At 50.8% G+C, this 57,671-nt stretch carries 38 protein-coding genes (1 of these 38 running past the window's edge); 18 read left to right on the forward strand and 20 right to left on the reverse strand.

The features are described from left to right. Nucleotides 1-266 precede the first annotated feature (266 nt). From NDI52_RS12175 to NDI52_RS12185, 3 genes are all read right to left on the reverse strand, one after another. A complete protein-coding gene (locus tag NDI52_RS12175; protein ID WP_190769921.1) occupies nucleotides 267-1,718 on the reverse strand; it encodes a sugar transferase in 1,452 nt (483 codons plus the stop codon). A 715-nt stretch (nucleotides 1,719-2,433) separates the two neighbouring features. Beyond that, nucleotides 2,434-3,219, reverse strand: a complete 786-nt coding sequence (locus NDI52_RS12180; RefSeq protein ID WP_190769920.1) for an MBL fold metallo-hydrolase — start codon at nucleotides 3,217-3,219, stop codon at nucleotides 2,434-2,436. Nucleotides 3,220-3,230: 11 nt separating this feature from the next. After that, on the reverse strand, nucleotides 3,231-3,866 hold the full coding sequence (locus NDI52_RS12185) for a DUF3318 domain-containing protein (RefSeq protein ID WP_190769919.1): 636 nt from the start codon (nucleotides 3,864-3,866) through the stop codon (nucleotides 3,231-3,233). A gap of 435 nt (nucleotides 3,867-4,301) precedes the next feature. On the opposite strand from NDI52_RS12185, the gene NDI52_RS12190 reads away from it, so the two are divergent. Continuing rightward, nucleotides 4,302-5,654, forward strand: a complete 1,353-nt coding sequence (locus NDI52_RS12190; protein ID WP_199330827.1) for a serine/threonine-protein kinase — start codon at nucleotides 4,302-4,304, stop codon at nucleotides 5,652-5,654. 275 nt (nucleotides 5,655-5,929) lie between these two features. On the opposite strand, the gene NDI52_RS12195 is transcribed toward NDI52_RS12190, so the two are convergent. Beyond that, entirely contained in the window at nucleotides 5,930-7,345 is a 1,416-nt protein-coding gene (locus NDI52_RS12195) for a hypothetical protein (protein ID WP_190772812.1), read from the reverse strand. Between the two features lie 227 nt (nucleotides 7,346-7,572). Between NDI52_RS12195 and NDI52_RS12200 the strand changes: the two genes are divergently transcribed. Next, complete coding sequence (locus NDI52_RS12200) at nucleotides 7,573-9,162, forward strand: glycoside hydrolase family 57 protein (protein WP_190772813.1); 1,590 nt, start codon at nucleotides 7,573-7,575, stop codon at nucleotides 9,160-9,162. A 597-nt stretch (nucleotides 9,163-9,759) separates the two neighbouring features. Here NDI52_RS12200 and NDI52_RS12205 read toward each other — a convergent pair. The 5 genes from NDI52_RS12205 to NDI52_RS12225 form a co-directional block, all read right to left on the reverse strand. Next, entirely contained in the window at nucleotides 9,760-10,491 is a 732-nt protein-coding gene (locus NDI52_RS12205; protein WP_190772814.1) for a septal ring lytic transglycosylase RlpA family protein, read from the reverse strand. A gap of 1,424 nt (nucleotides 10,492-11,915) precedes the next feature. Next, on the reverse strand, nucleotides 11,916-13,214 hold the full coding sequence (gene sbcD / locus NDI52_RS12210; protein WP_190772815.1) for an exonuclease subunit SbcD: 1,299 nt from the start codon (nucleotides 13,212-13,214) through the stop codon (nucleotides 11,916-11,918). 338 nt (nucleotides 13,215-13,552) lie between these two features. Further along, on the reverse strand, nucleotides 13,553-13,777 hold the full coding sequence (locus tag NDI52_RS12215) for a hypothetical protein (RefSeq protein WP_190772816.1): 225 nt from the start codon (nucleotides 13,775-13,777) through the stop codon (nucleotides 13,553-13,555). An 825-nt stretch (nucleotides 13,778-14,602) separates the two neighbouring features. Next, the gene (cobW, locus tag NDI52_RS12220; protein ID WP_190772817.1) at nucleotides 14,603-15,637 is read right to left on the reverse strand and encodes a cobalamin biosynthesis protein CobW; all 1,035 of its coding nucleotides are present in this window, start codon (nucleotides 15,635-15,637) and stop codon (nucleotides 14,603-14,605) included. 392 nt (nucleotides 15,638-16,029) lie between these two features. After that, nucleotides 16,030-19,587 (reverse strand): PAS domain S-box protein, encoded by a 3,558-nt coding sequence (locus NDI52_RS12225; RefSeq protein WP_190772818.1) that lies wholly within the window; start codon nucleotides 19,585-19,587, stop codon nucleotides 16,030-16,032. A gap of 451 nt (nucleotides 19,588-20,038) precedes the next feature. On the opposite strand from NDI52_RS12225, the gene rpmB reads away from it, so the two are divergent. From rpmB to NDI52_RS12250, 5 genes are all read left to right on the forward strand, one after another. Then, nucleotides 20,039-20,275 carry a 50S ribosomal protein L28 gene (gene rpmB / locus NDI52_RS12230; protein ID WP_190772819.1) on the forward strand — a complete coding sequence of 79 codons (237 nt, stop codon included), beginning with the start codon at nucleotides 20,039-20,041 and terminating at the stop codon, nucleotides 20,273-20,275. Between the two features lie 1,263 nt (nucleotides 20,276-21,538). Continuing rightward, nucleotides 21,539-26,509 (forward strand): hormogonium polysaccharide biosynthesis protein HpsA, encoded by a 4,971-nt coding sequence (gene hpsA, locus NDI52_RS12235; protein WP_190773542.1) that lies wholly within the window; start codon nucleotides 21,539-21,541, stop codon nucleotides 26,507-26,509. 120 nt (nucleotides 26,510-26,629) lie between these two features. Further along, nucleotides 26,630-27,523, forward strand: coding sequence for a type II secretion system protein (locus NDI52_RS12240; protein WP_190773541.1), 894 nt, complete (start codon nucleotides 26,630-26,632; stop codon nucleotides 27,521-27,523). A gap of 68 nt (nucleotides 27,524-27,591) precedes the next feature. After that, nucleotides 27,592-28,599 (forward strand): prepilin-type N-terminal cleavage/methylation domain-containing protein, encoded by a 1,008-nt coding sequence (locus NDI52_RS12245; protein ID WP_190773540.1) that lies wholly within the window; start codon nucleotides 27,592-27,594, stop codon nucleotides 28,597-28,599. 81 nt (nucleotides 28,600-28,680) lie between these two features. Next, nucleotides 28,681-29,217, forward strand: coding sequence for a prepilin-type N-terminal cleavage/methylation domain-containing protein (locus NDI52_RS12250; protein WP_190773539.1), 537 nt, complete (start codon nucleotides 28,681-28,683; stop codon nucleotides 29,215-29,217). A gap of 212 nt (nucleotides 29,218-29,429) precedes the next feature. Here NDI52_RS12250 and dnaG read toward each other — a convergent pair whose 3' ends face one another. After that, nucleotides 29,430-31,367 carry a DNA primase gene (dnaG, locus tag NDI52_RS12255; RefSeq protein WP_190773538.1) on the reverse strand — a complete coding sequence of 646 codons (1,938 nt, stop codon included), beginning with the start codon at nucleotides 31,365-31,367 and terminating at the stop codon, nucleotides 29,430-29,432. Between the two features lie 399 nt (nucleotides 31,368-31,766). Here dnaG and NDI52_RS12260 point away from each other — a divergent pair, with 399 nt between their 5' ends. Further along, complete coding sequence (locus tag NDI52_RS12260) at nucleotides 31,767-33,113, forward strand: N-acetylmuramoyl-L-alanine amidase (protein WP_190773537.1); 1,347 nt, start codon at nucleotides 31,767-31,769, stop codon at nucleotides 33,111-33,113. Between the two features lie 194 nt (nucleotides 33,114-33,307). Here the strand turns inward: NDI52_RS12260 and NDI52_RS12265 are convergent, their stop codons facing one another. Beyond that, complete coding sequence (locus NDI52_RS12265) at nucleotides 33,308-33,814, reverse strand: pentapeptide repeat-containing protein (protein ID WP_190773536.1); 507 nt, start codon at nucleotides 33,812-33,814, stop codon at nucleotides 33,308-33,310. A gap of 58 nt (nucleotides 33,815-33,872) precedes the next feature. On the opposite strand from NDI52_RS12265, the gene NDI52_RS12270 reads away from it, so the two are divergent. Then, on the forward strand, nucleotides 33,873-34,361 hold the full coding sequence (locus tag NDI52_RS12270; RefSeq protein ID WP_190773535.1) for a YraN family protein: 489 nt from the start codon (nucleotides 33,873-33,875) through the stop codon (nucleotides 34,359-34,361). A 131-nt stretch (nucleotides 34,362-34,492) separates the two neighbouring features. On the opposite strand, the gene NDI52_RS12275 is transcribed toward NDI52_RS12270, so the two are convergent. Further along, nucleotides 34,493-34,717, reverse strand: coding sequence for a hypothetical protein (locus NDI52_RS12275; protein ID WP_190773534.1), 225 nt, complete (start codon nucleotides 34,715-34,717; stop codon nucleotides 34,493-34,495). 294 nt (nucleotides 34,718-35,011) lie between these two features. Here NDI52_RS12275 and purC point away from each other — a divergent pair, with 294 nt between their 5' ends. From purC to NDI52_RS12320, 9 genes are all read left to right on the forward strand, one after another. Continuing rightward, complete coding sequence (gene purC, locus NDI52_RS12280; RefSeq protein ID WP_190773533.1) at nucleotides 35,012-35,740, forward strand: phosphoribosylaminoimidazolesuccinocarboxamide synthase; 729 nt, start codon at nucleotides 35,012-35,014, stop codon at nucleotides 35,738-35,740. Between the two features lie 146 nt (nucleotides 35,741-35,886). Then, nucleotides 35,887-38,148 (forward strand): BamA/TamA family outer membrane protein, encoded by a 2,262-nt coding sequence (locus NDI52_RS12285; RefSeq protein ID WP_347280033.1) that lies wholly within the window; start codon nucleotides 35,887-35,889, stop codon nucleotides 38,146-38,148. Between the two features lie 96 nt (nucleotides 38,149-38,244). After that, nucleotides 38,245-39,075, forward strand: coding sequence for a UDP-3-O-acyl-N-acetylglucosamine deacetylase (gene lpxC / locus NDI52_RS12290; RefSeq protein WP_190773549.1), 831 nt, complete (start codon nucleotides 38,245-38,247; stop codon nucleotides 39,073-39,075). Nucleotides 39,076-39,116: 41 nt separating this feature from the next. Next, nucleotides 39,117-39,650, forward strand: a complete 534-nt coding sequence (fabZ, locus tag NDI52_RS12295; protein WP_190773532.1) for a 3-hydroxyacyl-ACP dehydratase FabZ — start codon at nucleotides 39,117-39,119, stop codon at nucleotides 39,648-39,650. 88 nt (nucleotides 39,651-39,738) lie between these two features. Next, nucleotides 39,739-40,554 (forward strand): acyl-ACP--UDP-N-acetylglucosamine O-acyltransferase, encoded by an 816-nt coding sequence (gene lpxA, locus NDI52_RS12300; protein WP_190773531.1) that lies wholly within the window; start codon nucleotides 39,739-39,741, stop codon nucleotides 40,552-40,554. Beyond that, complete coding sequence (lpxB, locus tag NDI52_RS12305; RefSeq protein WP_190773530.1) at nucleotides 40,554-41,720, forward strand: lipid-A-disaccharide synthase; 1,167 nt, start codon at nucleotides 40,554-40,556, stop codon at nucleotides 41,718-41,720. Before lpxA ends, lpxB begins: the two co-directional genes overlap by 1 nt. Before the next feature lie 250 nt (nucleotides 41,721-41,970). After that, the gene (locus tag NDI52_RS12310; RefSeq protein WP_190773529.1) at nucleotides 41,971-42,771 is read left to right on the forward strand and encodes a pentapeptide repeat-containing protein; all 801 of its coding nucleotides are present in this window, start codon (nucleotides 41,971-41,973) and stop codon (nucleotides 42,769-42,771) included. 117 nt (nucleotides 42,772-42,888) lie between these two features. Beyond that, the gene (locus tag NDI52_RS12315) at nucleotides 42,889-44,754 is read left to right on the forward strand and encodes a tetratricopeptide repeat protein (RefSeq protein WP_190773528.1); all 1,866 of its coding nucleotides are present in this window, start codon (nucleotides 42,889-42,891) and stop codon (nucleotides 44,752-44,754) included. Between the two features lie 152 nt (nucleotides 44,755-44,906). Next, nucleotides 44,907-45,884, forward strand: coding sequence for a polysaccharide lyase (locus NDI52_RS12320; protein ID WP_190773527.1), 978 nt, complete (start codon nucleotides 44,907-44,909; stop codon nucleotides 45,882-45,884). Between the two features lie 236 nt (nucleotides 45,885-46,120). Here NDI52_RS12320 and NDI52_RS12325 read toward each other — a convergent pair whose 3' ends face one another. The 8 genes from NDI52_RS12325 to fusA form a co-directional block, all read right to left on the reverse strand. Beyond that, nucleotides 46,121-48,250: a glycosyltransferase gene (locus NDI52_RS12325; RefSeq protein WP_190773526.1), complete on the reverse strand. Its 2,130-nt coding sequence runs from the start codon at nucleotides 48,248-48,250 to the stop codon at nucleotides 46,121-46,123. Between the two features lie 102 nt (nucleotides 48,251-48,352). After that, nucleotides 48,353-49,660 (reverse strand): HlyD family efflux transporter periplasmic adaptor subunit, encoded by a 1,308-nt coding sequence (locus NDI52_RS12330; RefSeq protein ID WP_190773525.1) that lies wholly within the window; start codon nucleotides 49,658-49,660, stop codon nucleotides 48,353-48,355. 860 nt (nucleotides 49,661-50,520) lie between these two features. Further along, entirely contained in the window at nucleotides 50,521-50,802 is a 282-nt protein-coding gene (locus tag NDI52_RS12335; protein WP_190773524.1) for a peptidase, read from the reverse strand. Nucleotides 50,803-51,024: 222 nt separating this feature from the next. Further along, nucleotides 51,025-51,459, reverse strand: coding sequence for a DUF4363 domain-containing protein (locus NDI52_RS12340; RefSeq protein WP_190773523.1), 435 nt, complete (start codon nucleotides 51,457-51,459; stop codon nucleotides 51,025-51,027). Between the two features lie 209 nt (nucleotides 51,460-51,668). Beyond that, a complete protein-coding gene (locus tag NDI52_RS12345) occupies nucleotides 51,669-53,042 on the reverse strand; it encodes an ATP-binding protein (RefSeq protein ID WP_190773522.1) in 1,374 nt (457 codons plus the stop codon). Nucleotides 53,043-53,122: 80 nt separating this feature from the next. Further along, nucleotides 53,123-53,812 carry a response regulator transcription factor gene (locus tag NDI52_RS12350; protein ID WP_190773521.1) on the reverse strand — a complete coding sequence of 230 codons (690 nt, stop codon included), beginning with the start codon at nucleotides 53,810-53,812 and terminating at the stop codon, nucleotides 53,123-53,125. A gap of 409 nt (nucleotides 53,813-54,221) precedes the next feature. After that, a complete protein-coding gene (locus NDI52_RS12355) occupies nucleotides 54,222-57,053 on the reverse strand; it encodes an Ig-like domain-containing protein (protein WP_190773520.1) in 2,832 nt (943 codons plus the stop codon). Nucleotides 57,054-57,592: 539 nt separating this feature from the next. Continuing rightward, nucleotides 57,593-57,671, reverse strand: the final stretch of a protein-coding gene (gene fusA, locus NDI52_RS12360; protein WP_190773519.1) for an elongation factor G. It continues 2,009 nt past the right edge of the window; only the last 79 of its 2,088 coding nucleotides appear in the window; its start codon lies off the right edge, out of view; its stop codon occupies nucleotides 57,593-57,595.

The following is a 57,671-nucleotide window of genomic DNA, read 5'->3' on the forward strand; positions in this document are numbered from 1 at the left end:
CTCTAACTGCTCCAGGCTCTCCGTCACCGTGACTTGAAAAGGACGTCCTGTCATCGCCCATCACCTCAAAGAGGACTCTTCTAGTTTGGCGCAGCTTCATATTTGTTTGGTATAAGCTTTGTGTAAAAACGGTATTACGTGCTCAGAACCAGAAGGCTATATCGGTCCAATAAAAAAGGTAGGCTAAAGCCTACCTGAATACCCACTTACTCAATAGGAGACACACCCTTAAACTTAGTTCAGCCGGACTGAGGGGTGGCTTGTATTTAATAGGCTCCCCGTTTACGAAGAACGACCCCCACCGTTTGGAACAAAATCTTGAGGTCAAGCCACAGTGACCAGTTTTCAATGTAAGCGATATCAAGGCCAACTGCACGATCAAAGTCTGTAATGTCAGAACGGCCCGAAACTTGCCAGAGACCGGTGATGCCGGGTAATACCTCATGGCGTAAGTAGTGTGACTCGGAAAAGCGTTCTACATCTCGCATCGGAAGAGGACGCGGACCAACCAGACTCATCTCACCCATCACCACATTAAACAACTGTGGTAGCTCATCCAGACTGTATTGACGGAGAACTTTCCCTACTCGGGTGATGCGGGGATCATCCTTCATTTTAAAGAGGACGCCATCCTTCATCTCATTATTGGCTTCCAACTCCTTCTGGAGCTTTTCGGCATTGGGTACCATTGTGCGGAACTTCCATGCCTTGAAGGGCTCGTCATGCAGTCCCACGCGGGTTTGCCGGAAGAAAATTGGCCCTGGAGAATCCCACAGGATCAGTAGGCTAATAGTAATTAGGATGGGGGAGAGAAGCACAATCAGGAAAATAGAGGCACAAAAGTCGAAGGTACGCTTTACCCAGAAGTCAGTACCTGTAATGACTGGAGGCGGAAAGGTAAGGGACGGCTGACCACCAATGATCCAAAGTTCAGATTTGGGTAGAACCGGTTCCGTTCCACTCGGCAGAATGTGGACAGTAATACCAGCCGTTTGGAAGTGCCAGCAAACGAACATACGATTGCGAATGGACTCCCAGGAGATGAACACCTCGGCAACACCCATGTCGCGGAGCATCTTTAGTGTTTCACTGCGACGATGACGATCCAGACTGCGGCTATTGGCGATCCCTGCAATGTCATAACGGTTCTCCCGCTCAATCAGACGCACCGCCGAGTCGGCCTCCCCATCCACAATGATGAAGGCTGGGTAGCGAATAGCGCCCTTCTGCCGAAATCGTTCTACCGCCACTTCCACAAAAAAGCGTCCGGCGCAGACCAGGCCAACGCTAAAGAACCAGAACAGTAAAAAGGTGGAGCGGGAGACAAATTGCCCAGGTTCGTAGAGAAATGCAGTGATCAGAATAATGCAAATGGCCAGGGAAACGGACTGAAATAAGCCCAGGTAATCACGGCGATTGTTGCCGGGCGCATATAATCCCCGAGAAGCAATCACGCCAATTGTGATTCCCAAAATGATCAACATGAAAAATGGCTTGTCTTCACCTGTCCAGGGTGATTGCATGTAGGTGCCGATGGTAACGGCTATCATCCATGCAGCAGACAGCAGTAATGAATCTACTAAAACTAGGGTTGCGATCCGTAACCAACCAACAGTCGCGCCTCGACGAAGTTTTGCAAAACCGGGCGATCGCAGGTCAAACCGTGCGGCGGTTGGCCTGCCCGATTGTCTCTCCGATGAGATTTGTGAAGAACGCATAAACTTATCCTTTCCAAGCCCCTGTGGTTTACCCGTACGTCAGCTTCACATAAGTGGTGAGTGCGAAGAATATCATCTCTGACCTGTTAACTGGACTTTTTGTTATGCGATGACCCCAAACAGTTAACAAATGAGTAAGCCTGAGGATGATTCATTGATCCAAAGGTTAGCCCAAGGGCTAGGGGGTACGTAAGTATAATTCTGCCGGATCACAGAAACTTCACAATCTTTACAAGGCAAGGGTTTCAACACTCTTGACAAAACCCTAAAAGCTGTACTTGCCATCTGCCTAAATACAGAAGTCTGGTACTAGAATTTACCACCGTTTTAGTTTGAAGAAGTAATGTTCTTACACTATGTCTCACCCTGGTATATCAGTCTCGGGATACAAGAGCGATACACCTCATAACAATTTCCTGGCGCTCTAGAGTGGCACTCCGTCTTCTTGCACCTACCGTGGGTGGTAATTTTTGCAGTGTTTCTAGAAACTTTGATTTTATGTAACCTGAGTTCCGATGAAGGGCATTTTCGAGAAGCGCGCAAAGCTCCCCTCGAAAATGCCAATGATGAAAAGTTTTGCGGCGCTTTGCGCCGCAAAACTTTTCATCATTGGCATTTAACCTTATTTGCTATAAGCCCAGATATAACGATAAAAAAATGATTTCCCGTGTCCTGAAGGTACGGAAAATCAATCTTTTCAATGCTTTTTAATTTTTTAGGAACCTGTTGATGGGTTGGAGGCTGCAAAGGTTAAGTCGAGGCGATCGCCTGACTTCGGTTGCAGCACTCGGGTTGACAGCCCATTTTCCTGTAGGAGGGTCTGGACGGCTTCCAGCGTACCCACTTCTCGCAGCAACGTCAGCAGTACTCCTTCATATTCCACATCTCCCCCAGCAGCCGTTGGCAACATCACTTGAGGGCGCAACCATTGGGCTATGGTCAAGGCGCTATCCTGGCCTTTAATAATTGGCCCAACTAAGGGCAACTCAGCATTAATGAGCGGTGTGATGACGACATCTACCGGTTTTTCTTGCTGCAGAGAGGGATGGTGATAGCCATGGGGTTCGTAGTAGAGCCGCTCTTGCTGGACGGTATCTGCTAACAAATATGCATTTTCAGTCAAGAAAGGCCCAATGGGGGAACCAGGGAAAGCCTGAATGGTCAACCGGCCCTGCCAATCAAACCATTCCCCATGCGCGAGGGCTGTAACCTGCTGATATCCCAGGTCGGTGACAATCTTGGCGGCACTGGGAGATGCCACAACAGGAATCGTGCGATCGAGCACCTTTAGGGTCTCTGGGTGGGCATGATCAGCTAACCCTTGAGACAGCAAAATCAGGTCAACGTGTTCTGGAATAGGATGTGGGGTTGAGCGAGACGCTCGAAACAGCCAGGGCGTACCTCCCAGCACTAAATCCCCCACCAGCCAGGGATCCAGCAAAATGCGAGTGTTTCCTAGCTCAATGAGCCAGGAGTTGCTATCCAGGTAAGTCAGGTTCATAGGTGAAGAGTTTAAACAGGTTCACCTTTAACACGGGATTTTGCTTTGGCTGCGCTCTTCTTCAGGGCATCCAACCGCACTTCGTACCGTTTGCGCTGTTGTTTTTTAGAGGATTGCTCAATCAGAATCTTGAGGGCACTACCTAGGCTCTTGTAAGCGTTGGGGAGGGAATAGCCAAAGCGGGTGGCCAGGGCGATCGCCTTGTCATCAGCCTCAATGGCTTCCTGCAGAGTTTTTTCGCCATTGTTGCGCTTGTACAGCCGCCAGCCTGATACACCGCATAGGGCCAGAGCCAGCATCAGCAGTAAGCCATCCTGTACCCACAGTTCCCCAACAGCGCCTCCCAGACCAATAGCAAGTGCCGCCATTTCCCATCCATCTTTGGGAATGGTGTCGTTTTGCACTCGGGCTACCTCATGCCAGAACAGTAGATTACGCTGATCGAGGGCAAACATTTCCCACTTCGTCAAATCGACCTGAACCTCGACCTGATCTTTACCGATTTCTTCGCTGGTGATCAGTGGCGGGTTGGCTGATGTCGCCGCTTCAATGGTGACCCAGCTTCGAAGTTCTGGCGGTAGTAGCGACTTCAGACGACGCAACTCACTAAGATCGGCACGGGCAGCAGAGGTGGCGAAAGAGGTCATAACGGTAAAACCTGCAACTTCGGTAGCATCGAGGCAATAAGCCCCAACGTTAAGGGTTTCTTATAGAGTACAACGGCAAAGTAAAAACCGTTGAGATGGGGTTTCCGTACCCCATCCCACATTTTCCATCTTAAAACATTGTTTGTTGCTAAATAGAGGCATGAAGGCCGGGAAGCGCATAGCAGACAGTCCTTCTTATACCTCCATTCAGCCAGGTTTCGGTGGGTTACATTACAGCAATTCTCAGTATGGAATTAGGCCCGAAAACCGCTTGCCGAAGGCAAGCGGTTTTCGGGCTTCAAAGCCAAGATTGCGCGCCCGTCGGGCGCGCAATCTTGGCTTTGAAGCTCATAATGAGAACTGCTGGTTACATTAAAGTCGGCTTGACCTCAAAATAAATCCGACTCTTCAGAATTCTGACGACCAGAGCAAAAGATGATGATTGAAGCGCAGCAAATTCTTCATGATCGTTACCAGCTACAAAAGCGTCTGGGCCATACGGCTGCTAGTCGGCAGACGTGGCTCGCCACTGATTTAATGCAGGGAAACGAATCGGTCATCGTCAAATTGCTGGCTTTCAACCCTCATATGCAATTGGATGAACTGAAGCTTTTCGAGCGAGAAGCACAGGTACTCAAAGCCCTGGATCATCCTCGCATCCCCAAATACCGCGATTCTTTTTCCATAGAGTCGCAGGTGCTCTGGTTTGGGCTGGTACAGGATTACATCCCTGGTGCCTCACTACAGGAATACCTGAACAGGGAGGAGGTGCTTATGGAGGAAGAAATCCGGCAATTAGCCGTTAATGTGCTCCACATTCTGAACTACTTACACAGGCAAGACCCACCTGTCCTGCATCGGGATATCAAGCCTAGCAACTTAGTCTTGGACGATGACGGCTACATTCATTTAGTAGACTTTGGGGCTGTTCAGGATCAGGCTACTCTAACGGGAGTGACGTTTACCGTAGTGGGTACTTGTGGCTACGCTCCTTTGGAACAGTTTTGGGGCCGGTCGGTACCTGCTTCTGATCTATATGCTCTGGGGGCAACACTAATTCACCTACTGACGGGCATTCCCCCTGCAGATCTACCTCAGCGCAATGGCCGCTTTCAGTTTACAAATGTTCTGAAATTGCGGCCATTTTTTGCGGCGTGGCTGCAAAAAATGGTCGAGCCTGCCGTGGAACACCGCTTTGCTTCTGCTGATGAGGCTCTTGATGCCTTGAAGACAGGTTATTTGCCTGTTCCAGCCGACACATACTCGCGCCGAATTCAGCGGCCAGAACGGACGCGTATTCAACTCGCTCGGTATCCCGAGAACCTGAAAATTCTAATTCCGCCACTGATGAGTTGGCAGCTATTCCTTTACCGTTACTTCTTTAATACGCTGAATGCGGGATGCCTTGGGATGATATTGGTGCTGGCTGCGATCGCCCTACTCATCTCAATGCTTTCGGAAGCTCCGGTTCTAATTATGCTGCTGGGGGCTGGGGTGCTACTGGTGATTGTGTTTTGGCTGCTATTACTATGGCGTGAGCACACCGAAATTTCCATTGAGGGCGATCGCCTCGAAATTTGCCGTCGTTCTCTGGGAATTATTTGGAACCGGCGAGAAATTCCGCCTGCGTCCATCGTTGGTATTTTATGGCAGCGAGTCAATTACCTCAACGGCGTCTCGCTTCGTACGGCACAGGAATTTATTAACCTGCGGCAGGGGATGTCTGAGCTGGAGTGCTTGTGGCTGGTGCAGGAGTTAGAGGACTGGTTGGATCATCATTCTGATTAGGAGATTTCCAGTAATGAAATTATCCCCAGAATGTTGGTGCTTTGCCCGCGAAGCGGGCAAAGCACCAACATTCTGGGTAAATTCTTATGCAGAAACCTCCTTAGAACAGTTTATTTTTGAAGAGCCTTACTGAGCGCGGCTTTTCAAAAATAAACTGTCTGCTTCTGAGCACATGGCGCGCTGTATCGGAAAGGCGGGCAGGATGGGCGATCGCTACCTCTCCTCTTAAAAGTGCCATACCCATTAGGAGCATGAATGACGCCATCATCGATCCCCTAAACCGACCGTAACTGTTCGGCTCTGGGCTGAGGGGTGGGGGTAGGCTCCTGTCTATCTTTCCAGATTGCTAGACCAATTAAGGCACCAATCCAACCAGTCAAGAAAAAGGCCACAAGCCAAACCCATAACCCGACGCCTGATTTTCGAGAGCCGTCTCTATCATCCTGGGGAGGGTGAATGGGTTGAATGGCGATCGGCGACCCGATCATCTGTCCCTGAGGAGTAGGTTCTTCAATGACGAGGCCTCCTCTGTTGTCAAAAGAATTGTCAGGCTCTATCTCCGTGACAATAGTGTCCTCATCTTCATCCTCATCCAGGTAAGTAATCTGAAGATCATCCCCAGCATCCATATCAGGACTGGGGGTAATTTCCATTTGTGGTGGCGGAGGTGGTGGCGGGGGCAGCTCATCCGTAGCCAGATCAGGATATTCGTCCTCTGGCAAGAAATTTGGATTTAGATCGGATTCCTCTAGATACGGTTCCTCCAGGATCGACGGCTCGGCCTCTGGGGTGACATCGTCATCCATGTAAAGCTCGTTAGCCAACGCTAAGTCATTCACAGAAGGGAACTGGGCAACACCGATCGCCTCGTCTGTCAGCCCTAGGCTGCCTGCCGCTGTTGAGGATCCTTCTGCACCCTCGTCAATCAGCAGATCCGAGGGAATTTCCTGCTGCACTTGACGGGCTACTTCGGCCGCTAACAATTCGGGCGGCAATTCATCGTCTTCGGGTTCAACTTCCAGGGTGGTTGCATCCAGACCATGACTATTATTTGTTGGTGTTGCAGCTAGAGGCTCCGCTTCTAGAGGACTATAGGCAAGGCCCGATAGTCCCTCACGCATGGAGAACAACTCAGCTTCATTGAAGTCGAGGTCGTCCAGCTCCTCCAATGGCTCTTCCTTCAGGGGTTCCTCCTTCAAGGACTCCTCCTTCAGGGGTTCCTCTTTCAAGGGCTCCTCCTTCAAGGATTCCTCCACAGGTCCTGAGAAGGCCATTGGGCGCGGTGGAGCTGGAGGAGGAATGGGCCGAGGCGGTGGAACGGGGGGGTGATTTCTTTGTAGTACCACGACTTCGGGGTCGCCCCGACTGATGAACTCAATTCCCGTTTCAGCTTCCTCTGGATCAATTTGCCATTCTTGTGTCCAGGCCGCCTCATTTTGGCCACTTTGCTGCCCAATCACTTCCACAACACTGATATTGGCAATGTGCAGATTGCTCAGCCCGTTCTGAACGAAGGTCATCAGTGCATCCCGGTTGGGTACCTGTTCCGCTTCTAAATAGATGCGGAGGTGATCGCCCTCCCGGTTAACTCGAGCCAGGATGCCCTTAGGTTGAAGAGAACGGTTCATTAGGGTGGCGATCGCCTGGGGATCTCCCTGCTTCGCCCGATCGACTAAATTCGACTGTGTCATAGACCCATGCAGCTTTTCATCGCGCGCCTAACGTTTGCTTGGCGATATGCCCTAGCATATTTGCAGATGAGGAAATTGACGCAAGTTTCAAGTAGACTTTCTCGAAATTCTTTTTCTGTTTATCTGTTGTAATAATCTTTCGGGAGGCTGACGACTCCAGTTTGCCCTCTTTATCCTGATAAATTCTGATTATTCCGTTGACCTCTCCCTAACTCCGGGTTCTGACTATGAGTATTGGCTATCTCGCGTTGGTGTTGCATGCCCACCTCCCCTTCGTCCGTCACCCCGAAAGTGACTACGTGCTGGAGGAGGAATGGCTATTTGAGGCCATCACCGAGACTTACGTCCCCTTAATCTTGATGTTTGAAGGGCTAAAGCGAGACGGCGTCGACTTTAAACTCACCATGAGTCTAACCCCGCCACTGGTATCCATGCTGCTCGACCCTCTACTGCAAGAGCGCTACAGTGCCCATTTATCCCAGTTAGAGGAATTGACCGAACTGGAAATCGAACGCCATGACCACAACGGTCACATGAAGTACCTGGCGGAGCACTACGCCACAGAATTTAAAAATGTGCGTCAGGTTTGGGAGCGCTACAACGGCAACCTGATCACTGCTTTCAAGCAGTTTATGGATTCCAATAATTTGGAAGTGATTACCTGTGGTGCGACCCATGGCTACCTGCCCCTCATGAAAATGTATCCTCAGGCAGTCTGGGCGCAGATAAAGGTAGCCGTTGAGCACTATGAAGAAACATTTGGCCGTACTCCCAATGGCATCTGGTTGCCAGAGTGTGCCTACTTTGATGGTCTGGAACGGATGGTTGCCGATGCTGGGTTGCGCTACTTCATTATGGATGGGCATGGTTTGCTGTATGCCCGCCCTCGCCCTCGCTTTGGCACCTACGCTCCCATCTTTACTGAAACTGGGGTTGCCGCCTTTGGCCGCGATCATGAATCCTCTCAGCAGGTATGGTCGTCTGTCGTAGGTTATCCAGGGGCCCCCGAATACCGCGAGTTCTACCGTGACCTGGGCTGGGATGCGGAATATGAGTACATCAAGCCCTACATCATGCCCAACGGCCAGCGGAAAAACGTGGGCATCAAATACCACAAAATTACGGGAAAAGGCCTGGGACTTAGCGACAAAGCGCTCTACGACCCCTACTGGGCACGAGAGAAGTCGGCTGATCATGCCGCTAACTTTATGTATAACCGCGAACGCCAGGTCGAGCACCTGTACGGCATTATGCAGCGCAAGCCGATCATTCTCTCCCCCTATGATGCTGAGCTGTTTGGTCACTGGTGGTACGAGGGTCCTTGGTTCCTCGACTACCTGTTCCGCAAGACCTGGTTTGACCAGAGCACCTATGAAATGACACACCTGGCGGATTATTTGCGGGGCAACCCTACCCAACAGGTATGCCGTCCTTCCCAATCTAGTTGGGGGTACAAGGGCTTCCATGAATATTGGTTGAACGAAACTAACGCGTGGATTTATCCCCACTTGCACAAGGCCGCTGAGCGGATGATTGACCTCTCCCGCCGCGAACCAGCTGATGAGTTAGAGTGGCGTGCTCTTAACCAGGCTGCCCGGGAGCTGCTGCTAGCCCAATCCTCTGACTGGGCTTTCATTATGCGTACGGGTACGATGGTCCCCTATGCGGTTAGAAGGACGCGATCGCACCTCATGCGCTTCAACAAACTTTGGGAAGACGTCCTGCAGGGCAAAATTGACTCAGGCTGGCTAGAAAAAGTGGAAGCCATTGATAATATATTTCCCAGCCTTAATTACCGGGTTTACCGCCCTATCTAAACATCCGTTTGGGATCAGGTGAAAAGCCCATAACCCGAACTCAGGTTAGTCATCGAAAGTCAGAGGGGTTTTGGCACTCAGTGCCAAAACCCCTCTGACTTTTTAAAGATGAGTCACGACTTGTGCAAATTCACTACAGATGGTGTATTACTGATGGGTGTAGTAGATTTGCTCCACTACACCCATCATTATGTATAGGTCCTATAGAGCCGAAAACATTATCAGCAACGAGGAACCTACCTCCTATCCCTACCGTCCTAAGCCATAGCTCCTGAAAATCGAGTGCTCCTAGGCTGTCAACAATATGTTGGCAGCCATCTGTCTAAATAAAAGACCTGGAGCCTACCTGTTGTTCCACAACCACGGTTTTGTAACCTGACGTTGTCAGATGGCGTCCAGATCGAAAAAAGTCTTCTGCACTTTCGCAGATAATTCAATTGGGTGATGTAAAACAGGTTCTACCTGTCTTAACCTCATATCAGAGTTTTACAAGGAGTAAAACGAATGACTTGGGGCGTATCTGCTGTTCCACAACCACGGTTCTGCTAACCTTACGTTGTCAGATTGGCTCCCAGGCCAGTAAGCATGGTTTCTAGCCTATTGCAGAACCTCCAGACGTACCTGAGCTGTCCCAGTGCTGACCATGCCAATTTCGCTGGCAGCCGCTCGGGATAGATCGATCAATCGTCTACCGGAAAAGGGACCCCGGTCATTAATTCGTACGATGACTGAGCGACCGTTCCGCATATTGGTGACGCGAACTCGCGTTCCAAAAGGCAACGAGCGATGGGCGGCGGTTAGAGCGTTCTGATTGAAGACTTCTCCACTAGCACTCCGATTGCCATTGAATCCAGGACCATACCAGGATGCTACGCCATCCTGTACCGCGGCAACGGTAAATTCCGAGGGATCCGAAGTGCGAGAGGCATCTTCGCTCGCCAGTAGCTCAATGGGAGAAGGGGGAGGTGCGAGGGGCGGCTCAGAGGGGACAAGGATTCTGTCCTGAGAGATGGCAGCCGTCGCGACTCTAACTGAACTCTGGTCAACCACAGAGTCAGCATTGACAAACTTTTCATTCGAGGCTTCTGTAAGGCCATCTACCACTGAAATATCCAGAAGAGTTGCAGATGCGCCTGTTTCGACGCGAGCAACTTGCTGGCTAGGATGACCCACATTGGTGCGGGCATTAGCGATGGTTTCAACAGCGGACAGGGGATCCGTTTGCTCCTCAGCACCACCTCCAGGTTGCAGAGCTTCCGCAGAAGCAACGCCCAGAGAACTGGTCAAAAGCACGGCAGCAGCAAAGCTGCTCCAAAGGTATTGATTCATAAACTCCACAGTGAAGAACAGCGAGGAGACGAGACCGGAACACACACAACTTGGGACAACCAGACCAGTTGCACCCGGGCTACTTGTGAGTAGCCACCTATAGGCTGCTCTTCGGGGTGGGATGTGGATAGCAAGCAGACCGCATTGCAAAAATCCCGAACCCAACTCGTACTCGTTACGTATTCACAAATGGGTTGTGGAACAGGGATTACGTTATCACGAAAATTTCAAGCTGGGGATCAGGGGGTAGGCGGTCATTCCAGGAACTTTACATAAACTTTATAAATACGAAATGAGGCTGATACCTCGCAAAACGTTACGAAGGCTAATTTTTACGACAAAAGTTAATAAAGTTAGCTTTACGCCAGCTTTACACAACTTTTGGTTTTTATTTAGATTAAAAATTGCAACTTATGCTTCAAAACTAAGGTTTTTGCACCGAGCTCAAGGTAATAGCTTAGACCTTGTGCATCCCTGTCTCGCGTGGACGCATCGGAGGTTTAGGAACAGAGTGGAGAGGCTACAGAACACTGTTCTTGTGCTGCTCAAATTAAAAACACTGTGCTCCGTGAAGTCTTGAGGGTGTGGACGTTTTATAAATCGTCCACACCCTCAGGCTCATCATGTACTCAATAAATACCTTTGCCATTTTTCTCAAGCGCCTGATTTTGCATGAGCGATGTGCACGCAAAATCAGGCGTTTGAGAAAAATGGCGAGCATACTGCTTAATAACCTGTAATTTTTATATTGAAGTGCCGTAAAGTCGTTACTCCAGTACGAAAATTACATGGTTGTTTTATTTGTGATCTTTAAAGCTTTTAGAGGGCTTTTAGCAAGTATATGGATTATGGCGTGCTTTAAAGCTAGTGGTAAGGGGGATTTTTTATACGTGGAGTATATGAAAAAATGACTTTTAAAACAGGTCTTATAGCGATATTCAAGTTGATTACAGCGCTTGAAAAGCGCTGTAAGTACAGAAGGTAGTGTGTGGCGTGTCACGCCACACACTACCTTCTGTACTTAATCAATTCACACAGTGCTGTAATCATCGGTTCTATTTACTAGGGGCGAAATTTTCACATTCATGGCAAAAATATCCCTATTTAAAGGACTTTACAAGTTCTGAATAGATGGAGCTATTCTGTTACTAGGACGTGCTTTAAAGCAGCCCATTTTATTATTTTTGTGTGTACAAATCACACGCAAAAATAATAAAATAGACCTTAGAATCTCTGTGTTTTGTAAACCAACGTGGATGCATAAAACATGGAAATCTTATCAAGCTATTCGTGATCAGTGTTTTAACGAACTGTTACAGCATTTTCTCGTCTGGGGAGGGATGAGAGATGGATGTGAGACGAAGTCCCAAGTCTACCTTTCATCCCTCTTCAGACTAAAAAGGGTTATATCTGTAGCCTTTACGCTAAAGTAACCGCAATTGAGCGCTAGCAGTTTCCGAAATAGCCTCCTGAGGTAAGTCGCCATCCTCTGCTATCCAGACGGGTAAGTCGTCGGATGATAGGAGAGCTTCAGCAGCAGAGAGTAATTCAGCATTTAGGTCAGCTAGATGCGGTTGAGTATCCAGGTAGGCTTGCAATGCCTCCAGAGGGTCTGTGCTGTTGCTACTGCCTAATTCGGGCAAGCGGGCACGGGCAAGTTGGCTTGTAAGTTCAGGGTAGATGCTGTAGCTATGGGCCGGGCTGAGGGCTTCTTGAAGAGCATTCAGGTCTATGTGATCAAGCTGGATCGATTGAACCTGATATACCAGACGCACAACAGCATCGGTAAGGATTTCTGCTTCTAATGCTGCTAGCAACTCAGCCTGAGGATTCTCTGCCTCGGACAGATCAAGCTTGATGGTCTGAAAGCGGCGTACGGGCAGTGGACAGAATTCAACGCGCACGTTCCCACGCTGCAGGTCTACCCGTACATAGCCCTTTTCTTCCTTTTCTTCGCTAAAGTCCACCCGCTCAATACTGCCGGGATAAACAACCGGGGGAGCATCACACAGGATTTGGTGGCGGTGAACATGACCTAGCGCCACATAGTCAAAGCAGGGACGCGCCAAAAGTGCCATGGGGATAGTAAATCCCTTTCCTGCTGCCAAAAAGCGCTCGGCTCCCAAATGAGCTGTATCGGTCATCAGGTGCCCCAGGAGAATGCTGGGAAGCTCTGGATTAAGCTGGCGAATTTCACCTTCTAGAGCAACCCGTAAGCGATCAATGAGCAATTCATTGATTTCAGTAAGGGAAAGATTCTCGGTTTCATTACGGGCTAATAGGGTTGAACGAGTGATCCAGGGCAGGGTAATAACCTGGACAGGCCCTTGTCGTGTTTCGATGTGGTGAGTCATGAGGCGATCGCCCACCACTATCCCCGGCACTCCTAGGGTGCGATAAATGCACAAACTGGCTCCTCCCTGCCCCTGGGAGTGCTGGTCGTGATTCCCTACCAGCAACACTGCTGGAATACCTGCATCTGCTAAGCGGCGAAATTGGCTAGCGAAGGCATCTTGCACCAGAGGCGGTGGTGTAGCGTCGGGAAAAGCATCCCCCCCGAAAAGCACCAGGTCAACGGGTTCGGCGATCGCTCGATCCATGCACAGACTGAGGGTTTTGACGAAATCTTCAAAACGTGTGTTCAACCCCGTTTCAGGATTCAATCGTCCATGGGAAAAACCGCTGCCCAAATGAATATCAGAAAGGTGAAGAATTTTGACCATTGCATTTGGAAAAAGGAACGTACCTGATTAAAAAATAACGTTCTTTCCTAGCAATAAATAACCTTTCTCAGGGATTTTACTGGCAAAGCCACAAGCATTTCTGCGCCAAAAGCGAGAAGGGCAGTTTCCCGGTCACGAGGCGACAGAAAAATTATCCTTCTGGGTTTGGGTTCTATAAAAGTGAAAAATGTGAATTCTGTTGATTAGGAATAGTGACGAATAAAGTTTAATGCCGAACATCGTTAAACTTAACGAATGCCTATAAAAACTATCTTTGAATCATGTAAATTTTTAATTTTGATATCCTTGATCTCAAGGATTATCGCTCTTAAAATCTTTTATTCAAAACGTTCTATTTCCTCAAGCTGAAAACTGTAGATAGCTTGTATCCCGGTTTCGTCGATATAGATAGCTTCAGTGTTAGGATCATATAGATAAACTAATACCTCAGCGTTGTAAAAGGTAGAAACAATATCCACAACAATACCAAATCGGTAAGATTGTGTACTAATTAATGAAGGCCTAAACAACTGCTTGAGGCGAACGCGATCGCCTGCCTTCATTCAGCATTCTCCTGGCTACTGAGAATAGAGATAGAGTTGTTATATACCCTACGATGGAAGAACTTTTCAACTTCGCTCACAATACTAAAATAAGCATCAAAGTGAGTTAGGTTTTCTATAGATAAACCCACAGTTTACCTCCGCAGAAACAGCTATAAAATTCAGTTTTGAAATTTCCCTACATAACACTAACCAAAGGTTTTTGTACTAAAAACACTAGACTTAGGGCTAGCCTAGCATCCTACAAAAACTCAACATCCTGGTTTTAAGTTTAACCAGATCTTAACTTTAAAACGTGTTGTCTTAAATCTGGTGAATTCTTGGCTAAAAGAAGAACCCGCTACCTTCCCCTAAGTCTTGAGAGGTTCAGTGCCTACTATTACTGTTTTTAATAAAGCAGCACAGAATGGGAAGTGGGGCGCGTGCGTGCCACATTTCCCATTCTGTGCTGCTTTATATTGGTTGGGTATAAGACAAGAGAGGATAGATACTTCGCATATATAGCCTTACGCACTCTGGTAAGGGCAGCTTTTTGTGCAGGCTTCTCAAAAACTGTCCGATTCTGAGCGCATAGCGGTATACCTCTCCTGTGAACTTAATAGAAATTGGCTATCGCTTGTATTGACAGTATTTTCTTGTTTCCAATACTCTGGACAGTTTTTCTGAAACCCTTGATTTTGCGTACGCGAAGCGCACGCAAAATCAAGGGTTTCAGAAAAACTGTCCGAACTAATGTTGTTTAGTGAAGTACGAGAATAAATATGGGACAAAATCCCACATTCATCTCTCGTACCTCGCTAGGCCGGAAAGGGTTACATCCGAGTGTTATAGGGTTTGAAGTGCTGCGTGAATATGATCAGCCTTTAAGGCATGGCCAATAAAAACGAGTTGAGTTTGGCGATGCTCGTCGACTTTCCATGGCCGATCGTAGAAGGTCTCAAACCGATTGCCTACCCCCTGCACCACAAGCCGCATGGTCTTGTTGGGTACGGCTGCGAAGCCCTTAATCCGGTAGATTTCGTGCTCCTTCACCAAGGTCTGTAAGCGTTCAATTAGAGCAGTCGGTTCAACCGTTTGATTTAACCGAAGATGTACTGAGTTAATGTCATCGTCGTGCTCATGTTCCTCTTCAGTGTCATGGTGACTGGGTCGGCTGTCTAAATTATCTTCAACGGCTGCGTTAAAGCCCAAAAGTACGTCCGGATTGATGTCTCCTCGATGACAGGGAACAATTTTAACCCCTGTGGGAACTTCCTGTTGGAGCCATCGGTAAACTTGCTCCTGAGCGTGGGATTCAAGGCGATCGCCCTTTGTCACCACCACTAAATCGGCACAGGCCAGCTGATCCTCAAACAACTCCTCAATGGGTGTTTCATGTTCCAGGCTGTCATCTGCTTGCCGTTGTGCTTCTAGGGCTGCCAAATCTCCCACCAATTGCCCGCTAGCCAAAGCCTCGCCATCGACCACGGTAATCACCCCATCTACCGTGGCCCCTGTCCGAATTTCTGGCCAGCGAAACGCCTGTACCAAGGGTTTAGGCAAGGCCAGCCCTGAGGTTTCAATCAGAATACAATCCAGGCTATCGCGCCGTTTGAGGAGTTCCTGCATGGTTGGCAAAAATTCCTCCTGAACGGTGCAGCACAAGCAGCCGTTGGCCAGTTCCAGAATATTTTGATTAGCCTCTTCCTCGTCGCAGACCTGGCAGGATTTCAGCAGCTCACCATCAATCCCCACTTCTCCAAACTCATTCACGAGCACGGCAATACGGCGGCCCTGGTTGTTCTGCAGAAGGTTTCGCAGAATTGTCGTTTTGCCAGCTCCTAAAAAACCAGTAATAACAGTGACGGGGATTTTATGCATAACACGCTTAGCCAAGGGTATTCGGGCTTTTCAACTCGTTCTGGAGTCTCCATCAAACCTACCACGTCCACTATGGCAACGTCAGTTCGGGATAAGCCGAACCGCCCATTATTGCGGCGCGGCGCGTACGCAATAATGGGCTTTTTCGAGTGCCGCGCTTCGCGCGGCACTCGAAAAAGCCCTTAACCCGAACTGAGGTTATGGCAACATGCTCGCCATTTTTCTCAACGCCTTGAGAAAAATGGCGAAGGTATTGATATGGGATATAGCGTGCCTACGTGATTTGCAAAATGTTTTTGAGAGGTGAACATAGTCTGCTGGAAAGCGTGGGTTGTCACTGCAAAGCAGCAATTAACCCACGTTCTATCTCAACTGACGCGATCGCCCCCTACTTACCGTTGCCGTAGGGGAATCTGAACCAGAAACATCGTGCCTTTCCCTAAATCAGAGATGCATTCCAGAGAGCCACCATGGTTCTCCGTTATGATTTGGTAGCTGATGGAAAGCCCCATTCCCGTTCCTTTGCCAACGGGTTTGGTCGTGAAGAAAGGGTCAAAAATACGCTGCCGAACTCGCTCGGACATGCCTAGCCCGTTGTCTGCAATACTAATGCGAGCCTTATTCGAGCGAGAAATATCCGTTTGAATCGTGATGGTCGGTTCAAAGCTTTTTGGGGAATGACGGCATTTCTCATCGAGGGCATCGATCGCATTGCTCAAGATATTCATCAGTACCTGGTTAAGCTGCCCTGCGTAGCACTCAACCTGAGGCAGAACGCCATAAATTTTGACAACCTCGATGGTCGAGCGATCTTCGTTGGCCTTTAAGCGACTTTGTAAGATGACCAGGGTGCTATCAATCCCTTCGTGAATGTCAATGTCTTTCATGGCGGCCTCATCCATACGTGAGAAGGTCCGCAACGATGCAACAATCCCCCGAATGCGATCGGCCCCGACTTTCATGGAATTTAAAAGCTTCGGAAGATCCTCGGTCATAAAGGTCAAATCCATAGCCTTGATTTCGGTGGTGATGATGGAACCGGGCTCAGGATATTGAACTTGATAGAGGTTGATTAATCGCAGCAAATTCGAGATGTATTCGTGGGCATGGGTCAAATTCCCATAGATAAAGTTGACTGGATTATTAATTTCGTGGGCAACTCCAGCTACCAGTTGCCCCAGACTCGACATTTTTTCGCTTTGGATCATGCGGGTTTGGGTCCGCTGAAGTTCTGCCAACGTCTGTCGTAGCTCGGCTTCAGACTCTTGTAGCGCTGCTTCTGCAGCTTTGCGATCGCTAATATCAATGATCACGCCGTTATGAACTGATATCCCCTCTGGAGCGGCACCCACTTCTGCCTGGGACCGCACCCACTTGACCTGCCCTGATGGAGTAATGATCCGAAATTCATCAAACCAGGGAAGACGCCGCTGTACGGCGATCGCCAGCCCCCGCTGGATCCGGTGTAACTCACTAGGATGAATCATTGACCAGATCAGTGATGGCTGATCAAGCATTATTTGTGGCTCCATCTCAAATAGTTCAACTGTGCGGGGACTGAGATAAGTAAAGCGATCCTCCCCACTCGTTAAATCCACCTGAAACTGATAGATGACTCCTGGTACCGAGGTATTGATGTTGCGGAGACGTTCTTCCCGTTCTGCCAGGGCTGCTTCAGCCGCTTCACGCTCAGTTACATCCATCGCTAGAGAAGCCATTCCAATGGTTTCTCCATTTGCTGCAATCAGGGGGGTGTTGTACCACTCGCAAATAATCTCCTGTCCGCACTGAGTGCGATTGGCATCCACACTCCGGGTGCCCCCGGTTTGAGTGAGTAGCGCTTGAAAAATTTGAGTAACCCGTTCCTCTAAATCAGTACTAATGAGGAAGCTAAAGTGTTGACCAATTGCCTCTTCTGCCGTGTAGCCAAAGATCTGCTCAGCCGCTCGGTTCCAAGCGCATACTTCGCCGTTTATCGTCCATTCGATAACTGCCAATGGCGTTTGCTGAATCAGCAAGGAGAGCCGTTGTTGAGATTGAATTAAAGCGGCCTCTGCCGTTTTACGATCGGTAATATCTTGAGCCGTTCCTACAACCTGTACAACCTGTCCCTCGGTATCTCGCTTAAAGACCGTTTCCCGGCTATGAAACCAAACCCAGGTCCCCGCTGCGTTGACCATACGGTAATCCAGTTCCCGAATCTCACCGTCAACTAACGAGTGCAACTCCTGCTGATGCTGTAGGAATCGGGGCTCATCCTCGGGGTGAATCAGCTCGGAGAGATTATTCCCAGCTATTAAACGTTCTGCACTAAATCCCAGAATGGAGGCTAGATCGCGATTGGTGTAAAGGGTACGCTGTTCTACCAAGTCATAGATATAGAGAATGCCAGGGTTACTATCGGCAATTCGTTGAATAAATTGTTGGTGCTCCAGCAAAGCCTGCTCTGCCTGTTTTCGAGCTGTCATCTCGAAAGTGGTTCCCACCAGCCGATAGATCCGTCCATGGCTGTCACGCAATGGGTTAACGGTTGTAAGCCACCAGGTTTCTTGCCCCTGAAGAGTTAAGCACTCCTCATAGGTGATGGCAGTGCCTTGAGTCAGACAGCTTTCCAATCGCTTTCGGATGGCGGCTCCATCCACCTCTCCAAAAACCTCTTCCATGCTCATCCCAGCCACACTTTCTGCAGAGCGACCTGTCAGGCGTTCGGCAACTCGGTTCCAACCTGCTGAGAGAAACTCACCGTTTTCGGTGACATCTGTGACAAAGATTTGATACTCTACTCCATCAAAAATGCTTTGGAGAAACTCCTGTTGGACCTTTAACTGAATTTCAGCTTGTTTGCGTGCGGTGATGTCCTCTGTAATCGCTAATAAATATTGAGGCTGGTTTGTAGCATCTAAGATGACAGTTTTGTGGGTAGAAAAAACATGAGTTTCCCCAGAGCCTATTTGTATTTCCTCTTCTGGAATGACTACAGCCTGGCGGTTTTCTAGCACTTGGCGATCGCACGCCACAAAACCATCGGCTTGATCTTGCGGAAACAGATCGTAGTCGGTTCTCCCTAGGGTATCGGCAGCTTCCCACCCTAAAATTTTCTCCGCTGCTGGGTTCCACAGGGCAAACCGGAGTTCATTGGCTTCTTTGGCAACCACGGCTACGGGTAAATGGTTTAATACAGATTCCAAAAAACGCTGGATTTGCCGCAGCTCTGCCTCCGATTCCTTCAAGTCACTAATATCCCGAGCCGTCGCGTAGACAAGTCCCGTTTCCAGACAGGGGTTGGCAATCCATGACAGCCAACGGTACGCTCCATTACGACAGCGATAGCGAGTCTCAAAGGCCAAAACGCGATCGCCCTGATTAAGGGATTGCAGGGCGGCTTGAGTTGCAGCGCGATCATTAGGATGAATGAATTCTAAAAGAGGTTGGGCTAGAAGCGTACTGGTGGTGTGGCCCAGGACGCGCTCCCAGGACGGATTGAGATGTTTGTAATAACCATCCATTCCAATAATGCAAAGCATATCGGGGCTGAGGTTGAAGAAGCGATCGCGCTCCTTGTCCATTTGCTTTTGGTGGGTAATGACCTGAACCTGTAGAACGACTCCACCCCACTCTTTTGCCTGGTTATGCCAGGGGCGTGCTTCCCACTGAAGCCATTGCAAGTCTGAACCCCGTGTAGGTACGGCTTCTTCCCAAATTTCTGTATGGCCATTGAGGCATTGCCCTTGTACCCACTGCCACTGTTCATCCAAGCCCGGAAACAGCTCAAAGTGCGATTCACCTATCACCGAGCGATCGCCCAAACCATGGAGCTGGCACCAGTGCCGTGTCGCCACAAGGTAACGTAAATCTGGGTCAAGAATCGCGATCGCGGCGGAACTGTAATCTGCCAGTACCGCAAGTAGATCCAGAGAGTTTTGGGGCGTTTGCGGCTCAGGTCTCTGCATAGGGCAGGGAAGTGGGTGACAGTGTTATTGCTTCATTGCTTCTTTTCAGTGTTCCCACTCAAAGTAGAGAAACTACCCAGACAAATTATTGGTAGAAAACTTCCAAAAAACGCTCCGGATCATGTGGCTAAAGGTTAAGTGGCTGATGAAATATCACCCGTCATATCGCTAGCACCACTGTTTTGCTCAGGAGAACATGGGAGACAATCCCATAGCAATACTGAAGACCTAGCTTAATCTACGCCAGCAATTCCCAGTATGGGCCTCAAAGCCAAGAGTTCACGCCCGTAGGGTGTGAACTCTTGGCTTTGAGGCCCGAAAACCGCGCGCCTTTGGCGCGCGGTTTTCGGGCCTGATTTCAAAATGAGAATTGCTGAATCTACGCCAATTTTTTATTGCATATTTTCAGAATCTGCTATTCTAGAAAAGCACTTTTCTTTTGCCCAAACCTATGTCTCGCGTCTGTGATCTGACCGGCAAGCGGGCCAACAACGCCTACGCCATCTCTCACTCCCACCGCCGCACCAAGAAGTTGCAGGAAGCTAATCTGCAAGAAAAGCGGATTTGGTGGCCGCAGGGCCAGCGTTGGGTTAAGCTTCGCTTGTCTACTAAAGCCCTGAAGACCCTGGAGAAAAAGGGCCTTCAAGCTATGGCTAAAGAAGCCGGAATTAATTTGAACAAACTCTAAGAATCTCAAATATAAAGAGGTGCTTCTATTGAATCAATGTGCGCCTGTTTATGCAGGTTGTTTTGTCAATAGCAGCACGCTTAGAGAAGGCGATGTATTGTTTGTCATGGCGTGATCTGCTAGGTTGCAGTTTTTGACAGATTGCATCGTTTTTTACATAAGATATACCTTCGTTTAAGGGTGGTCTATTGTCCACCCTTTTTGCGTAAGTGTCTCTTTTTTGGCTATTGGGCTGACTGCTGCAGCGGAGAGAGTTAAAAATCACAGCATTCATCAACCTGTCAATCCCGATCCTTTAAAAACAGCAATTCTCAGTATGGGCATCAAAGCCAAGAGTTCACGCCCGTAGGGCGTGAACTCTTGGCTTTGATGCCCGAAAACCGCGCGCCAAAGGCGCGCGGTTTTCGGGCCTGATTTCAAAATGAGAATTGCTGCTTTAAAAAGATTGATTTCCTATGCCCAAAGGGTATAGGAAATCAATCTTTTTAAAGGGATTCTTAAATGACTGTTGCCTGCCAGGTTAAGGCGTGTCCTCTATGAGGAAGCCTTCTAGCTTGGCAGTCTTTCTAATGTAAATTTGGCGCTGAAGGGTTTAAACACCTTGGCGGAAGCTGTGTCACTGCGATGCCCGCCAAGATGAATGCTAAAGATCCGGGGGAACCCGGAGGCCATCCTCAAGAAACATTAGATTTCATAGTCAATACAGCTGATCCGGATTATTTTGTGAATTCTCAGCGAAAAAAACATCATTTTTTTGAGGATCCCTGATCGCTTCCCGGTGTCTGCCGGGTAACATAGTTTGCATCCATTGGGCTACATTTTGTTATCTTTCTCGACAGAAAGTAAAAATTGGGAGGGCGCAAGCTCTTCCGTCGTAGATTCCCTCGGTTTGCATGCAATGCGTCTCTGTGAAGGGTTTTACCAGTTTTCTTAACCCGATTTATATGAATTGGGTGCCGTGACTGGAATTTCCTATTACTAATTCGTTTCTCTCTGTAGCGCCTTCTCGAGCATCTCGATTACCCTTTGGGTAGATGCAGAATTAAAGCGTCTTATACAATTGTTTTCCCTGGTTCCTGTTGATTATCGTGGTTTCTCGTCTGTCCAGGTTTATTGCCTGGTTCTGGCGTTTGGCCTTTGTGTTACATGGCTTTTAACTGCATAGATGCCAGTTTCACAAGCCTGATCCCCATCGATTCACAGGGTTCTTATGTTTCAACCCTGGTTGTAGACTACCTGAAATTCCCGTTGTAGGAAGGCAATATGTCAACCCGCAAGTTCATCCGAGCCATTCAGGCAACTTCGTCACAGTTCTCGAGAGTGGTTGCAAATTTAACGCGATCGCTTATGCAGGGCCTGCTGCGAGGGTTGCTAAGTTTGGGCCGACAACCAGCCTACGGTCGATCTGGTTTTGTCCTGCCCACCACCGTTTTGTTAATTATGGTGGTTTTGCTGACGGTCGGTTCAATTGTCTTCCGTACCTACAATCGCACTACCGAAACCATTAGTGAACGTCAGCAGCGTGTTATTTATAACGCGGCTACTCCTGCCGTAGACCGGGCAAGAGCCAAGCTAGAATTTCTTTTCGATAAAGAACGGGAAGTTCGTTATCCCGGTGGTGTTCCTAGTGAAAACGTGTTGCTAGGTCTGATGCTCAACGGGGCCACCATTGGTAGCACGACGATTCCGGCTTTCCCAGGTGGCCCTGACCCTTACACCTTCAGGGACGAACAGCGTATCAATATAGGGACCTCCTATCCCGGTGACGCGGGGCCGGATAATGCCTGGCGTTATCGGGCTGATACCGACGGAGATGGTACGCCTGATGCCACCGTGGTTTACTCCATCGCTATGCGGCTTGATGCGGCTAACCAACTCTCCAACGCTACAAACCAGCGTATTAGTGCACGAGCCTCGAGTCTGCTCGTGCGTAATACTCCCCTAAGCGCAGCAACTCAGGGAAACCCTCTCTGTGCAACAAATACGGGTGCGGTTCTGCCCCAACAGGGTTGGATTCCTGGAGAAAACAATACATCGAAGCTGTTTAAAACCTTCCAGGTGGACGCCTACGTATTGCCCGATCGCCAGGGACAATCGATTGCCACTTTAGAGATGCAGATGGATCGTCAGATCGACCGGGGGAACAAGTGGGGAGCCTGGTTCCGCAATGACCTGGAGATTTACCCCGGTGCTCCGTTCAACTGGAACGGGGCCATGCATACGGAAGGTAGTCTAATGGTGGCAAATACAAACTTTACCGCCTACATGATCAGCGACCCGGATTCCTGTCTCTACACCGAAGATGCATCGGAAATCACAGTTGCGAAATATCCCGCAGATGGTACCTATGGGCCTTTCCGGGGTGAGTTTATCGCTGGCAGTATGCGGGACGATACGGGAAGCGGGACTAGCCGATTTGATGGTACAGGATATTTCCACTTATGGGATGGGGTACGGCGTAACCCGATCGGAGCAAATGCTAATCCGCCTCCTGCGGTAGCCCGCTTAACGCCTGGTGATCAATCGGTTGCTCCTGCACCAGGTGCTGGCCCCACAGACTATGCCCTTGATCCCGTTGTTATGCAGACGAAGGGGATATCTCAGCACCGAACTCCGACGGTTGTCAATACGCCTCGTCCTGCTAGTTGGGAAAATGGTCAAAAAGCTCTTTTGCGCCTGATCACCCCCGATAATGCTACCCAAGTTCCTCTGGTGGATGATACCTTCCGGGCTGATAATCGCTATGGTCCCAAACCAAAATACGGTGATCTAGATCTCCCGCCCGGTTCGTATGGAACCGAAATCCCCAGCACAGACTTAAAGCTGATTAGTGATAGCCCAGGGTCCGGCGAAAGTGCTGAGGCAGTGGGTCTCGATGGGTACTGGGAACGGCGTGCTCGAGTTGAAGGTTTACGTTTGATTGTGGGTCAACGTCTAGAACTCGGTGATCCCGCTGGATGGGGCGGCCCCATTCTGAAGGCTGGAGACCCTAGTGATCTGGATCGGGAAGCTCTTCGTCCTTTCCAGACCTGTTCTGATGTAGCTAACGCTCCCAACGGCAACCGTTGTAGTGAAGCTCGCCAACGCCGCGCGCTCTGGGATAACCTGGCAGCGGTTCAGGCCATGGCCGTTTACCATGCCAGTTCGGGTGACCTGGATCGTCCCGTCGCCTGTATGGCATCTACCGTGCATCCGGGAACAGCAGGTACTTTAGAGCGCAGTTCTACCTTCGAGAACCTGGCGTTGGGTTTGCCAGCTTCTGCTTTTGGTACCGGTAACGAATACCTGGAAGCCAATACCCCGATCATTAGTAACTTCTTCCAGGGACGGGGTACCAATGGTTGGGAGTTTGAGTTCAAAGACACCTACCTCGCGGACTATAACAACCCCAACTCGGCTTTACGAATTGCCCTGCGCAACCTGGCACAATATGCCGGTGATCCTTTAGGGGGTGCCCCTTCCTTTACTCCAGTTCAAGATCGGCTTGGGGTTCACCCATTCCCATCCATGGCGATGTGGGGTGACTTTTCAACCCTGCGTCGAGCCCTGAACTTAATTGAGCCAACCTCATTGAATGGGGAGGGACGTAGCTACGCCAGCCTCAGTCCTGCTGATAAAACCACTCTCCATACGGCTACCTGTATGTTGGGGATGCTGGCTTACAACCTGGACTATCTAGCGAAGTTCAACCCATCTGCTCCTGCGCTTCAGCCCATTATGGGTACGGCTTATGCTAACCGTGCCGCTGAGAACGCAGCCAGGGATGCCAACCCTGCACAGTACTATAGTGGACTGCGCGGTGCCCTCCGAGCTTTGGTTGTCGGTACTTCTCCTTTGGGAGCTGTTGAGGGTATTAATGACGCTATCCTTACCGATGTTGTTGACCCGAATGGTTCTACTAGCACCCGATTTATTGGGGCGGGTGTCGATGATGCCATTGGCGGTAGTAAGGTCAACCAGCCGGATACTTACATTCGCTTGCTAGAACGCTGGCGCGATGCAACTCCAGCTACAGGTGCGGGTCCAGCGATCGGTACGTCTGGAGTCGCTCCAACCCGAGCTCAGTTAAATCAGTACATTGCTCTGGCTCAATTAATTGCGACCAAAGAGCAAGTTGCACGCGATCGCAGTTGGGGCTTTTATAAAGCAACCGATCCTGCTACCGCTGCTGAGACTCTAAGCAGAGACCATGCCAGCATTACTGGTCAAGGCATTTCTGGAACCTATGGTCCTCTCACCAACCCTGTCGAGGGTTGTTACGGGATGCGTGGGTCGACTGGAAATGGTGGAGTTGGGGACTCTATACGCTTTCTCTGTTCCTGGAGACCCCGCTATCCAATCCTCTTTAGCCTGTTTCCCGCTGAAGGTTTTGCAAATAGTCCCTTCCGAGCTTCCCATGGCGACGTAGATCAGCCTTTTGCAAACGGAGGTGCACAGTTCACCCGAGATGCAGTAGATAGTGATAGTGCTGGCGAGTCACAAACCTACATCGCAACAGTGAATGCTGGAAGGCGGTATCAGGTCATTACCCAGGCCCAAATGGCTTCTTTGATCTCTAATCCTCGGCCTAACCCGGCATCCTGGAGGCTCCCCATTGGGACAGCCGCGAACCCAGGTGGTGGTACGCCGCTCTCTCCCACTGACACCCTGATTAAGGTCTGCTTTAACAATGCGACCGTTGAGAATCAAGTCTGTTTAGCCCGGAGTAGTGGTTTCGGTGCTCCCACTTCGTCTACATCGGGACCAGGCAACCAAACGGTGACGGGTGAACAATACTTGCGGGTGCCCTTTAAGGATTCAGCCTTCTTCAACGGCCGGGAGATGATGAATGTCCGGGCACTGGATGTCAACCTCAATTTCATACGGCAGGAAACTCGATCGCTAACAGGTGATACCTGGTTGCCTAAGAGTGGGATTGTCTATGCCTTCCGTGAAGATGCTGTTTCTGAAAACAACATTGTTCGCCGCAAGAGCGCAAACGTAGATTGGGAAGACTGTAATACGGAAGTCAATCTGCGAACAAATACAAACTGCCGGATGTTTGTCAGCACCAGCGCCTTTGCGTCTGTTGACCCACCGCTTGCTGAGAACCTGATTTCGGCCAAGCCTGTTGATTACTATGCTGATCCTGACCGCCGTCCTAATGGCTTCCGGCTCCGCCAGGGTGAAGATCTCCGCCGTACCGGTGATGATGGCCGTGGCCTATCCTTTATCTCCGATAACCCGGTCTATATTCAGGGCAGCTTCAACTTGCATAACAGCGCGACCAACCCGGCAGAAGAGTTTGAACAGCCTGCAGGTGATAACTTTGCCAACTTCTATGGCCGGTCAACCTTCAATGGGGCTTTTGCGTCCATTGACGGAGATTCCTGGCGGCCCAGCGAGGTGGTAGCAGATGGCATCACGATTTTGTCCAATGCATTTTGTGACGGCAGTGTGTATGACGGTCTCACCGACACCTACAATCGCACCCGCTATAACTGCAATGGAACGACGTCCTCGTACCAGAACCAGAACATACCTCAGTCTATTCCTAATGGCGCGAGTCCTGTAACACCGGGTTTGAGATGGACCCATGCTTATGTCGCAGATGGTTTAGGCTACGCAGCCAATGCCTCTGATACAAATTATCGAGAAGGGGATTCGCCATTTTACATCTCTCCCAATGGCAACCCCTGGAGAGCCCTGCCCATCAATGCTCAGGCACAAGAGCCCATCTATAACGGGGCCTACGTCAACTTCACGGAGGATAAAAACCCCACGAGGCCAGGTCCATTCTGTGGTCAGCGGGTCAATGCCATTATCGTGAGTGGTTTGGTTCCCTCGCGAGCCGGTAACTCCTACGGTGGGTTGCACAACTTCCCGCGGTTTTTAGAAGACTGGACGAACTGTAACCTGTTTATCTCAGGTTCTCTAATTCAGTTGAACTTTAGTACCTATGCAACAGGTCCCTATGACCAGGATGCTTGGGAAGTTGGTTCTACACCTACCCCCGGAGGAAGCTTGCCTCGGGAAGGTATTGCCTACTACGACGCTCCCAATCGTATTTGGGGTTATGACGTGGGTCTGCAATATGCCCCTGCTGGCCCTGTTGCTCGCCGTTTTACCTCCCTGTCTCCGACGCGGAACGAGTTCTACTCAGAACCTCCTGCTGACGACGCTTACATGACCACCTTGCTAAGTGGGGTTTGTGCATCTAACCCCAGCCCACGACCGGCCCGCTGTCAGTCGTAAAGACACCTGGAACGGTGGATGCTTGGTGAACCATGTTCCTGAGCATTCACCGTTTGATGAAGCATACAACTCTAGAGATAGGCGATCGGGGCTTACCCGACCAAGATGGAGGATGGTCAGATGTTAGGAACGCTAAAGCAGTGGAAGACATTACCGGGGAGGATGACAAAGCTGAATGCTTCAGCTGCGAAACCTTCAACGGAGGCTGGTTTAACCCTATTGGAGTGTTTGATTGCGATCGCTGTGATCGGTATTACTGCCTCGTTGATTTTACCTCCGCTGTTTTTGTCGGCTGGTACTCGGGTTCAGAACCGCCGAGCTGAACAGGCATTTCAACTGGCGCAAGAAGAAATTAACCGCCTGCAAAGCATGGTTACTAACGAGCAACACCAGGTGAGCCGTTTGCCGGCTGCTGCGACAACTGGGTATTTTCGCAATAACCAACAGTCCGCTTCGATCCAAAATGTACCGCCACCGAGAGGAGGATGGTGGCGCTCAAAAATACGCTCTACCACCGCTTCCTGCAGCAATAACTATGTTCCCTTCAATCCTTCGCCTAACGCGGTAAACACTGCAGTTGACATAGTGCCTGTAAACCAGGTTTTGGCTATTGATGTAGATGGGGACTGTCAACCCGACTTCTTTATGCAGGAATTCCGGGATTTTGGTACTTATTCAGATCTCGAGATGGGGGCATCTCCTGTAGCCGCTCCTCCTTCGACCGCTCGGCCTACGGTTTTTCGGGTTGTGGTGCGTGTCTACTCAAATGTTCCCAACCGTACGAATAGTTGGGGCAGTATGACAACACCGGTGCTCCCAGCATCCTTACAATTCACTAGAGGCGAGGGTAACCAGCGGGAACGCCCCCTGGCAGTGATGAGCTCTTTGATTACCTGGAGTAGTTCCCAATTCGCTTCCTGTAGTTTGCAATATCACGTGGCTAGCGAAAATGGTCTGACATTGCCAACCGAAGTTACTAACCGTTGCAGAGGAGATGTTGCCCAAATTCCGTAACCTATTCCTGGGTACCTGATTCTGCTGGTTAGCTTTGCATCAATCCTCACTTACCCTTTCCTCGATCTATGAAACGCTTCTTCCAATCTGGGTTGCGAACACTGCTGAAGATTTCTCGGCCAAGCATTCGAGGGTTTACCCTGACAGAGCTTCTGATTGTTGCGATTGTTGGTAGCATGATTATTTCCGGGCTGTTAACCCTGGTCGTGCAACTGATGACCACAGATCGCCAGGAAAATGTGCGGTTGGAAACGAACCGTGAAATGCAGATGGCCCTTGACTACATGTCTAATGAACTCAAGGAAGCGGTTTATGTCTATACTGGCCATTGCCTGATGGCTCAGGGTAATACTTCTGACACAAGCCTTGCTTGTACAGGAACTCAAGCCATTGGTAATCCAGGGGGCGCTATTTTCCCTAATACGATTGCCAGTAGTACTGACGTGCCTGTTCTTGTGTTCTGGAAACAAAAGCCACTTCCTCCGGAGGTTCGGGCTCTGTGTACGGGGGGAACTGGAACTCCACCGTCAATCGGCGGAGCACCTGTTCCTTGTTCGACAGCGAGTTCCTACGCCCTTGTCGTTTACTCCCTGAGTACAGACAACCCCAATAATACCTGGCGTGGTGGGGCTCGAATTAAACGTTATGAGCTGCAGGAGTTTTCTTCTGCAACGGCTCGAACTCCGGGATACATTCCTCCTCAGGGGAATGACGATAGCATTAATTTCCGCGACTGGCCTTATGCAACAGCATCTGCTCGGGCTGGAGGCGTGCCAGCCGTCTTAGTAGACTTTGTAAATGGAGTACCAGCCGCGAATGGCGTGGGAGGAACTTGTCCTGGTGGATATAGCATGTCCCCCCGGCCTGAGGCCCTTGCGAATGCTGGTAACGTAAACAACAACCTACGCAGTTTTTATGCCTGTGTTTCCCCCGCAGGCGCGGGTCGGAGCCAGGATGTACTCATTTTTCTCCAGGGTAATATTGCTGGACGGATGCGTGGTCCCTCACCCCGTGATGGTCAATTAACAACGCTGCAAACGCGGGTTGCGACTCGGGGTGTGCTAAATGGCAATTGATTTGAAGTAACCGCGTGGTCAAAGACCATTTCAATTTTCCTGAACGTCCTGGTGTTGAAGGTGATCTGGAGGGTTTGCCCAATGCTGAAATTCCAACGAAACCAATCCACAACAACAGCTGGCTTTACTCTCCCAGAAGTGTTGATTGTGGTTGTGATGGCAGGTATTCTTGCGCTAATTGCGAGCCCAAGTTGGGTCTCTCTGGTCAATAACCGACGGGCCAGTTCAGTTCGGGATGAAGTGATTCAAGTGATTCGGCAGGCTCAGGAGCAAGCAGAGCGCGATCGCCAAGTCCGTACAGTAACCCTGAAGACCAACACTGACCCCCCTACGATTCAGGTTCAAGGTCAAGCTGCTGAAAGTCTTGGAGGAGACGGGATTCCAAGAAATATTTTAAGGGTGAGACCCAATGTCACAACTAATGACACAGGCGATACAGTAACATCGAACGGCGATACATTGACTCTTCGGTACAATGCGACTGGTGCCCTGGATTCTCTCCCACTTTCCCCTACGATTATTACCGTTGCTGTTGGCAATTCTCGCCGCTGCGTCGAAATTCAAAATCTACTTGGCACAATACGAACTTTAGAGGGCAATGAGTGCCCAGCTTTGTAGAGTATATTCAACCTATCCAAATAGAATGGCGCTTCGCCAAGCGAAGCGCCATTTTATTTGAGGCGTTTTCAAGTGCAGGGCAGCGCGTGGCACTCGAAAACGCCCTTAACCCGAACTCAAGTTTATAGCGCTGTACACGTTGATTAAGTACGGTGGTGTGGGGCACTTCGTGCCCCACACCACCGTACTTAACGCATTTGCACATTGCAATATTACGACTGTAATCCTTGATAAAACTCTCCTACCCAGGGAATTTGAACCAGATCCTCGAAGGAAATTGAGCGTTGTTGCCGATCCAGCTCATCAATGCGTTGGTTCTCTCGGTAAATCTGTTGTTGGTAGGTGCGGCTTAGGTCGGGATCCGCAGTACAGTCTGTTTGTTGCCAGAGATCTAGAAAATGGCGGCGGCGCTTCTCGCACATGACTCGCTCCATACAGGCGATCACTGTTCGGATGACCAGCGGTGCCCGAAGTAAGTCTCGTTCGCTTTTCTCATCCAATTGAAACAGCGGCAGAATTTGCCCCAGACGCTCGGGGTGTTCCAGACAACGATCTTGCAAAAGATCGATCAAGTCGGGGCTGCTGTCAGGGGCAGCGTTGGTCTCAATGTCATTGACTTGTTGCCACAGGAAGCGGTGATGTCCAATGCTGAACTCCACATCGGCCGTATCCAAAGCTTCCCGGATTTGAGGGCGGGCTCCTGGCCAATGCAAGTACAGCCGGAGCAATTGCGATTCAGACTCTTCAAGTAGGGTGCGATCGCTTGGAGTTTGCCACTTCTGCGACTTACCATGCCAGCGCTGGCCCCGTACCTGGGTCCGCAAATCGCTTTCCAATTGGACAGCCAATCGTGCGTTGCCCTGGCTTAACCAGCCGGCACAACGATGGATATAGTGCGTGCGCAGAGACGCATTAGGCAGGTCGCCCAACAGTTGGGCGATCGCCTGAATCCCCTCTTGAAATTGATCGGGTTGATTGAGGTCCTTGTCAGCTAAAACCCGCTGAATTTGCCAATCTAACCACAGGGGAGCGTCGTTCAGCAGGTTTTGATAGTCAATGGTGGTGTGGGTACGGAGGAATTCATCGGGGTCTTTCCCCTGAGGAATGGTAAGGATGCGCAGTTGAACTTCGCCTTTGTATGCCAGGTCTGCGAGCTCTCCAATGGCGCGATCGGCAGCCTTCTGACCTGCGGTATCCGCATCAAAGTTAAACACGACCTGCTTCGATTCGCTGTAGCGCAGGAGTTGCTTGATCTGAGCCACGTTTAGGGCGGTGCCCAGGGAGGCAACGACATTGGTGATACCCGCTGCGTGTAAAGCAATCACGTCGAAGTAGCCCTCGACAATGACAGCTCGGTCGTCTTTGGCGATCGCCCCCCGAGCCTTATCTAGAGCAAATAGCGTCTTGCTTTTGTCAAACAGTTCTGTTTCGGGGGAATTGAGGTATTTGGGCTGCTCATCGGTAAGGGTACGCCCACCGAAGCCAATGACCCGACTTTGCAGGTCATGGATAGGGATCATCAAGCGATTACGAAATCGATCATAATAGCCGCCTCCCCCTTGGCGCGGCACAATCAACCCGGCCTTCTCCACCAACTCGACAGGGTAACGCCGCTGGTCAATCAGGTAGCCGTAGAGCGTTTGCCAACCTGCCGGAGCATAGCCCAGTTGAAATTGCCGAATCGTTTCGAGCTGAAGCATACGCTGCTCTGTGAGGTAGGCCAGTGCATCGCTGCCCTCAGCCTGAAAGAGCGCGTGTTCGTAGAAGGTTGCTGTAACCGCCAGGATCTCGTAGAGCTGCTCTCGCAGGGATAGCTTCCGCTGAAGCTCTTGCCGTTGTTCTGGCTCTAAAGTTTTGACAGGTACCTGATAGCGGCGGGCTAACTCCAAAACCACATCAGCAAAGGATTGTTTGCCCAACTCCATCAAAAACTTAATCACATTCCCCCCTGCTCCGCAGGAAAAGCAGTAATAGAACTGCTTTGTGGGACTTACGCTAAAACTTGGGGACTTGTCATCGTGGAAGGGGCATAATCCGACAAAATCTTTGCCCTGCTTTCGCAAAACGACGTGTTCCGACACCACATCGACGATATCAGCCCGTTGTTTGACCTGTTCGATCGTGTCTGCATGCAGGCGGGGAACACTCATGGGAGAAGTAAATTTAACAAGGGGAAATAAAGAGAAAGGGCGGCACCTTAAACCGGATGATACAAGGTAGATCTATTTTGGCGCGGATTGAACCGATGTGAAAGATTCCCGAAGTCATTCTGAGGCGATGAAACCAGTGTATTTTGGAAAATCGCAAGGCTTCTCCAAAATCTCCTCCGCAAGCTTCAGCGATTTTCGTTCTGAAGCGAGTACGCGAGGGCGATCGCCTTCCGACGTCAACGTTCCCAGGAATTTGGGGAACAAAGCCGAGAAAATTGGATCAACGCCCTAAATTTTCGCTAATGTAGCGTGTTTAGATCCATTCCCCGTATGGACACGTGGTGCGCTAATCGAAGACCCCGTGAACCAATTAAACCCGAATGATGAGGATAAAGTGATATGGCGACAGGACGTATTTTTATTTCCGCTGGCCACGGGGGGCGCGAGGGAGCCGGGATTGATCCGGGTATCATCGCGGGGGATACCACGGAAGCCCGGGAAATGATCCTGACGCGAGATCTGGTGGTAACGGAGCTGCGATCGCGGGGCTTTGAGGTATTCTCCGTTCCCGATGATCTGAGTGCGGCGCAAACCATTGCCTGGATTAACGCCCGTGCTATCAACCTTGATGTGTCACTAGAGATTCACGCCGATGGCTCCAGCAATCCCACGGTACGCGGAGCCACGGTCTTCTACATCAGCAATAATGAGCAGCGTAAGTCCCATGCAGAACTGATGCTGCTGGCGTTGTTACGGCGCGTGCCTCAGTTGCCCAGCCGGGGGTCTCGCCCAGATACGGATGCGGGTACTGGTATGATCGCCTTCTGCCGCCAATTGGTATGCCCCTCGTTGCAAATGAACGTGGGCTTTCTAACCAGCCCTGACGATCGCCGCATTATTCAAACCCAACGGCGGGATGTCGCACTGGGGATTTCTGACGGTTTAGCCTCCTGGAGTCGGGCGGTGGCTGGAAATAATGGAGGGGTAACCTATTCCCCCATTGCTATCAGTATCAACGGTGGGATTTATGCTGAACAGGGCATCATCGTGAACGGAAATGCCTACATCCCCGTTGATCTGGTCGATCGGCTGGGGGTGGATATTTCTCAGAACACCACGATTGTTCGGATGACCTACCGCAACGTCGTTTATATCAAAGCGGTAGACCTACGAACCTACGGTGTTGCTGTCACGTGGGATGCGGTCAGTCGCACGGTCATTCTCCGCAATAACCTGATTTGCCCGGGGCAAATTGATCGCATTATGGGTAACGGAGCTACCTCAGAAGTGCAATTGCTCATGTTCCTCAAAAGTAACAATGAGGATGCTGTTATTACCTATCCCGATTTGCCCAAACTCTACCGGGAAGAAGCCGCCATTGAGAGTGTGAACTACGATATCGCCTTCTGTCAGATGTGTGTGGAAACAAACTATTTACGCTTTGGAGGCGGTCTACGGCCTGAGCAAAACAATTTTGGTGGCTTGGGAGATGTCGCAGGCAAGCCAGATGGTGCTAGCTTTCCCAGTGCTCGGATTGGAGTACGCGCACATATTCAACACCTCAAAGCTTATGCCAGCACAATTCCTCTGGTGCAGGCTGTGGAAGACCCTCGCTTTGCCTTTGTCGCCAGGGGTATTGCGCCCCTGGTGAGCCAACTGAGTGGCCGCTGGTCAGCAGAAGCTGACTATGGCGATAGGATCATGGCAATGGTTCGGCGGCTTTACGAAGCATCAGGAATTTTGTAATGCTTTACAATCCGTCGAGATTAGTCCTTCACCACACCGATTCTGACAGGTGAGATGTGGCGGGTGAAGCTTGCTACATCTCACCTGTCAGAATCGATGAGGCTACGGCTTAAGTTCGTCACCTATTTTTTGTGTAGGGTGCTTCGCACCCTACACAAAAAATAGGTGATACATTTACGCCTGAGTGTACTGTACTAGTAACACTCTAAAGTGTCGCGGGTTTGTCGTCCGGTGATCGGGTTGGTGCCGTCAGCGATCGCACACAAGGCATCCTGCACATCACTGCGGAGTAGTACCCCAGTAAAATCTGCACCGGTAATACGAGCCCGGTCAAATTTGGCATTAAAGGCGAACGCTCCCTCTAGAACCGCATTGGTGAGGTTGGCGTCAACCAGGCGGGCACTGTCGAGGGTTGCACTGGAGAGATTGGCTCCTGATAGGTTCGCATCCTCCAGGTTAGCGCCGAAGAAGCTGACCCCTTGCAGGTTCGCATTGCTAAAGTCGGTACGGCGCAAGTTTGCCTTCGTAAAACTGGCATCGGTGAGGTTTTGCCCCGAAAAGTTTGCCTCAATCAGCGTTTCTTTGTTGTATTCCAGCGCCAGAGCTGAGGTTCCTGGCAACAAGTTCAACCCAAACAGACAGAGGCCGACCAGGCAAACGCCGGCAACAAACCGAACAATAGGGGAAAGCCGAAAAGACATAGAGGCGTGGGTTAAGGTAGTAAAACTTATAGATGGGGTTTCCCCGATTTTACTGGAAATGGCTTCTTCAGGGCGTTCAGCTTCGTCGTCTACCTCTACCCTTGGTTATCGGGCTGAGGAGCACGTTGGGAAATGGTTGGCCGAAGCAGGATGGGAGCTGTTACATCACCGCTGGCGTTGTCGCTGGGGCGAATTGGACTGGGTTGCCCTAACCCCTAAGCCAGTCAATGCTTCCAACCATAAAGAAAGGGATGCGGTACACCCAGGACGAACACAGCATCAGCCCCTTTCTCAAGAATTAGTCTTTATCGAAGTCAAAGCCCGCCGCCAGGGCAATTGGGATGCTGATGGCTTGCTAGCGATTACCCCTCAAAAGCAGGCTAAGCTCTGGCGAGCTGCCGAATTGTTCCTGGCAGACGATCCCCATTGGGCGACTTTCCCCTGCCGCTTTGATGTCGTGTTGGTTCGAGTTACAGGTAATGCCGCAGAGCGACGAGGTGAACAGCTCGTTATTCAGCAGCATATTCCCAATGCTTTTAGCCTTTAAAAATATCTGTACCTTTAAAGCCCTTGAGAAGAATGGCGAAGGTATTTTCCGCTCAGTGCAGATTGAAAAAGAATAGGGCGGCGCATTGCGCCGCCCTATTCTTTTTCAATCAACAACATAAAGGAGCCATGCTAGGAGTTAAATAACTGTTTACCCGAAGGTTCCAGATGCGCCCAGAGTTCTTGAATCTGGTCATAGGCCTCACGAGGGGTGAGTTTGCCGTTGTTGCCCAAAGCACAGATAAAGCTTACGCGTTGGGAAAAGGTTTGCAGGTCTGCGTTGAACTGAATTGTTTCAGGCCGTGCATCACCATGGTAGGAACTTTGAGGGTAAAGGTATTCTGAGCGATTGGCCATCAAGACAACTCCTTAAGAGCATTTGTTTCTTTAACCTAAGCTTAACTAAAAACTGAACAAAATGCGTTCCGTACAGTTACGGGAAAGTCAACACAATCGCCCCAATAGCCTGCAAGCTCGTATTTGTAGGAGTTCACTCTTGGTTAACTTCCACCTTTGGATAGAAAAGTTGAGGATCGGCTGAATTTAACCTGGCCTTAATCTAAGGGCGATCGCTTTGGCAGGGGCGATCGCGAGATCCCGTCGCCCTCTAGAATAAGGAGCGTTACCCTTGCAGGCTCACGACTCGGCACCATGTCCTCTCCGCAAAAGCTCTACGAAGGCAAAGCTAAAATTCTTTTCCCCACAGACAATCCTGATATCCTGCTGACCATCTTTAAAGATGATGCTACGGCCTTCAATGCGAAGAAGCGTGGCACCATTCAGGGTAAAGGGGTAATTAATTGCCAGATTTCCAGTCATCTGTTTAAGTTGCTGGAGTCTCAGGGCGTCCCTACTCATTACATTGACAGTCCTGCTCCAGGAGAAATGTTGGTTAAGGCTGTAAAGATTGTGCCGTTAGAGGTCGTTGTCAGGAACATTGCAGCGGGGAGTCTCTGTCAACAGACTGGATTGGCAACGGGAACCGTACTCCAGCCCCCATTGGTGGAGTTCTACTACAAAGATGATGCGCTCGGTGATCCCCTCTTAACCGAAGATCGGATTCGAGCGATGAAGGTAGCGACCGACGAACAGGTGCATCAACTGAGAACAATGGCTCAGCAGATCAATAACCTGCTCACTGAGTTTTTTGGAGAGTGTGGAATTACGCTGGTTGACTTCAAGCTGGAATTTGGCCTGGATTCCCAGAACCAAATTTTGTTGGCGGATGAGATCAGCCCGGATACCTGTCGCTTATGGGACCAAGCAGAACCCGACCCCAGTCGTCGTGTGATGGATAAGGATCGATTCCGACATGATCTGGGGGATGTAGAAAATGCTTACCAGCGCGTGCTGGATCGTGTTCTGGCACAGCCCCTCTAAGACGTACCAATCCATGCTGTACAATTGCGAGGGTTTTCTCGGTTGGGGTCTGCTGGTTTGAGTGGGCAACCGTAAAGTCATCCTGATTGCTCCAGGGCAGGCCTTGGTGTGAAAAGGAAATGGTGTGAAAGGGAACAAGAAATAACGTGAAACAGCTTTGGTTTTCTCCGCTTTTACTGGCTCTGGTAACGGTGACCTCCGCACTGGCAAGTTCCCAACCTGCCCGTGCAGATGTCACTTCTTCCGCAGAGGATGCCGTTGCGGTGGAGGCTCCTGCCTTCAAACTGACTGAACCTGTACAGTCTGTAGATGAGCCTCAGACTGCTGCTGAACCTCAGATTGCTGAGCCTCAGGCTGCCGCTGAACCTCAGACTGTAGATGAGCCTCAGATTGCTGAGCCTCAAAGGCTAGCGGCTGCAAGCCCCCTGCCGAATGTAAGCTCTCAAGAGGTTTCCCAGGATAAAATTCGGACGTTGCTTGGGGAAGCGCCATCTGAGGCGATCGCGCCGCCCGAACGTTCTCCCGCCGAGCTATTGCGGATGGATACAGCATCCATTGAAGTGGCTCAGGCTCCTGCCACACCTTCCACTCCAGCTCAGCCCCTGCCCTCGATTGATGAGTTGCCTCCTACAACCGAAACGGCACCGGCTGACCCACGCGTACTGGTAGCTGAAGTGGCCGTGAGCGGAGCAACCGGAGAACTAGAAGATATCGTTTATAACGCTGTTCAGACGACGCCAGGGCAAACCACCAGTCGTTCTCAACTGCAAGCCGATGTCAACGCTATCTTCGCAACCGGATACTTTTCCCGTGCAGAAGCAGTACCCCAAGATACGCCGCTAGGGGTGCGGATCACATTCCAGGTTGTGCCCAACCCGGTTCTGCAGTCTGTAGAAATTCCCGATGCTCAAGTGCTGCCCCAGGAGGTCATCAACGAAGCCTTTGGCGAGCAGTATGGAGAAGTTATTAATCTGAACGAGATTCAGGACGGCATTGATACTCTTTTGCGGTGGTATCAGGAAAATGGCTATGTGCTGGCCCAGGTTGTAGATGCTCCCCGAGTCGGAACTGATGGAACCGTGACCCTGGCCGTTGCGGAAGGGGTGATCGAAGACATTCAGGTTCAGTTTTTGAATGAAGACGGAGAGGCCTTTGACGAAGATGGCGAACCCGTCGAAGGCAAAACCCGTGATTTCATCATCACGCGAGAATTTGAAACCCAGCCTGGGGATGTCTTTAACCAACAGCAAATTGAGCGGGACCTGGCTAGCGCTTTTGCTCTAGGCATTTTTGAAGACCTGCGGATTGCGCTCAACCCAGGAGATAACCCGCAACAGGTGGATGTGATCGTTAATGCCATTGAAGGGCAGACAGGCTCCATCGCGGCTGGGATAGGGGTTAGCTCTGCCAGCGGTTTATTTGGAACAGTGAGTTACCAGGAGCGTAACCTGGGAGGCAATAACCAGCGGCTTTCGGCAGAAGTTCAGGCAGGTGAACGGGATCTGCTGTTCGACTTGAGCTTTACTGACCCCTGGATTGCCGGTGACCCAAACCGTACCTCTTACACTGTGAACGCGTTCAGCCGACGCTCCATTCCACTGGTATTTCAGGGAGGGGAGGATGAGGTGTTCCTGGAGAACGGCGATCGCCCCCGCGTCCGTCGTTTAGGGGGTGGCGTTCGTTTTGGTCGCCCTCTCGAAAATAACTGGCAAGCATCTTTGGGTTTGCAGTACCAGAACATTCGATTGCAAGACTCCGATGGAGACTTGGCTCCCGAAGACGAATTTGGTAACGACCTGAGCTTTAGCGGCGATGGAACAGATGATTTGTTCCTTCTGCAATTTAGTGTTTCTCAAGACCTTCGTAACAACCCGGTTACTCCAACCAGTGGTTCAGTATTGCGGTTGAGTAGTGACCAGTCGATTCCCATCGGCCAGGGCAATATTTTCCTGAACCGTTTGCGTGCTAGCTATAGCTACTTTATTCCTGTCAATATCACTAACTTTTCTGAGGGGCCAGAAACCTTAGCCTTCAACGTTCAGGGTGGGGTTGTTTTGGGTGATTTACCTCCCTACGAAGCCTTCTCTCTAGGAGGAACCGACTCGGTACGGGGGTATGATCCGGGAGATGTCGGAAGTGGTCGCGCCTTTGCACTGGCGACTGTCGAATATCGATTCCCCATCATCTCCATTTTTGGAGGCGCGCTCTTTGCCGACTTCGGTACCGATCTGGGAACCGGAGATGAGGTTCCCGGCGAGCCTGCAGAAATTCGGGGCAAACCTGGCTCTGGATTTGGCTATGGCATTGGGATACGCGTGCAGTCTCCCCTGGGAGCCATTCGTATCGACTATGCCATCAATGATGAAGGGGATAACCAGATCCACTTTGGGATTGGGGAGCGGTTCTAACGCTGGATTCACGCGCAGGGAGAGCATCGCATGGAATCGGCAACTACGGCTATAGCGCATTCGGCTGGTGAAACTTCGTTGCCAGCAGTAGGGATGATGCCGTCCTACGCTCTAGCACACGCTTTTGAACAAGCGGGTATTGGGCTGCACTCGGGTGAGATCGCTCATGTGACGGTAAAGCCCGCTCCGACAAGTGCCGGTCGGGTGTTTGTGCGGGTTGATTTGCCCAATGCCCCTGCGATTCCAGCCCATATCTCCCAGGTCCGACAAACAACATTGTCTACAGAGTTGGCGGTAGGTGATGCTACCGTTCGGACTGTAGAGCACCTGCTGGCGGCTCTAAGCGGGATGGGCATCGCAGATGCGATGATAGAGATTGATGGCCCAGAGGTGCCCCTGTTAGATGGCTCTGCGCTGCCCTGGGTTGAGGCGATCGCCCAGGCGGGACGCACCCCTCAACCGCTACCTCAGCCCGTTATCCTCACGGAACCTCTATGGGTGCGCCACGAGGATGCCTTTGTTGCTGCCCTGCCGGCTCCTGAATTGCGCTTTACCTACGGCATTGATTTTGACCTGCCTGCTATCGGCAACCAGTGGGTGAGCTGGTCACCCCAGCAGGAGTCGTTTGAGCAGGCGATCGCCCCGGCCCGTACCTTTGGCCTGGCTCACCAGATTGAGCATCTGCAAGCTGTGGGTTTAATTAAGGGAGGAAGCCTTGATAATGCTCTGGTCTGTGGTCCGGATGGCTGGCTCAACCCTCCCCTGCGATTTTCAAATGAGCCAGTGCGTCATAAACTTTTAGACTTAGTAGGGGATTTAAGTTTGGTTGGGATATTTCCCCAGGCCCACTATCTGGCCTACAAGGCCAGTCATCAGTTGCATACCCGTCTGGCTCAGCAACTGATTACCTTGATGCCCGTTTTGTAAGCAATCCAGCCGTTTTCCCTGTCTTTTTGAGCGATTCACCCATGTCCATCCTGACTGATTTGCATACCGATATCCAGGCCGACAATCCTCCCCATGTGGGCGAAAAAGAAGCCCCAGCATCCAATCGTGAGCCTTATCCCTGCATATTTTCTGTTGAAGATATTCAGCGGTTGCTGCCCCATCGCTATCCCTTTTCTCTGGTCGATCGCATTATTGAGTTTGTTCCCGAAAAGCGGGCGGTTGGCATTAAGAATGTGACGTTTAATGAGCCTCATTTCCAAGGGCATTTTCCGGGTCGCCCGATTATGCCAGGGGTTCTGATTATTGAGGCTATGGCTCAAGTCGGGGGTGTCGTGCTGACGCAACTGCCTGATATTCCGGTCGGTCTATTCATGTTCGCCGGTATCGATGATGTTCGGTTCCGTCGTCCGGTGGTTCCTGGTGATCAGCTCGTTATGACAGTTGAGCTGTTGCGGATTAAGCATCGCAAGTTTGGCTGGATGGAAGGCCGTGCCGAGGTGGATGGGCAACTAGCAGCCCAGGGTAAATTAATGTTCTCCCTGGTGGATGAGTAACAGACTGGCCTCTGGAGCTGGTTTATTGTTGAATAACCCTCACACGTTTTTGCAGTCCGAAAATCTTTAGCAACCCCTCGTAACCTACTTGGCTACCCTCATCCACCCTACCGCTGTTATTCATCCCAAAGCTGAGCTGCACCCGACGGTTCAGGTCGGTGCCTATGCAGTGATTGGCAGCCAGGTCAAGGTCGGGCCTGATACAGTCATCGGCCCTCATGTCGTTCTGGATGGCTGGACAGAAATTGGGGCACATAATCAAATCTTTGCCGGAGCTGTCATCGGCTCTGAGCCCCAGGATTTGAAGTATGACGGCTCGACCGCCCTGGTACAAATTGGTGATCACAACGTCATCCGAGAGTATGTCACAATCCATCGGGCTACCCATGCCGGGGAAGCGACTATCATCGGCGATGGCAATATGCTGATGGCCTACGTGCATGTAGGCCATAACTGCATTATTGGCGATCACGTGATTATCTCTAATGCCGTTTCCCTTTCGGGTCATGTGCATATCGAATCCCGAGCGCGTCTGAGTGGAGTGCTGGGTGTGCATCAGTTTGTTCACATTGGCCGCTACTCCATGGTGGGAGGCATGAGCCGTATTGAGCGGGATGTGCCACCCTACATGCTGGTGGAGGGCAACCCATCCCAGGTGCGATCGCTCAATCTGGTTGGGCTAAAGCGAGCGGGGATGGCTCCAGAAATCCCACTGCTGAAAAAGGCTTACCGTCTGCTGTATCGGTCAGGCTTGCCCTTTAGCCAGGCATTGCAGGAGTTAGAGTTGCTGGCGGATAACGAACATATTCACCATCTGCATCAATTCCTCTGGCGATCGCAACAACAAGGCCGTCGAGGCGTGATTCCGGGCCGCCGTTCGTCACGGCTACACCATGACGACTGATGGTTAAGCTTTTTATCAGTACAGGAGAAGTCTCAGGAGATCTTCAGGGCGCATTGTTGGTATCTGCATTGCGGCGGCAAGCAGAGAAGCGAGGCGTTGAGCTGGAGATTTTGGCTTTGGGGGGCGATCGCATGGCGGCCGCAGGGGCCACTCTGGTCGGCAACACCCTGGCCATTGGAGCGATCGGTATTTTTGAAGCCCTTCCCTATGTGCTGCCCACCTTGCAGGTGCAGGGTAGGGCTAAGAACTACTTGAAGCAGAATCCCCCAGACGCTGTGGTTATGGTCGATTACCTCAGCCCTAATCTCTCGATTGGCAAGTTTACGCGTAAGCATCTGCCTGAGGTGCCCACGGTTTACTACATTGCCCCTCAGGAATGGGTTTGGGCTGTAGGCAACGCGAATACTTTAGGGGTCGTGAACCTGAGCGATCGCATTCTTGCAGTATTTCCCCAGGAAGCAACTCACTATCAAAAGTGGGGTGGGAATGTTACCCACGTGGGGCATCCCCTGATTGATCAGATGGCTCAGTTTCCCAGTCGTGAGCAGGCTCGGAAAGCATTAGGGATTGCACCGGATGAGTTGGCGATCGCCTTACTCCCCGCTTCGCGCCGCCAAGAACTCACGTATCTATTGCCGGTTATTGCCGAAGCGGCTCAACGGTTACAGGCCCAGGTGCCACAGGCGCGGTTCTGGATTCCCGTTAGTCAAGAGGGGTTCCGTCCAAAACTAGAGTCAGCAGTTCAGCAGTATGGTTTGCGGGCGGCGGTGGTAGAGCATCCCTCCCAAACAGTGATTGCAGCTGCCGACCTGGCCATTACGAAATCCGGTACGGTCAATTTAGAAATTGCGTTGATGAATGTGCCCCAGGTAGTGCTGTATCGAGTCAATCCGCTCACAGCCTGGGTTGCGCGTAAGCTATTGAATTTCAAAATTCCTTTTATGTCACCGCCCAATTTGGTGCTGATGGAAGGAATTGTGCCAGAGCTATTACAGGAACTGGCAACCCCAGACGCGATTGTTCAGGAAGCGTTGCCTCTGTTAGCCGGCGCTCGCCGTCAAAAGATGTTAGCCGACTACGAACGGGTGCGTCAGGCTATGGGAGAGCCGGGAGTGTGCGATCGCACTGCCAATATCATTTTGGATATGGCTCTGGCTAAATTGTGATGTGTATTATTGCTAGTGTCGCGTTAGTTATGACATCAGGAGTGAGTGGGAACAATGCTCCCACTTACTCCTGATGTCATAACTAACGCGATCAAAGCTATTAGGAGGGAAACCGCAGGTTTCCCTCCTAATAGCTTGAAAATGATCTTGTCAAAATCTCCGGTGTGGAGGTTATCCTGAATGCAAATTCAGTCAGACCGTGCTGTATTTTACTCAGTGACGGATGTCCTACTGTGCTCGGAGCCTCTTCATGCATAAATCCCTTTCCTTCCTGGCAGCCCTAGCGGTCGTTGTGCCCTTGGGTCTAGCCGCTCCGGCTCAGGCCGAGAACCTGACCCATCTGCGGCAATTGATGAGCACTCGTGCCTGTCAGCAATGCGACTTACGGCGGTCTGGCCTGGTCTATGGTGACCTAGAAGGGGCTGATCTCAGCAACGCTGATCTCAGTGAGGCTAACCTGTCGCGGGCTAATCTACGTAATGCCAACCTACGGGGGGCCAACCTACGGGGAGCCGTGTTGACCAGTGCTGACCTGACCGGAGCTGACCTGAGTGGAGCCAACCTGCAAGGTGCTGATCTTCGCGAGGCTTACCTGAGTGATGCCAATTTGGTTGGTGCCCGGCTGGAGGGAACTCAACTGCATGGAGCCTTTGGTTTACCTCAGCGTATTTTGCCAGCCGAGGGGTACTATCGCTGGGCATTGGTCGAGGGGCAACGGGGTAATTACCAGGGGGCTATTCAATACTTGAACCATGCCATTGAGTTGGAGCCTGAACTGGCGGGAGCTTACCTGGCACGAGGTATTATGCGCTTCCGGACCAATGACTGGGAAGGGGCCATTGAGGATGGCAATCGGGCAGAACGTCTCTATGTGACGCTAGGCAGTAATCGTGGGCAGCAAACTGCGGCTCAGTTCGTATCAGGTATTCAAGATCTTCAGGAGGCCCAATCAGAAGCCATTGCTCAGGAGGAGCGCGATCGCCGCAATGGTCGTTTTATGAGCTTCCTGGGTTCCGTCGCTGGGCTGCTCATGCAATTTTTCCTGCTTTAGTGCCTGGTTCGTATTTTTGCCTCTACACAAAATTTTGGCAGGCGGCTAGCTTGGCCAACCGACCCTTGTTGGGTTGTCTCTGTTAGTCTGGAGACAATAGCTTCCCATGAGGAATTGATGGTGCGCGATCGCTACAACACTTTCCTTGAGCATGTTATCACCGAAACTCTGGCGGGTCGTATCCAGTCAGAGGCTCAGCTAGAGCGCCTGCTAACCGAGCAGATTGAAGCCGGTACCGGAGAAATTTTTGAGCGGATTTTAGACGAACAATTACAAAGCCTTCAGCAGACCGTTAACGCTGAAACCGACGAACTCAAGCAGGCCAAAGCAACGCGTAAGCTGCGAGCTTTGAAAAAGCTCCACGCTGCCTGGGAGAAGTGGCAGAAGCAGCGGCAGGCACAGGATGCTAGCGCCTCAGCCGTTCAACAAATTCGTACCGCTGACCCGGCTGAGCGGCTGACTGTGCTGAATCAGGCACTTGATCCGAACCAGGGCCACGGCTTCAACCAATCTCAAATTCAGCAACTGGCCAAAGCCTTACAGCAAGCTGCCGAGCAGACAGCAGATCCGGCGGAAGCCTTTGAACTACAACAATTAGCCACTGGGCTAAAACGAGGCTTGGAGTCCTACCAGCGCTTAGAGCCTCATATCGTCAGTTGGATGTATGAATCTCAACAAGCGGTAGGGTTTGAATCGTCTCAGGTGGTGTACGGCCCCTGGAAGACCTGGGCTACTCAGGTAGGTCGCCCGACCCTTCAAGCCCTATTCGAGGGGCAGTTGCAGAACCAGCCTGCCATCCTCTTTGCTGGCAACTGTACCGATTTGGATAGCAGCGGTTGGGTAGAACTGATGGTGGTGTTGCGAGGGTTGCAAAATGGTCTGGTTGCCTGGTTAGATAAGCAACCCTACAGCATCCAGGGAGGGCAGCACTTAGCTGGGGTAACCTTCCTCGTGTTTTCGGTTATTTGGTGTGAGCTGAGTGCTGGCTTTCAGCAGGCATCGGCTTTGCCAGAGCATCATCGGCGAGCGTTTTCTCAGGCTTCCTTCCAGAGCGCGCTACAAATCCTTCGTACCTTTGCCCGCCGCGACAATTTCCCGCTTTACGGTGGTGTGTTTGCATCCTTTTCAGGGGAAGGGTTCCGTGAAACCATTGCTTACCTGGACCAGCCGCTTCAGGTGGTGGAGAACGTTCAGGAGAAGGCTCGCATTCTCACTGTATTGGGGTATTCGCAACGGTTGTTGGGACAACATGAGCGGGCATTGCTGCTACATCGGGAAGCTCTAGAACTGGCCCGGCAGGCAAAGGACCAGCGTTGTGAAATTGCCAACCTCAATCATTTCAGCCGTTTGAGCCTCTACCGCAAAGATTATGAGGAAGCGACGAATCATGCCCAGTATGCGCTGATTTTGGCACGGCAAGTGGGCGATCGCCAGGGCGAAGCCAATGCCCTTGCTAGCCTTGGCTACAGCCAGGTCATGGCCCTGCGACAACAGGACGAGGCTGTGACCCCGGATGATCTAGAACTTCCCATTCAGGGCCTGGAACGGGCACAAAAACTGGCCGACAAGGATGATGTGCAGAACTTAGCCCTGTGTGCAGTGGGGTTAGGGATTGCTTATACGCTGACTGAGCAGTTTCCTCAGGCAAAGCAGGCTCTAGAACAAGGGGTCGTGATGGCGTCGCGGGTGGGCGATCGCGATCTGCAGGGGCTTAGCCATGCCTATTTAGCGGAAGCTTGCTACCAGTTGCAACAGACGGAACTGGCCGTGTGCCATGCTTGCCTGGGCATGTACCTGCTGGAGCAGCGGGGTAATGTCCTTTGGGAAAAACCTGCGGCGCTTTTAACGATTTTGAGAGGCCAGCTTGGAGCAGAGAATTTCGCAACGCTGCTAAATTCCTGCCGCTCCAACCTGGTGCCGGTCATTGGGGTAGATGGATTTGATCATTTGCCCGTGCTGATGACACGGTATCACGGGGCGTAAGGGCAGGGCTCGTAAACCAATCTCTACCTTTAGACTCTTATATTCGCTGTTGGCAGGATGACAGCCTACGGGTGAAGACAGGGCAATTTCCTCTAGAGCTTTAGAATGTAACAACCCTGTCTTACATCAACTCTTACTTCAGGCGAGATCCTATGCCAGAAACTAGTGTGAACGATGGGTTTGCTGGGGTTCTGGAAAACGCCTCTCGGCTCCCTCATTTAGAGCAGCTACGGGTTCAGAAGCTCTTTTTATCCAAGAAAGTAGGCCGTATTTCCCGTTGCTTAATAGGGATGACCCTGATTGTTTTACCGCTCAGCGGTTGTACGTTCTTTAAAGTTCCTTTGACCCTGGCTGAGGAATCGACAGATGTGGCAGGGGGGCGCGATCGCACCACAACTCTCTGGCGGGGCGACCTGGTCAATCCCAATTCGTTAGAAGCTTGGGGCTTGCAACCACAGGGCAGTTGGGGTCTAGAGAACCTGGAAGTGATGGCTGATCCAGATGGACGGTTTGGTCAGGTGATACGAGTGCATTACCCGGCGGGCTCAGCCAGCCCGGCCGCGACCCGGCAGGATGGTGCTCCTTCTGGAGGCGCACAATTTTACGCCAACCTGGGCATTGCCCCTCAGAACCGTTTGCGACTGAGCTATTACGTGCGGTTTTCTGAGAACTTTGATTTTGTGAAGGGGGGAAAACTGCCAGGATTGTTTGGCGGCGAGGGAGCTAGCGGAGGAGACAACCCGGATGGGACAGATGGGTTTTCGACGCGATTGATGTGGCGCAGGCAAGGGGAGGGGGAGGTATATGCTTACCTACCGACCAGTAGAGACTATGGGACGTCCATTGGCCGTGGGAGTTGGCGCTTTAGACCGGGCGTGTGGCATCGCATTGAGCAGGAGGTGACGTTGAACCAGCCGAATGCTGCCAATGGACAGATCAGGGTTTGGTTTGATGGGGCGTTGGTGTTGAATCAAGGTGGGTTGAGATTTCGGACGGTAGATCGGTTGCAAATCAACGGATTGTTTTTCTCAACTTTTTTTGGCGGCAATGATTCATCCTGGGCAACGCCGCAGGATGTTTATATTGACTTTGCAGATTTCTCGGTGTCCGCTGGAAATCAGGCTCAGTAAAGCAAAAGGGCTGATGTCTTGATGTTAGGTGCATCTCGACCCAAAACGCCTTAAAGTTGTCTTTCCGTGCGCGAAGCGCACGAAAAGAAAATCCTTTCAGCTATATGTATACACAGTAGCCGGCCCGTAAGCCGAGGTGCTGTCCTCCAGGCTCTATAGCGTGCAAATGCGTTAAGTACAGCAACGGTGGTGTGGGGCACGAAGTGCCCCACACCACCGTACTTAATCATTTTCGATTACTCAGCGCTTACGTATTCGATCGCGATATTTTGAGTGTGGCGTAGGATGACGGGCGATCGCGCTTCCTCATCCCCTTTGTGAGTTTTTCCTCCTTCCACTCGCAGGTTTTTCACGGAAGAGTCGTCAACACTCTGAAGCACAATTGTGGGCGCTTCTGAGAGGTTAGCTAAGCGTTCCGGCGGGCGTAAGGTAAAGCCGCTCAGTTGCACATTTTGAAGTGTTGTTGGGGGTGGGGCCATGCCGTTCTGGTTCGTGCTCACTTCGAGGGCTTGAGCGGGACGTACGATGAGGGCTGCCTCGGCAGTCGTGTCGGTGTGGGTTACGAGAATCGTACGCCCGACCCCGTGGCCCTTCAAGGTCAGATTACTGCGGTTGACTTCCAGGGGGCGAGCGAGATCAATTTCACCGATGGGAAGATTGAGTTGCACCGGTTGGTCGGCTGGCAAAGCTGCGATGAGGGTTTGTAGGGCAGCGGCATCATCTTTGCCGTCGTTGGGGATAATGGTGTGTTTGGTTTTGCCGTCCTTCTGGGCCTGGCCGACATCCACTACCAGGGTTGTGGGCTGGTGGTGAGTGTCATGGAGCAGCCATAGCCCTGCTAGATCCCATGTGGGATTGACGATACCTGTGAGCCAACCAACCAGAATCGCAAAGCTAAACACCTGGCTGTAAACCAAAAAACGTGAGGTGCCCAGCTTGACTCGGCGCGTCATCCCAGCTCCCTCGGCTGAAATGCTCTGGTTTCCCCGATTCGTCCAGCTCTGGGTGGCTAGATTCATTTGGGTCCAAATCTTAACCAGGGAGGAGCCCCACTGGCTGGCTAATAGAATGGGTAGATGGATAGGTTTGAGGTGAGATACCCGGCCCCAAAAGACAATTGCTAGCATCAGCGGTCGGCTAAATAAAATCCAAGCGATGATGACGCCTGCCGCCTGCCAGTTAGCAGTTAGTAAGGAACCGACCAAGAAGCCAGGGGTGAGCAAGCAAGTCCAAATGCTAATGCGCTGATCGAGCAGGTTGTACCAGATGTACCAGCCAGTGACATTGGGGCCGAGAGCGAGCGCCCGCCCGTTACTCCGCAACATATTGCCGTACCAGCGCCGCATATTCTGGTAGGCCCGATCCACCACAGAACCCGAAATCGTTTCGATGGAATATACAAGTGCATCGGGAATGTAGAGCATGTCATACCGACGTTGCAAAAGCCAGAACCAGGTACTCTTGTCATCTCCTGATAAGAACTTGAAGCGGCCCCAGAGCCAGTCATCCAATGTGTCGTTTTCGAGGCGATCGGCAAAGCTGGGGGCAAAGGCAGCTTCGGCTCGAAACAGCGAGAATCGCCCGGTTAGACACATCACTTTGCGATCCAGGGAGTCGGAGCACATCTGGTAATGCCGTTGAGCAAAGCGCAGATGAAACCATTCGGAAAATATGGGTGAGCCTTTGACAACCGGCAATTCATCTGTTGTCAAAGCACCTACTTTGGGAAACATCCGGAAAAATGGCAGACAGAGTCGGAGGGTACCGGGAGCTAATTCCGAATCCCCGTCCATGAGAGCGACAACCGTATCTGGCGGAAGGTTAAGGGTCGCGAGGACGCGTAAGGCATCAGCCATAGCCTTGCGTTTGCCATCCTTCTGGGTCATTTGGATCAGGCGGATGTGCTGCAAACCCGGATCTTCAGTTTCAAGAATGGCTCGAATGGCCGCATTTTCTTCATCACCACTGCTGTTAACGAGCAGGGTTACAGGTTGAGCCAGGGTTTTGGCCTCCTGTACGATCGCCCGAAACACACGCTCAGTGATCCAATGCTGCTCCCGGTAGGTGGGCACCAGAAAACACATAGGCGGTAGATATTCCACCGGAATTTGCTCCGCCTTTCGTCGCCAACGCGGAAAGACCCAGTGGAGGTAGAAGCGCGATCGCAACACTCTCCACAAGAACAAACTCCAGCGAAAGATTCCAATGGTGCCTAATCCCACCATGCCAAACACGTCCCAGATAGGTGTTTGGCTCGATCGCAGCAGGGATAAGCCAATCAATCCACACAGTGAAAAGGACAAAAAAGCCAGGAAGTTGAGTTGGGCACTCAGGGAGTTTTGCGGTTTTGCAGAAGAGATAACCATAGAGGTTCAAGATCGTGAATGAGCGGCAAGAACTGCAACCCTGATGGGAGGAGGTAAGACGTAGCTAGATAGGCAATGTCTAACGGGCACGGAAGAGGAGACTTATCGGCGAATCAACCCTTTCAAGCCAAAAGTTAATTGAGCTGCCTGACCTACCCCACACAACTGCTGGGCCTGAGATTGCTCAGCGTTAGGCGGCAGGGAGACCCGAATGCGAGTTAACGGTTGCCCGACTAAATGCTCTGGAATAGCGGGGGTTAATGCTTGCGTCTGGTCCTTAACCAGATCAGCGCGGCTAATGGCTTCTATCAATTCCACATCTCCCATAACGGTTTCTGCGGTATTTGCCAATTGCACCCGCACGGGTCTTTGGGGATCAATCTGATGAGCTTGCTGGGCGCTGACCAGCACTTCGACCCAAAGGGTATTGCAATCCAGCAGGGTCAGCAGCACATCTGGACGGCTCACTTGTTCACCCGTTTCCCGCTCAGTGCTGTAAATGACTCCTGAAAAAGGAGCCTTGACTTCAAGGGCTTCGCGGCTGCCATAGGCGGCCTGGGTCTGTTTTAGTTGCTTCTGGCTGGTCTCCAGTTGGGCGGAAAGAGTTCGGACGATAGCCGCTTGAGTTTGGATGCTCTGCATCAAAGCCATCCGTTGCTCTTGTTGGTTTTCACCGGTTCTGATGCCAATGCCCTGTTGGGTTGCATCACGTTTGGTTACAGCACTGCTGGCCCCGGCTTGGGTCTGTTCAACGGCCGCTTGAGCGGCTTCCCACTCGGCTCGTAGATGATCGACCTGTTGCTGAGAAACTACACCCGCTGCCAAAAGTTGTTGATAGCGCTCAAAATCGGCTTGAGCAGCGGTTGCTCGTGCCAGGGCAGCAGACACCATTGCTTGATGTTGAGTTACGTCATCGGAAGCGATCGCCGTATTCACCTCTTGCAATGCCTTTTCCTGCTGCTCCAGGCTTTGCAGTTGGTTTGTGAGCAAATCCAATAATTGACGGGCGGCTGCCAGTTGAGTTGTTTTTTCAGCAACATCCCCTTGTAGTTGCAAAAGGGTCTGCTGCTGTTGCTGCCCAGGAACGACCCGTGCCAGCACCTGTCCCGATTGCACATCAACCCCAGAACTCGCGAAGAAGTCTTTAATTTCGCCCTCCATGGGGGTTTGCAATCGTACCAATCGCCCTGTAACCAAACCTTCTCGAACCGTGGTGTGAGTTAGACGGTACAAAATGGACGCGGAACCTGTACTGACGGCAGCGAACCCAAGCCCTAAACAAGCCGCTGCGATCGCTAGACGTTGCCAGAGGGCAGGCGATCGCTCTTCTTCAGGAAATGGATATGCAATCGAATGAGATGCCGCGATAGGCGGAATGAGGGAGGAGGGCTTTGTAGGAGTTTCTACCATGGCTCTAATTCAATAGAAGTGACGTAGGCACGGCCGAACATGGCTATTGACCTAACTCGCAACCAACGGCTGAAAGGTTAGGGCTGTGCCAAGTATTCAGAGGATGACAAATTTTGTTTTTGGAGTACTGCGTATCAGTTCAAGAATCTATGCCAGTCGCTCGAACGGAGTCTTATGGAATTTCAGGGTTCTATTCAAGCCTGATTCATCCTTCAAGGTGCAAGCAATCAAATCGTTTCGCCGTACAACCGTGTAACGCTCAATTTTTTCAGCAAAAACACTGAATCTCTTCGTCAGATTAATGCAGAAATTGGCATTTTCTGTATAGAAATGATGAAGACCCAGGAGGTATTAATAAAGCTTTGATGAACTTGAAGCCAGGACTTTTGTCGCCCTGCTAGAGGCGTAAATCTAAGAGCTTTCTTTTGAAGAGGCTTCTGACTTAGGGAGGACTAACTCTCTATCTTGAGGAGTAGCATGCAGTTTCTGCATAGCTACACATCCTAGGTTCAGAATTTAGACATTTTCATCAGGTGCAGTGGATGAAGCACACTACACCCAATAAAAATGTATTAGATATAGCAAAATTGCGTAAGTCCTGAATGATCAAGATTTGTACTGAATAACCTGTTATTCCTCTTGTAGAAGTAATAGCAAAGCTACCACTTCTACAAGAGGAATAACAGGTTGCTTAATTTGTGATTTTTAGACATTTCCTGAGTGATCTGAGGTTGAGTTAAGAACGTTTTTAAGTGCCGTGCATCGTGCAACGCTCGAAAATTCTTGTGACTCGATATATGCTCACCTCACTTCTCAAATCTGCCGCCACAAATTCTGTAGGAATACTGGATGAAATATGACTATCTAGCAGGTTTTTGCTTTTTGCGTTTAAATATCCCTGACATACTTAATCCAGTAACCACTAATCCCAACAAACCCACTCCATCGAGAATGGGATAAATGCCTTCCAAATTGAAGATCTCCCCTGTATGAATCTTCAGTAACCAGCCTGACGATACACCCAGGCTCAAGCCCCATTCCCGCACGAAGGTAGCCAGTATTCCCGTCAGAACTGTCAGCAGAATAGGGAGTGAAATAATGAGTGCGATCGCCCGATGATACTTGCGGAAGGTACGCTGCATAAAAGGTCTCCATTTCTAAAGACTAGGGAGAAATAGGCGTTTTCTTGGTTCTGCGGGTCAAGTTTTACAGAGGTAAAAAGGGATCTATAATTCCATCTCAGAGTGATGGGGAGGGCGAATTACGATTCGCCCTAATATCTACTTCCTCAGGTGCATCTAATTTCTTACAGGCCTGTTTTGCACAAAAACAGTATGTAAATATTTTCCAATTAGCTCCTGGAATTAAGAGCTTGGAATTCCCTGAATATGAGTTCTAAGAGATTGAAGAGCCGTTAGAGCTTGTCCTGGCCGAGATGCTTCTAGTGCAGCTGTAACGCGATCTATATCGGCTTCAATGGCATCATAACTTTCTGAAGATTTTGCTTTGACGCTATCTTCAACAGGGCTCCAAACGTCTTCAAATTTCTCAAACTCTTGCCGAGCTTTTTGAAGCTTTTTGGCTTTAATGTCTGCTCTTGTTTGTCTGACAACCCTAAGTAGTTGAGAATACTCACTTTGAGCTTGAGCTGATTGTGTCGTTCCAGTTTCTTCAGGTTGAGCCTGCGTTGTTGTGTTGGATGCAGGGGCAGGTGTGGTGCTTGCTGTTTCCGTTTTACCACATCCAGTCAATGAGAAAACGCCGATTGCACACAGCAAAAGTACATGCTTGAATCTCATAACTTGCTCCTGTTTAAGACGGTTTGCGTGAACTTTCTCAACAATAGAAAAGTGCTAGTAAAGAACTCGGGAAGAAATAGAAGATCACCCTAAAGGTAGGTTGGCTTTTGGAGAGGGGCGCTCTCAACATGTTCTCTTACACATTGGTTTGTTGTGCGTACACTGCACTTAATTTTTTCTGTACTGAGGCAAGTCTCTTAACAAGCTGATTAAGCTGTTGGCAGAGTGACCTGAAAGCAGCTACCTTTACCCTGTTCACTGGTCACGGTGATTTCTCCGCTGTGACAATTAGCGATCGCCTGAGCGATCGCTAACCCTAACCCTGAGCCTTCTTCACGTTGGGCTCGAGCTTGATCTGCACGCCAAAAGCGATCAAATACAAACGGTAGGCTCTCGGCCGCGATACCAATGCCAGTATCCTGTACGTTAATGACGACCCAATTATGTTCTTCCTGGGATGACAAGGTGACGGTCCCGCCCTTCGGCGTGTAATACAGGGCATTGGTCACGAGGTTAGTCATCAGACGCTTTAAAGAGTAGGGATCGCCGTATACCATTGTGTCGGCCTGTAGCACTGCCTTGAAAGTGATGCAGCGTTGCTCAGCCTCAGGTGCATACTGATCAACTACCTCCTCCAGTAACTCGTCGATGGGAAAGGTCAACGCAGTAGATTGGTTGTCGGTGATTTGATCAGATCGGGTTAACCATAGTAAATCGTCCACCAGTTGGCTCATTTGACGAGTAGCACTGGCGATCGCCTCCAATTTTGGCAAATCTGCTACATCTACCCGCTCAGGATGACTTTGGATTACATCTACGGAGGTTTTAATGACAGTCAGTGGTGTACGCAGTTCATGGGAGGCGTCTGCTGTGAACTGCTTGAGTTGTTGCATACTGGCTTCGATGGGTTGAAGTGATTGTCGCACTAACCACCATCCCCCAACTGCCGATAACCCTAAAGCCAGCAAACTACCCCATTGCAGGCCTGAACGGAGTCTTTTTAACTCAGCGGCGATCTCCCCATCCAATGCGCTAACGCGTACATACCCTTGCAGCACTGGTTTTGTTTTAGTACGAGCTTCTGAGTAAACTGGCACAGTTAATTGATGAATTAATCCGTCTAGCGTGCCGTCACCATCAATATCTTGACCTGCTGCTGCATCGTCCTCGTTTTCGTTCTTCCGGGTATTTGTAGACTGTTGCTGTAGAGGCTTAAACGGTATTGTCAACAAAGGATTTCCTGATTGTCCCACTAGCTGTCCCTGGGTATCAAACCATTCGACGGCTTGGTGTTCTTGTTGGAGTTTCTGCCAGGAAATATCCAAATCGCCATCATTATCGAGAATGCTAGCTGGAATGGACGTGTGGCGACTTGCCAGGATGTCGGGCAGGCTATGAGCTGCGGCATCGGCTAACAGCGACAAGTCGTGGTCCGATTGTTGCTCTAGATTGAGGGCAACGACATGGTGTACCACGGCCCCAAAAGCGGCCAGAGTGCCGCCAATAACTCCCAGTGATGACAACAGCAAGCGCCATCGTAGTGCTTTGAACTGGGGGCTAATGCGAACAGAATCTGGAATCATAACAGTTGCTAAGCTTCTTCAAAGCCCATGATTTGAGCCACACGGTTATTGTTTCTCAGTGTGGACGAGGATCAATGTTTTTAACTTCCTGAATCTTGACCGGCTGGTTTGAGACGGTACCCCAAACCATAGACGGTTTCAATGAAGTCTGGTGCGCCCGCGGCAGCTAACTTTTGCCGCAGAGACCGGATATGCACTTTTACGGTTTCCTCTCCGGGTGTGGTTTCCGAAGCCCAGAGTTGCTCGAGAATACTGCTTCGGCTGAGGGTTCGGTGGCTTTGACGCAAAAACAATTCAAGTAGTTGGTACTCTTTGGGGGTGAGGGTGAGGGGGCGATCGCCATACCACACCTCCAGGCTACCCGGATCAAGGTGTAAACCACCCCACTCCAGAATGGGGGGAAGGGTAGAGCTGCTTCGGCGGAGTAGGGCCCGAATTCGAGCCATCAACGCTTTGAGATCGAAGGGCTTGACAACGTAGTCGTCGGCACCTGCATCCAGGCCAATGACGGTATCGGTATTGGTATCTCTAGCGGTGAGGATGAGGACGGGGGTCTGGATGCCACGTTGGCGTAAGCGTTGGCAGAGTTGAATGCCGTCTAGTTTGGGGAGCATCCAATCTAGCAGGATTAAGCTGTATTGGTAGGCTTCGGCCATATCCCAGCCTTCTTCGCCATCAGTCGCAATATCAACGGCGTATTGCTGATCTGTAAGGGCTTCGGCAAGGGCTCGGGCGATGCGGGTGTCGTCTTCTACCAGCAGGATTTTCATAGCGTTGGGGAGGCGATCGCTCGCTACATTTTTAGTGCAGCGCTTCTTGCACCAAACCAAACAAATTGATGAATATTTGTCCCTTAATTTTATCGAGTTCGGTTTTACCCGTCGCTGAATTGAATGGATGAAATGGGGTGTGGAAGCATAATTCCACACCCCATTTCATCCATTCAATTCAGTGACATTAATTGTGTGAGCTCCCTACTAAGGGGAACCGCGAAGCGGTTCCCCTTAGCGGAAAATGCAGGAAACATAGCGTGTTTCTTGAGAGCACCTAATCGGACTGAAGGGCTTAAATCTGCGCTCTTTCGTGAAAATTTAGTGAGGGGCGATCGCCCCTCCAGATATACAGTGCTACACCCCTATAGCCGCCCAGTGCTGTGAGAAACTCTTTTCAACGGCGTCATTACGACGCTGGTCGCAATAGGATGATACGGCCAATGGTGCCGTTCCCCGGGTATAACTCGTTTACATAAATGTCCCCGGTGGCGGTGTTTTCAATCAGGTCTAGGGGATTTGCAAACCCAGAAGCAAGCACATTCTTCGCGGCCACATTACCAGAAGCGTCCAGCGTCAGAGCAATAATGTCATCCCCTGCGCTGTACTCTGTAATTAGCAAACGATTTCGTAGCACGCCACCAAACGTATTGCTCTGGTATTCAATAATGCCATCGGTAGAGCGGCTAAAGCCAAACGTATAGATGGATCCTCGATAGTTGGGGTCTGGAGCTGTGCCAATCGGATAGCCCGTAAACGATCCACTGGAAACTACCTCTCCTGGATCTTCACCACTGGTAGGATTGCCCCCATTGAGGATGTACTCTCCACGGGCACTGTTGGGATGTCCATAGTAGCCTCCCTGCACAACACGGAACAAATAGTCGGGACGACTGCCTACGTTAGAGAGAGCTTCATTGGCAGGGGTATTTGGGTCATCGGGGGTTGAGCCGCCCGCCCCTGGCCCATTGCCGGGTACATAGAGTGAGCCGTTGCTATGGAAGACAAAATCATAGCCATTACGGATACCTGTGGCATAGATTTTTACCGGAGCATTCGCGGCGTAGGGGTTGTAATTCCCTGTCGTTGTCACCCCACCATCGGTTGTGTAGTTATTGGTTTGTACATTGAAACCGCCTGCGGGAGGGGTGAGACGTGGGTTAATTTGCAACACCGCCGCGGATAATAATCGCTCAGGTCGTAGCGACCAGGTAGGATCAGGAGATCCCGTTGAAGTATTACTTCCCTGGGCCAGGTAAAGCAGCCCATCAGGGCCAAACCGCAGGCTATTGCTGAAATGCTCTTTGCTGGAGCGGGGTAAACCCACAACGTAGTCCTGAGCGATGCCTGTGAAATTGGTGCTGTCCTGGATGGTAATCCGGGTAATTTTCCCGGTGAAATCTTCGGTTAATGATGTTCCAGTGGGAGCATTATGCGATATCCACAATACGTTCGGGTTGGTGGGGTCAACGGCAATGCCAATCACATCCCGATTGGGGAAGGGGCTACTGCCACCGGCAACTGTAAAGGTCTTGAGATTGGCCAGTCCTCCCTGGGCATTTACTGTCCAGCGGCGTACCTGGCCATCCAGGGCGGTTGCATAGAGGAATTGGTTGTTCGGGCTCATGACCAGACTGGTGATCGGTGCTCCGGTGAATACCTCTGTGCGATCGAAGTTCACACCCAAAGTATCGGGGACTGCTGTGCCTGTGGTGAAGGTCAGGCTATAGGGTAGAAATGAGCGACCTACCACATCCTTGACGCCATCGGTAATGCGCAGCGTGTACTGAGTATTAGCATCCAGCAGCACGGTAGGTTGAATCACAATCGTGTCATTTCCGCCGCTGGTGTTGGCCACACTCGTCACAGGTGCGTTGTCCCGAGTGCGGTAGAGCTGAATTTTACCGGGAGCCAAAGTCCGCCCATCGACCCCAATACCAACCCCCACAAGACTCAGGTCGCTGATGGTGATGGCGGCTCCTCGATTAACGTTGCTGGCGTTTGCCAGAGGAGAACTGACGACGCGGGGATGGGGCCCTGGTGCGATGGGAATAATTTCGACAAAATTAAGGCGGGTATCAATCCCGCCTTGAGCATTTAAGGTGAGTTTGCCATCGGCTACGGTAACGGTTGCGGTCGCCAGTTTGTAATTTTCGAGGGTACTGGGTCGGAAACCGGGAACCAGGGTTACCCCCTCCGCTTGAATTCGGTGGGTGGAAGTGAGTGCGCGATCGCCCACACTAACGGTCACACTATAACGACCGTTCGCCAGAGCATATTCCCAGGCTCCAGGCCGAGCTTCCCCTCCGGGTTGCATCCGAATTCCACTATCTAACCGTTGCTCAACGCCAGAGGTATTGCGATCGAATATACGATTGCGCATATCCAGTGGGGTATGAGTCCCTTGAATTACCCAGCCATAGCGCCGGGTAGTTGTAAATTTTTGCCCAGAATCGACGCGGTAGCCTTGAGGAGCAGGGGCTGTACTGGGTTGGAAGTTAATCCGAATCGGAGTGCCCTGGAAAAAGGAAAAGCTGGTGTAGTCAAGTTGACCGGGAAGCACGTTCACCAGGGTGGCGATCGCCTGTCCTTTAGCTCGTATCTGGGTGTTTGCTCCTTGACGGACCAGGGTTAGATCTGCAAAGGAGGTTACTTCCGGCACTCGATTAATCATCAACAGATCCTGGCCCCGTTTAAAGTCCAGGACTGTATTGGCCTGGTTGGGTAGGCGGCCGTTCGCTAACCAGAAGCGGTCAGCCCCTGCCCCCCCTCTTAAACGATTGCGTCCCAGACCACCCCACAAATTGTCCCGTCCCAACCCACCAACCAGAATGTCGTTCTGCCTAGCGTAGAGACGATCGCCTCCATCATCTCCATATAAAGTATTGCCCCCACGGCCTATACGCGCGTCGATAGTGTCGTTGCCAGCTTGCCCATAGGCAATGGTGCTCTGGCCGATGATCAGGCGATCGCTCCCTCCTCCGGCCAAAATACGAATATTACCGGACAGGTTTTGAGTATTGATGACATCGTTGCGGGCGGTTCCGCGAATAGTGCGTAGGCTACGAGAGCTATGGGTATGAATTAAGGCTTGGGCTGCGGGATCGACTGAAAGACTGGAGGAAACTTGAGCGGATTGAGGATACGGCTCAGAAAAGGGAGTTGGAGACAGCAGAGACGAGGTTGCAATGACGCCAGAAAAGGTTCCTGGCTGGGTTAAACCAAGGTTCTCAAGTGACATGACTTCTCCAGGGGATAAAAGTTTAGATAGTCTTGGAAGACAAGCGATCGCACCCCAAATAGTCTGAATAGGCGTGGATTGGTCAGTTCTTTCAAACAGCACGACGCCTGCCTGACGGAACTGCTACCCCATAAAGACGGTTTCTTAAAAATTTGTGCCTACGATAACCAGGCAAGCGCTATTCTAGTCCCCCTGTACGCTAGCAAGCTCTTCCATAAGGAGTATCGTTGTTCCTTTTGATCAGGTATCAAGTTTTACCCTGACGTGATGTGCAGTTTAAAGCTCGAAACAAAGGCCCTAAAGCTTTATTTTTCTTGCGCTTTTAGCCTAAGAAAAATAAACAGGACTTACGCAAGTCCACCACGTATAGAGCATTTGTGTTGTGGGTGGTGTGCGAAGTACACCACCCACAACACAAATGCGTAAGTCCAGATAAAGCTTTAGGGCCTCATGCGATATAGGAAAAAAAATCCCGAGTAACGGATGTTACTCGGGATTTTCCTAATTAGGCACTAACGCTAGATACCGCGTTGTGGGTTTTATACCGCCGCTGCCTGACGCTCTTTGGCTTCCTTGATAACCACCTCTGCCACGTTGTTGGGGCAGGGCGCGTAGTGG

The organism is Leptolyngbya sp. PL-A3 (assembly GCF_039962325.1).
In the GTDB taxonomy this organism is placed as follows: domain Bacteria; phylum Cyanobacteriota; class Cyanobacteriia; order Elainellales; family Elainellaceae; genus Vacuolonema.

Excerpts from the sequence above, each read along its gene's own strand:
- NDI52_RS12175 (WP_190769921.1), bottom strand. The coding sequence starts at position 1,718 with ATGCGTTCTTCACAAATCTCATCGGAGAGACAATCGGGCAGGCCAACC.
- NDI52_RS12180 (WP_190769920.1), bottom strand. The coding sequence starts at position 3,219 with ATGAACCTGACTTACCTGGATAGCAACTCCTGGCTCATTGAGCTAGGA.
- NDI52_RS12185 (WP_190769919.1), bottom strand. The coding sequence starts at position 3,866 with ATGACCTCTTTCGCCACCTCTGCTGCCCGTGCCGATCTTAGTGAGTTG.
- NDI52_RS12190 (WP_199330827.1), top strand. The coding sequence starts at position 4,302 with ATGATGATTGAAGCGCAGCAAATTCTTCATGATCGTTACCAGCTACAA.
- NDI52_RS12195 (WP_190772812.1), bottom strand. The coding sequence starts at position 7,345 with ATGACACAGTCGAATTTAGTCGATCGGGCGAAGCAGGGAGATCCCCAG.
- NDI52_RS12200 (WP_190772813.1), top strand. The coding sequence starts at position 7,573 with ATGAGTATTGGCTATCTCGCGTTGGTGTTGCATGCCCACCTCCCCTTC.
- NDI52_RS12205 (WP_190772814.1), bottom strand. The coding sequence starts at position 10,491 with ATGAATCAATACCTTTGGAGCAGCTTTGCTGCTGCCGTGCTTTTGACC.
- sbcD (WP_190772815.1), bottom strand. The coding sequence starts at position 13,214 with ATGGTCAAAATTCTTCACCTTTCTGATATTCATTTGGGCAGCGGTTTT.
- NDI52_RS12215 (WP_190772816.1), bottom strand. The coding sequence starts at position 13,777 with ATGAAGGCAGGCGATCGCGTTCGCCTCAAGCAGTTGTTTAGGCCTTCA.
- cobW (WP_190772817.1), bottom strand. The coding sequence starts at position 15,637 with ATGCATAAAATCCCCGTCACTGTTATTACTGGTTTTTTAGGAGCTGGC.
- NDI52_RS12225 (WP_190772818.1), bottom strand. The coding sequence starts at position 19,587 with ATGCAGAGACCTGAGCCGCAAACGCCCCAAAACTCTCTGGATCTACTT.
- rpmB (WP_190772819.1), top strand. The coding sequence starts at position 20,039 with ATGTCTCGCGTCTGTGATCTGACCGGCAAGCGGGCCAACAACGCCTAC.
- hpsA (WP_190773542.1), top strand. The coding sequence starts at position 21,539 with ATGTCAACCCGCAAGTTCATCCGAGCCATTCAGGCAACTTCGTCACAG.
- NDI52_RS12240 (WP_190773541.1), top strand. The coding sequence starts at position 26,630 with ATGTTAGGAACGCTAAAGCAGTGGAAGACATTACCGGGGAGGATGACA.
- NDI52_RS12245 (WP_190773540.1), top strand. The coding sequence starts at position 27,592 with ATGAAACGCTTCTTCCAATCTGGGTTGCGAACACTGCTGAAGATTTCT.
- NDI52_RS12250 (WP_190773539.1), top strand. The coding sequence starts at position 28,681 with ATGCTGAAATTCCAACGAAACCAATCCACAACAACAGCTGGCTTTACT.
- dnaG (WP_190773538.1), bottom strand. The coding sequence starts at position 31,367 with ATGAGTGTTCCCCGCCTGCATGCAGACACGATCGAACAGGTCAAACAA.
- NDI52_RS12260 (WP_190773537.1), top strand. The coding sequence starts at position 31,767 with ATGGCGACAGGACGTATTTTTATTTCCGCTGGCCACGGGGGGCGCGAG.
- NDI52_RS12265 (WP_190773536.1), bottom strand. The coding sequence starts at position 33,814 with ATGTCTTTTCGGCTTTCCCCTATTGTTCGGTTTGTTGCCGGCGTTTGC.
- NDI52_RS12270 (WP_190773535.1), top strand. The coding sequence starts at position 33,873 with ATGGCTTCTTCAGGGCGTTCAGCTTCGTCGTCTACCTCTACCCTTGGT.
- NDI52_RS12275 (WP_190773534.1), bottom strand. The coding sequence starts at position 34,717 with ATGGCCAATCGCTCAGAATACCTTTACCCTCAAAGTTCCTACCATGGT.
- purC (WP_190773533.1), top strand. The coding sequence starts at position 35,012 with ATGTCCTCTCCGCAAAAGCTCTACGAAGGCAAAGCTAAAATTCTTTTC.
- lpxC (WP_190773549.1), top strand. The coding sequence starts at position 38,245 with ATGCCGTCCTACGCTCTAGCACACGCTTTTGAACAAGCGGGTATTGGG.
- fabZ (WP_190773532.1), top strand. The coding sequence starts at position 39,117 with ATGTCCATCCTGACTGATTTGCATACCGATATCCAGGCCGACAATCCT.
- lpxB (WP_190773530.1), top strand. The coding sequence starts at position 40,554 with ATGGTTAAGCTTTTTATCAGTACAGGAGAAGTCTCAGGAGATCTTCAG.
- NDI52_RS12310 (WP_190773529.1), top strand. The coding sequence starts at position 41,971 with ATGCATAAATCCCTTTCCTTCCTGGCAGCCCTAGCGGTCGTTGTGCCC.
- NDI52_RS12315 (WP_190773528.1), top strand. The coding sequence starts at position 42,889 with ATGGTGCGCGATCGCTACAACACTTTCCTTGAGCATGTTATCACCGAA.
- NDI52_RS12320 (WP_190773527.1), top strand. The coding sequence starts at position 44,907 with ATGCCAGAAACTAGTGTGAACGATGGGTTTGCTGGGGTTCTGGAAAAC.
- NDI52_RS12325 (WP_190773526.1), bottom strand. The coding sequence starts at position 48,250 with ATGGTTATCTCTTCTGCAAAACCGCAAAACTCCCTGAGTGCCCAACTC.
- NDI52_RS12330 (WP_190773525.1), bottom strand. The coding sequence starts at position 49,660 with ATGGTAGAAACTCCTACAAAGCCCTCCTCCCTCATTCCGCCTATCGCG.
- NDI52_RS12335 (WP_190773524.1), bottom strand. The coding sequence starts at position 50,802 with ATGCAGCGTACCTTCCGCAAGTATCATCGGGCGATCGCACTCATTATT.
- NDI52_RS12340 (WP_190773523.1), bottom strand. The coding sequence starts at position 51,459 with ATGAGATTCAAGCATGTACTTTTGCTGTGTGCAATCGGCGTTTTCTCA.
- NDI52_RS12345 (WP_190773522.1), bottom strand. The coding sequence starts at position 53,042 with ATGATTCCAGATTCTGTTCGCATTAGCCCCCAGTTCAAAGCACTACGA.
- NDI52_RS12350 (WP_190773521.1), bottom strand. The coding sequence starts at position 53,812 with ATGAAAATCCTGCTGGTAGAAGACGACACCCGCATCGCCCGAGCCCTT.
- NDI52_RS12355 (WP_190773520.1), bottom strand. The coding sequence starts at position 57,053 with ATGTCACTTGAGAACCTTGGTTTAACCCAGCCAGGAACCTTTTCTGGC.